The sequence below is a fragment of the Afipia birgiae 34632 genome, assembly GCF_000308295.2.
Classification (GTDB): domain Bacteria; phylum Pseudomonadota; class Alphaproteobacteria; order Rhizobiales; family Xanthobacteraceae; genus Afipia; species Afipia birgiae.
This window is the reverse complement of sequence record NZ_HG326653.1, coordinates 77043-133691: the sequence shown is the minus strand read 5'-3', so window position 1 is coordinate 133691 and position 56649 is coordinate 77043. Positions and strand designations below refer to the sequence as shown.

55 protein-coding genes and 2 pseudogenes (1 of these 57 cut by a window edge) are annotated in these 56649 nt (G+C 62.7%); 24 read left to right on the top strand and 33 right to left on the bottom strand.

The annotated features are described in order from the left end of the window. Positions 1-66, top strand: the 3' end of a protein-coding gene (locus BN32_RS14540; RefSeq protein WP_019199607.1) for an FMN-binding glutamate synthase family protein. The gene continues 1596 nt to the left of window position 1, outside the view; 66 of the gene's 1662 nt are visible here — the last part of the coding sequence; the start codon falls outside the window, past its left edge; it ends in the stop codon at positions 64-66. Here BN32_RS14540 and BN32_RS14535 read toward each other — a convergent pair. From BN32_RS14535 to BN32_RS14525, 3 genes are all read right to left on the bottom strand, one after another. Beyond that, positions 63-2081, bottom strand: coding sequence for a carbohydrate porin (locus BN32_RS14535; protein WP_019199608.1), 2019 nt, complete (start codon positions 2079-2081; stop codon positions 63-65). The genes BN32_RS14540 and BN32_RS14535 overlap by 4 nt on opposite strands. Positions 2082-2419: 338 nt before the next feature. Beyond that, on the bottom strand, positions 2420-2689 hold the full coding sequence (locus tag BN32_RS14530) for a hypothetical protein (RefSeq protein WP_040426736.1): 270 nt from the start codon (positions 2687-2689) through the stop codon (positions 2420-2422). Positions 2690-2826: 137 nt separating this feature from the next. After that, positions 2827-3642 (bottom strand): creatininase family protein, encoded by an 816-nt coding sequence (locus BN32_RS14525; protein ID WP_019199610.1) that lies wholly within the window; start codon positions 3640-3642, stop codon positions 2827-2829. Between the two features lie 97 nt (positions 3643-3739). Between BN32_RS14525 and BN32_RS14520 the strand changes: the two genes are divergently transcribed. Genes BN32_RS14520 through BN32_RS14500 form a run of 5 tightly spaced genes read left to right on the top strand, consistent with a single transcriptional unit; the run spans position 3740 to position 8114 of the window. Continuing rightward, the gene (locus BN32_RS14520; protein ID WP_040426562.1) at positions 3740-4768 is read left to right on the top strand and encodes an ABC transporter substrate-binding protein; all 1029 of its coding nucleotides are present in this window, start codon (positions 3740-3742) and stop codon (positions 4766-4768) included. 19 nt (positions 4769-4787) lie between these two features. Further along, positions 4788-5603 (top strand): ABC transporter ATP-binding protein, encoded by an 816-nt coding sequence (locus BN32_RS14515; RefSeq protein ID WP_019199612.1) that lies wholly within the window; start codon positions 4788-4790, stop codon positions 5601-5603. Then, complete coding sequence (locus BN32_RS14510; RefSeq protein WP_019199613.1) at positions 5600-6400, top strand: ABC transporter permease; 801 nt, start codon at positions 5600-5602, stop codon at positions 6398-6400. Before BN32_RS14515 ends, BN32_RS14510 begins: the two co-directional genes overlap by 4 nt. Next, entirely contained in the window at positions 6400-7383 is a 984-nt protein-coding gene (locus BN32_RS14505) for a 2-hydroxyacid dehydrogenase (RefSeq protein WP_019199614.1), read from the top strand. The genes BN32_RS14510 and BN32_RS14505 overlap by 1 nt, the downstream gene beginning before the upstream one ends. 2 nt (positions 7384-7385) lie before the next feature. After that, positions 7386-8114, top strand: a complete 729-nt coding sequence (locus BN32_RS14500; RefSeq protein WP_019199615.1) for an AprI/Inh family metalloprotease inhibitor — start codon at positions 7386-7388, stop codon at positions 8112-8114. Positions 8115-8116: 2 nt separating this feature from the next. Here BN32_RS14500 and radC read toward each other — a convergent pair whose 3' ends face one another. From radC to BN32_RS26830, 5 genes are all read right to left on the bottom strand, one after another. Further along, complete coding sequence (gene radC / locus BN32_RS14495; protein WP_019199616.1) at positions 8117-8830, bottom strand: RadC family protein; 714 nt, start codon at positions 8828-8830, stop codon at positions 8117-8119. Between the two features lie 90 nt (positions 8831-8920). Further along, the gene (gene map / locus BN32_RS14490; RefSeq protein WP_019199617.1) at positions 8921-9748 is read right to left on the bottom strand and encodes a type I methionyl aminopeptidase; all 828 of its coding nucleotides are present in this window, start codon (positions 9746-9748) and stop codon (positions 8921-8923) included. 118 nt (positions 9749-9866) lie between these two features. Further along, complete coding sequence (gene sfsA, locus BN32_RS14485; protein WP_019199618.1) at positions 9867-10613, bottom strand: DNA/RNA nuclease SfsA; 747 nt, start codon at positions 10611-10613, stop codon at positions 9867-9869. Positions 10614-10619: 6 nt separating this feature from the next. Continuing rightward, complete coding sequence (locus BN32_RS14480) at positions 10620-11933, bottom strand: mechanosensitive ion channel family protein (protein ID WP_019199619.1); 1314 nt, start codon at positions 11931-11933, stop codon at positions 10620-10622. Between the two features lie 7 nt (positions 11934-11940). Continuing rightward, complete coding sequence (locus tag BN32_RS26830) at positions 11941-12189, bottom strand: hypothetical protein (protein ID WP_156449320.1); 249 nt, start codon at positions 12187-12189, stop codon at positions 11941-11943. Between the two features lie 5 nt (positions 12190-12194). Here BN32_RS26830 and BN32_RS14470 point away from each other — a divergent pair. Beyond that, positions 12195-13990, top strand: a pseudogene (locus BN32_RS14470) (potassium/proton antiporter). Positions 13991-13995: 5 nt separating this feature from the next. On the opposite strand, the gene BN32_RS14465 reads toward BN32_RS14470, so the two are convergent. Beyond that, a complete protein-coding gene (locus tag BN32_RS14465; RefSeq protein WP_019199622.1) occupies positions 13996-14781 on the bottom strand; it encodes an ABC transporter ATP-binding protein in 786 nt (261 codons plus the stop codon). After that, positions 14778-15800 (bottom strand): FecCD family ABC transporter permease, encoded by a 1023-nt coding sequence (locus BN32_RS14460; RefSeq protein WP_019199623.1) that lies wholly within the window; start codon positions 15798-15800, stop codon positions 14778-14780. The genes BN32_RS14465 and BN32_RS14460 overlap by 4 nt, the downstream gene beginning before the upstream one ends. A gap of 81 nt (positions 15801-15881) precedes the next feature. Here BN32_RS14460 and BN32_RS14455 point away from each other — a divergent pair, with 81 nt between their 5' ends. After that, entirely contained in the window at positions 15882-16754 is an 873-nt protein-coding gene (locus tag BN32_RS14455; protein WP_040426561.1) for an ABC transporter substrate-binding protein, read from the top strand. Positions 16755-16784: 30 nt separating this feature from the next. Here BN32_RS14455 and modC read toward each other — a convergent pair whose 3' ends face one another. From modC to mepA, 4 genes are all read right to left on the bottom strand, one after another. Further along, positions 16785-17462, bottom strand: a complete 678-nt coding sequence (modC, locus tag BN32_RS14450) for a molybdenum ABC transporter ATP-binding protein (protein ID WP_019199626.1) — start codon at positions 17460-17462, stop codon at positions 16785-16787. Positions 17463-17464: 2 nt separating this feature from the next. Continuing rightward, positions 17465-18160: a molybdate ABC transporter permease subunit gene (gene modB / locus BN32_RS14445; RefSeq protein ID WP_019199627.1), complete on the bottom strand. Its 696-nt coding sequence runs from the start codon at positions 18158-18160 to the stop codon at positions 17465-17467. Positions 18161-18166: 6 nt separating this feature from the next. Next, positions 18167-18991, bottom strand: coding sequence for a molybdate ABC transporter substrate-binding protein (gene modA / locus BN32_RS14440; protein ID WP_040426732.1), 825 nt, complete (start codon positions 18989-18991; stop codon positions 18167-18169). A 216-nt stretch (positions 18992-19207) separates the two neighbouring features. Further along, a complete protein-coding gene (mepA, locus tag BN32_RS14435; protein ID WP_019199629.1) occupies positions 19208-20146 on the bottom strand; it encodes a penicillin-insensitive murein endopeptidase in 939 nt (312 codons plus the stop codon). A 340-nt stretch (positions 20147-20486) separates the two neighbouring features. On the opposite strand from mepA, the gene BN32_RS14430 reads away from it, so the two are divergent. Beyond that, the gene (locus tag BN32_RS14430) at positions 20487-22703 is read left to right on the top strand and encodes a sensor domain-containing protein (RefSeq protein ID WP_040426560.1); all 2217 of its coding nucleotides are present in this window, start codon (positions 20487-20489) and stop codon (positions 22701-22703) included. 152 nt (positions 22704-22855) lie between these two features. Here the strand turns inward: BN32_RS14430 and BN32_RS14425 are convergent. Beyond that, positions 22856-23044, bottom strand: a pseudogene (locus BN32_RS14425) (YegP family protein); the annotation flags it as partial. Positions 23045-23149: 105 nt separating this feature from the next. Continuing rightward, on the bottom strand, positions 23150-23644 hold the full coding sequence (locus tag BN32_RS14420; RefSeq protein WP_040426731.1) for a cupredoxin domain-containing protein: 495 nt from the start codon (positions 23642-23644) through the stop codon (positions 23150-23152). 651 nt (positions 23645-24295) lie between these two features. On the opposite strand from BN32_RS14420, the gene BN32_RS26235 reads away from it, so the two are divergent. After that, entirely contained in the window at positions 24296-24886 is a 591-nt protein-coding gene (locus tag BN32_RS26235; protein WP_082773546.1) for a restriction endonuclease, read from the top strand. Between the two features lie 24 nt (positions 24887-24910). On the opposite strand, the gene lepA is transcribed toward BN32_RS26235, so the two are convergent. Beyond that, the gene (lepA, locus tag BN32_RS14415) at positions 24911-26716 is read right to left on the bottom strand and encodes a translation elongation factor 4 (protein WP_019199633.1); all 1806 of its coding nucleotides are present in this window, start codon (positions 26714-26716) and stop codon (positions 24911-24913) included. A 160-nt stretch (positions 26717-26876) separates the two neighbouring features. Here lepA and BN32_RS14410 point away from each other — a divergent pair, with 160 nt between their 5' ends. Continuing rightward, on the top strand, positions 26877-28586 hold the full coding sequence (locus BN32_RS14410) for a glycosyltransferase family 39 protein (RefSeq protein WP_040426559.1): 1710 nt from the start codon (positions 26877-26879) through the stop codon (positions 28584-28586). Between the two features lie 109 nt (positions 28587-28695). Here BN32_RS14410 and BN32_RS14405 read toward each other — a convergent pair whose 3' ends face one another. The 5 genes from BN32_RS14405 to BN32_RS14385 all read right to left on the bottom strand — a co-directional run bounded on the left by BN32_RS14405 (position 28696) and on the right by BN32_RS14385 (position 32687). Continuing rightward, entirely contained in the window at positions 28696-29010 is a 315-nt protein-coding gene (locus tag BN32_RS14405) for an HPr family phosphocarrier protein (protein WP_019199635.1), read from the bottom strand. Beyond that, complete coding sequence (locus tag BN32_RS14400) at positions 29007-29408, bottom strand: PTS sugar transporter subunit IIA (protein WP_006022367.1); 402 nt, start codon at positions 29406-29408, stop codon at positions 29007-29009. The genes BN32_RS14405 and BN32_RS14400 overlap by 4 nt, the downstream gene beginning before the upstream one ends. 208 nt (positions 29409-29616) lie before the next feature. Then, positions 29617-30060, bottom strand: coding sequence for an HPr kinase/phosphorylase (locus BN32_RS14395; protein WP_019199636.1), 444 nt, complete (start codon positions 30058-30060; stop codon positions 29617-29619). Next, entirely contained in the window at positions 30060-31886 is a 1827-nt protein-coding gene (locus BN32_RS14390) for a sensor histidine kinase (RefSeq protein WP_019199637.1), read from the bottom strand. Before BN32_RS14390 ends, BN32_RS14395 begins: the two co-directional genes overlap by 1 nt. Positions 31887-31985: 99 nt before the next feature. After that, positions 31986-32687, bottom strand: coding sequence for a response regulator transcription factor (locus BN32_RS14385; protein WP_019199638.1), 702 nt, complete (start codon positions 32685-32687; stop codon positions 31986-31988). Between the two features lie 241 nt (positions 32688-32928). Here BN32_RS14385 and BN32_RS14380 point away from each other — a divergent pair, with 241 nt between their 5' ends. Next, positions 32929-33660 (top strand): HugZ family pyridoxamine 5'-phosphate oxidase, encoded by a 732-nt coding sequence (locus tag BN32_RS14380; RefSeq protein WP_019199639.1) that lies wholly within the window; start codon positions 32929-32931, stop codon positions 33658-33660. A 31-nt stretch (positions 33661-33691) separates the two neighbouring features. On the opposite strand, the gene BN32_RS14375 is transcribed toward BN32_RS14380, so the two are convergent. Beyond that, positions 33692-34096 carry a RidA family protein gene (locus tag BN32_RS14375; RefSeq protein WP_040426729.1) on the bottom strand — a complete coding sequence of 135 codons (405 nt, stop codon included), beginning with the start codon at positions 34094-34096 and terminating at the stop codon, positions 33692-33694. A gap of 418 nt (positions 34097-34514) precedes the next feature. Between BN32_RS14375 and BN32_RS14370 the strand changes: the two genes are divergently transcribed. The 5 genes from BN32_RS14370 (at position 34515) to BN32_RS14350 (ending at position 39492) form a co-directional block, all read left to right on the top strand. Further along, a complete protein-coding gene (locus tag BN32_RS14370) occupies positions 34515-36131 on the top strand; it encodes a phosphoenolpyruvate carboxykinase (protein WP_040426727.1) in 1617 nt (538 codons plus the stop codon). 277 nt (positions 36132-36408) lie between these two features. Then, positions 36409-36618, top strand: a complete 210-nt coding sequence (locus tag BN32_RS14365) for a TOBE domain-containing protein (RefSeq protein ID WP_019199642.1) — start codon at positions 36409-36411, stop codon at positions 36616-36618. Positions 36619-36626: 8 nt separating this feature from the next. Then, positions 36627-37700: an iron ABC transporter substrate-binding protein gene (locus tag BN32_RS14360; protein WP_019199643.1), complete on the top strand. Its 1074-nt coding sequence runs from the start codon at positions 36627-36629 to the stop codon at positions 37698-37700. Then, a complete protein-coding gene (locus BN32_RS14355; protein ID WP_040426725.1) occupies positions 37697-38719 on the top strand; it encodes a FecCD family ABC transporter permease in 1023 nt (340 codons plus the stop codon). Before BN32_RS14360 ends, BN32_RS14355 begins: the two co-directional genes overlap by 4 nt. After that, positions 38719-39492: an ABC transporter ATP-binding protein gene (locus BN32_RS14350; RefSeq protein WP_040426723.1), complete on the top strand. Its 774-nt coding sequence runs from the start codon at positions 38719-38721 to the stop codon at positions 39490-39492. Before BN32_RS14355 ends, BN32_RS14350 begins: the two co-directional genes overlap by 1 nt. 83 nt (positions 39493-39575) lie before the next feature. On the opposite strand, the gene BN32_RS14345 is transcribed toward BN32_RS14350, so the two are convergent. Next, positions 39576-40463 (bottom strand): hypothetical protein, encoded by an 888-nt coding sequence (locus BN32_RS14345; RefSeq protein WP_019199646.1) that lies wholly within the window; start codon positions 40461-40463, stop codon positions 39576-39578. Between the two features lie 176 nt (positions 40464-40639). Further along, positions 40640-41482 (bottom strand): acyl-CoA thioesterase, encoded by an 843-nt coding sequence (locus BN32_RS14335; protein ID WP_040426721.1) that lies wholly within the window; start codon positions 41480-41482, stop codon positions 40640-40642. Positions 41483-41627: 145 nt separating this feature from the next. Between BN32_RS14335 and BN32_RS27125 the strand changes: the two genes are divergently transcribed. The 3 genes from BN32_RS27125 (at position 41628) to BN32_RS14325 (ending at position 42420) form a co-directional block, all read left to right on the top strand. Further along, on the top strand, positions 41628-41774 hold the full coding sequence (locus BN32_RS27125) for a hypothetical protein (protein ID WP_019199649.1): 147 nt from the start codon (positions 41628-41630) through the stop codon (positions 41772-41774). Continuing rightward, on the top strand, positions 41771-42079 hold the full coding sequence (locus tag BN32_RS14330; RefSeq protein ID WP_019199650.1) for a DUF4440 domain-containing protein: 309 nt from the start codon (positions 41771-41773) through the stop codon (positions 42077-42079). The genes BN32_RS27125 and BN32_RS14330 overlap by 4 nt, the downstream gene beginning before the upstream one ends. Before the next feature lie 122 nt (positions 42080-42201). Next, complete coding sequence (locus BN32_RS14325; RefSeq protein ID WP_019199651.1) at positions 42202-42420, top strand: hypothetical protein; 219 nt, start codon at positions 42202-42204, stop codon at positions 42418-42420. Positions 42421-42442: 22 nt separating this feature from the next. On the opposite strand, the gene BN32_RS14320 is transcribed toward BN32_RS14325, so the two are convergent. Next, a complete protein-coding gene (locus tag BN32_RS14320; RefSeq protein ID WP_040426558.1) occupies positions 42443-42934 on the bottom strand; it encodes a GDSL-type esterase/lipase family protein in 492 nt (163 codons plus the stop codon). A 217-nt stretch (positions 42935-43151) separates the two neighbouring features. On the opposite strand from BN32_RS14320, the gene BN32_RS14315 reads away from it, so the two are divergent. Continuing rightward, positions 43152-43583 carry a hypothetical protein gene (locus tag BN32_RS14315; RefSeq protein ID WP_019199653.1) on the top strand — a complete coding sequence of 144 codons (432 nt, stop codon included), beginning with the start codon at positions 43152-43154 and terminating at the stop codon, positions 43581-43583. A 186-nt stretch (positions 43584-43769) separates the two neighbouring features. Here BN32_RS14315 and BN32_RS14310 read toward each other — a convergent pair whose 3' ends face one another. The 4 genes from BN32_RS14310 to pyrE all read right to left on the bottom strand — a co-directional run bounded on the left by BN32_RS14310 (position 43770) and on the right by pyrE (position 47691). Next, positions 43770-44546, bottom strand: a complete 777-nt coding sequence (locus tag BN32_RS14310; RefSeq protein ID WP_019199654.1) for a DUF2865 domain-containing protein — start codon at positions 44544-44546, stop codon at positions 43770-43772. Between the two features lie 127 nt (positions 44547-44673). Further along, positions 44674-45579 (bottom strand): ketopantoate reductase family protein, encoded by a 906-nt coding sequence (locus BN32_RS14305; RefSeq protein WP_019199655.1) that lies wholly within the window; start codon positions 45577-45579, stop codon positions 44674-44676. A gap of 39 nt (positions 45580-45618) precedes the next feature. Further along, on the bottom strand, positions 45619-47082 hold the full coding sequence (locus BN32_RS14300; RefSeq protein ID WP_019199656.1) for a sodium:proton antiporter: 1464 nt from the start codon (positions 47080-47082) through the stop codon (positions 45619-45621). Positions 47083-47127: 45 nt separating this feature from the next. Next, positions 47128-47691, bottom strand: coding sequence for an orotate phosphoribosyltransferase (gene pyrE / locus BN32_RS14295; protein WP_019199657.1), 564 nt, complete (start codon positions 47689-47691; stop codon positions 47128-47130). 110 nt (positions 47692-47801) lie between these two features. Between pyrE and BN32_RS14290 the strand changes: the two genes are divergently transcribed. Further along, positions 47802-48428 carry a glutathione S-transferase family protein gene (locus BN32_RS14290; protein WP_040426715.1) on the top strand — a complete coding sequence of 209 codons (627 nt, stop codon included), beginning with the start codon at positions 47802-47804 and terminating at the stop codon, positions 48426-48428. Here BN32_RS14290 and BN32_RS14285 read toward each other — a convergent pair. From BN32_RS14285 to BN32_RS14275, 3 genes are all read right to left on the bottom strand, one after another. Then, positions 48425-49066 carry a LysE family translocator gene (locus BN32_RS14285; RefSeq protein WP_019199659.1) on the bottom strand — a complete coding sequence of 214 codons (642 nt, stop codon included), beginning with the start codon at positions 49064-49066 and terminating at the stop codon, positions 48425-48427. The two genes, BN32_RS14290 and BN32_RS14285, sit on opposite strands and share 4 nt — an antisense overlap. Before the next feature lie 27 nt (positions 49067-49093). Continuing rightward, positions 49094-52219: a DNA polymerase I gene (gene polA / locus BN32_RS14280; protein ID WP_019199660.1), complete on the bottom strand. Its 3126-nt coding sequence runs from the start codon at positions 52217-52219 to the stop codon at positions 49094-49096. A 180-nt stretch (positions 52220-52399) separates the two neighbouring features. After that, positions 52400-53458 (bottom strand): acyltransferase family protein, encoded by a 1059-nt coding sequence (locus BN32_RS14275; RefSeq protein WP_019199661.1) that lies wholly within the window; start codon positions 53456-53458, stop codon positions 52400-52402. A gap of 154 nt (positions 53459-53612) precedes the next feature. On the opposite strand from BN32_RS14275, the gene BN32_RS14270 reads away from it, so the two are divergent. Together BN32_RS14270 and hrpB are read left to right on the top strand one after the other, a co-directional pair. Next, positions 53613-54923, top strand: coding sequence for a UDP-glucose dehydrogenase family protein (locus BN32_RS14270; protein ID WP_019199662.1), 1311 nt, complete (start codon positions 53613-53615; stop codon positions 54921-54923). 106 nt (positions 54924-55029) lie between these two features. After that, positions 55030-56649 (top strand): ATP-dependent helicase HrpB (hrpB, locus tag BN32_RS14265; protein ID WP_244438178.1); only part of this gene is annotated, 1620 nt, incomplete at its 3' end.

Below are 56649 nucleotides of genomic sequence, written 5' to 3'. Positions count from 1 at the left end.
GCGCAGGCGGAATCATTTGCACCCGTTGCTGCCCCGCCTCCGTTGGCCGTTGTGCGAAGCGTCTAGAACTCGCCGTGCAGACGGCCTGAAAAAATCGAGACCGGTCCCCGGTCCGCGTTGTAGGCCGGGTTCGTGATCAGCTGGTAGTCGGCGGTGAAGGTGAAGGCCTTGCTGAGCGCGAGCGCGTAGTAGGTCTCGAGAATCCGTTCCATGCCGTAGTTCAATCGGCCGTCGCCGATCAGGAGACCCTTGCCGCCGGCGGCGAGGAAATCGCGGTGCGCGCCGGACAGGCCGTTGACGGCCCCGCCCAGTGCAAATGTGTCGGCGGGCCGGCCCCAATAGCTGCCTTTGATCGAAACACCACCGGACACGCTGCGGTCAACGTCGGTGAACGACAGGATCTCGTTCTGGCCGTCGTTCCAGCTGGCGCGGGCGAAGATGCCGACGTCGGTTGCGATCTGCTGTTCGGCGTTGACGTAGAAGCCGTACTTCGATCGTTTGCGGCGCTCACCCACTACAATATCATTGATGTCGAGTCCGGGGTTCGCCACGCTGATGCCCAGCGCGTTGCGATAGTTGGCAGTGTTGCCGCGGTTCGCGAACACGCCGAGTCGCAGCTTGCCGGGCTGATTGAGGATCGTGTGGCGTTCTTCGAATTCGACCACCGCGCCGCCGGTTTTGAAGGTGAGCACATCGCTGTTGGGTTGTGACGGCACCTGGAAAAGACCGGCCCTGATCGCCCAATCCTTGCGGTTGAGTTCAACGACGGCGCCGCGGGTGAAGCCCGGCAGATCGGCAGGGAAGTCATAGGCGGCGGAGGACCACATCGCCCAGTTCATGAAATCGGCGCGCGGATCCTTCGCGTAGGAATTGCCGTCGAAGTAATCGCCGACGGCGAACCGTCCGACCGTGACCGTGACGCGATCGATATCGCGTTTGCCCGGCAATTGATTGGCAGCGTCGGCGACGTCTTCCTGCTCGCCGCCAAGGCCGAAAGTCTGACGGAAGAAATAGCGCTGCGCGCGAAATTTCGGATATTCCGCGCCGCCCTTCTGTGCTTCGCCGTTCGAGAAGCCCGCGAGACCCAGGGTGCCGCCGATGCCGAAGCCCTGAGCAAGCTCGGGATTGAAGTAGAATTCGCCGCCCTCCCACAGTCGCCAGCCGAGAAACGCGCCGACCGTCCAGGTTTCGCGTGCGCGCCCGGCGCCGGGGAGGCTGTTCGGCCCCTGATACGGCGCACGGAAAGATGGATAGCCTTGCGTGATCAGCGTGGTCTGGCCGTGGATGTTCCAGTCCTGCGACTCCGGAAGCGCTGGCAGTTTAACCGCGGTGTTGCCCGCAATCCACGGCGGCGTGTCCCAGAGCCGGTAGTTCATCCCGACCTTGACGGCGTGAATCTGCGGATCGACCCGCACGTCGGGGAGCGGGACGTCGCCGAGTCCGTAGGTGCGCGCGCCAAGATCGATGTAGTTGTATTCGACCTTGCCGGACCAGTTGCCGCCCATCGCGAATTCGACGCCGGCGCCGGCAACCCAGCCCAGATGCACGCGCGACTTGTTGCCGACGACGTTGCCGTCCGCGTCATTGAGATCGACGCGGGTGCGTCCCCATGCAGCACCGCCGGTCACATAGGGCAGCCACGTCCCGAATGCGTAGCCGATGCGGCCCCGCGCCGTGCCGAAGTCATCGAACGTTGTGTGGAACGGCGCTGGCACCAGCTTCGGACGATCTAGCGGGCTCGTAAACGAAATGTCGGCCTCAACCCCGAGCACCCATTTGTTCGGAAGCTGCAGATTGTAGCCTGCCTGATAGCCGCCAATCAGACCCGTGATGCTGTGCGGAAAGAAGATGCCCTGCTGCGGAAGCGGGTTCGTGCCGGAGCCGAAGCTGCCGCCGCCATAGCCGACATGACCGCCGACATAGAGACCGCTCCAGTCGAAATAGCGCTCAATGCGTGGCGCCTTGACTGGCAGAGCGATCGACGTGTCGGCAGCCTGCGCCGTTCCAAGCGGCACGACCCCGAGCATGAGCCCTGCGAGAGCGCCCTTCAGAGCAGCCGGGTGATGGAGTAATCGTGACATGAAGCGCCGGATCGTCGGATGGCGGGGTTGCGCGGCGGGACATCAGAAATGACCCCAGCTTCCAGGCATTTGGGCGTATTTGCGAATAATTCGCAAGTAGTTATTTTCTCTATTCGCAATTGATTGGGCGAGCGGGCAACCGGATTCGGCGCACGCCGGAGCCATGACAGCACGATGTGACAATTGCATAACATGGTCGAGACGGTTGTCAGTTTTCATTGGCCATCGTCTCAATGTGCAAGCCAAACAAAATGACCCGCCCGGGGGGACAACCGGGCGGGTCCTTGGGTCGACGCGGCGTGGATGAGGCGTCGCGCCGAACTCAACTTTGATTCTGATCAGTAGCAGCTGCGAACGCGGCCGATGTAGTTGCCGTAGGCGTCGAACTGGCGAACCCAGCCGCAGCGGCGATAGCCGTAGTAGTCGTTGGCGTAAGCGTTGCTGGCAGCAGCGGCGAACAGCGCGCCAGCGGCGAGGCCGACACCGATGCCGACGCCATGGTGATGATGGAATTTGCCGGCGTGAGCTTCCTGGGTGGTGGCGGCAATGCCGCCGGTCAGGGTCAGAGCAGCAACTGCGAGGGCGGCAATCTTGGTCTTGATCGACATGAAACTCTCCATCCTTGTTTGGGGCGGGCCGTGTGGACCGCATGCCAATTGGTGGTGAGCTGCCGGGATTCGGTTCGAAAATTCTTTTCGAAAGTCGATCACAAACAAAAATATAGTAATTTCAGCATCTTATAAGGCTATTTCGATATTTGCGGCTGGTTAGCCAACCGGGAGAGGTCGAATCTGCGGACATCATCGAGCAATTCGACAAACGCGCGTGCGCCGTAGTCCAGCAACGCGTTGCCTTTCTCCGCGCTGGCCAGAGTTGCGTCGCCGACCGCGCCCTGCGGATTGAGATCCTGCGCCGCCCACGCAAACGGCGCAGGGCGTCCCGCCGAAAGCCAGCGGAATTCCTTGACCATCTGCCTTTCCGCAGACTCGAAATTCGCGAGCCGGTTGGTTCTCACCTGATCAGGAAAGGCTGCGAGCATGATCGAGGTTTCGACAGCGCCGCCGTGAACACCAAAACGCAATTCGTCGGCGGAGAACAATCCGTCCGGAGCGCCGAACCGGCTCCAGCTTGTGGTCACCGCCAGCATTCCATGCTTTGCGCGCAAATCTTGCGCGATCAGCGCCATCGCCGCGCTGTTGCCGCCGTGGCTGGTGACGATGACGATCTTTCTGATGCCCGTTTCCGCCACCGCGTCACAGAGCGCCATCCACTTGCTGAGTGCAACTTCCGTCGGAAGTGTTTGCGTACCGGGATAGGCCGTATGTTCGGTTGAAATCCCGACCGGCTCGATGGGCAGAAACGTCACCGGCAAATCAACGGGCAACGTAGCGCGGACGCGCGCAAGATAGGCTTCGGCAATCAGGGTGTCGGTCTCGAACGGTAAATGAGGTCCGTGCTGTTCGGTGGCCGCCAGCGGCAGCACGGCGATCCAGCGAGAGCTCTCGGCCTTGTCGATGGTGGAGGAGCGAATCGCGGTCCAGTCGTGCGGCGGCTTTATCATCGTGCGCGGGTTTCTTCGAACAGGCGTTTCATTGAATCAATTAGCAGAGTAGCTTTAGGTTGCCCATCATGGGCAAAACGCCCAACGGAGTCCAATCATGCCACCCAGCCGCTTGCTGTGCGCGGTCGTCGCCGGAATCAGTCTCGGGCTGACGACCGGAATACGGGCTCATGCACAGACCCCCGGCACCCTGGACAAGGTTTCGTTCGGCACCAACTGGGTCGCGCAAGCCGAGCATGGCGGCTTCTATCAGGCCGTGGCGGACGGCACCTACGCACGTTACGGCCTCGACGTCACGATCGTTCCCGGTGGTCCCAACGTCAACAACCGTATCCAGTTGATCGCCGGCAAGCTCGATTTTTTCATGAGCGCGAACACGCTGCAGTCATTCGATGCGGTGGCCAACAATGTGCCCGTTGTCGCGGTCGCAGCTATCTTCCAGAAAGATCCGCAGGTTTTCCTGGCGCATCCCGGGTCCAAGGTCAGCAAGCTCGAAGACCTCAAGCCGCTGACGCTGTTCGTATCCAAGGAAGGGATGCCGACCTATTTCCAGTGGCTGAAATCCGACTACGGGTTCAGCGAGGAAAACGTGAAACCCTATACGTTCAACGCGCAGCCGTTTCTGGCGGACAAGAAAAGTGCGATGCAGGGCTACGTGACGTCCGAACCGTTCGCGGTGGAGAAGCAGGCGAAGTTCAAGCCGACTGTCATCCTGCTGGCTGACTACGGCTTCAACGCCTACTCGACGCTGATCGAGACACGAACCGCGTACGCTGAAAAGAAAGCCGATCTGGTGCAGCGTTTCGTCGATGCCTCGGTGACGGGCTGGTACACTTATCTCTACGGCGACAACCGCCCCGGCAATGCGCTTATCAAGAAGGCCAATCCCGAGATGACAGACGATCTGCTCGCCTATTCGGTCGACAAGATGAAGCAATACGGCATCGTCGATTCCGGCGATGCGCTGAAGGATGGTATTGGCGCGATGAGCGACGAGCGCATGGTGGCGTTCTTCGGCAAGATGGTTCGTGCCGGCGTGACGCGGCGCGACATCGACTATCGCAAGGCCTACACCTTGCGTTTTGTCAACAAGGCCGTGGGTCTTAACCTGCGGCCGAAGAACTGACGGCGGCGGATTTCCCGGAATGTCCATCTTAGAGGCTGACGATACGCGCGACAGACCGCCGGGTGGCGCGGCAGTGTCGTTGCGCGACGTCACCAAGATCTACGACAATGGTGTTGCCGCATTGGGTCCGCTCGACCTGACGGTTCGCACGGGAGAGTTCGTGTCGTTGCTCGGGCCGTCCGGCTGCGGCAAGTCCACGGCGCTGCGCATCATGGCCGGCCTGAACGAGCCGACGACCGGCACCGTTCAGGTCGCCGGGCGCGGCGCGCAGGGTCGTTCGCGCCACAACATCGGTTTCGTGTTTCAGGAGCCGACCCTGATGCCGTGGGCGACGGTACGCGGCAACGTTCAGCTTCCGCTCGATCTGGCGCATGTGTCCCGTGCCGATACCGCAGCGCATGTCAATCAGGCGCTATCGCAAGTCGGGCTCGCGGAGTTCGCGGACGTCTATCCGCGCGAACTGTCCGGCGGCATGAAGATGCGGGTTTCGCTGGCGCGGGCGCTGGTGACCGATCCGGATATTCTCCTGATGGATGAGCCGTTCGCGGCACTTGACGAGATCACGCGGTTCAAGCTGAACAACGACCTGCTCGCGCTTTGGCGCAAGCTGGGCAAGACGGTCGTGTTCGTGACGCATTCGGTATTCGAGTCGGTGTATCTGTCGCAACGCGTGCTGATCATGACGCCTCGGCCCGGACGCATCGCGCGTGAATTTCGCATCAATGCAGCCGAGCCGCGCGGCGAGGACTTTCGTACGTCGCCGGAATATGCGGCGCATTGCCGTGATGTTTCCGTAGCGCTTGCGAAGGCCAGCACTGTCGGGGCAGCGGCATGACCACCCGCGAGACGTTGCCGGTCCGGTTTTTGAAGTTCGTCCTGCCGCTGGTTGCGCTCGCCGCCGGCGTTGCGGTCTGGGAGGCGGCGGTACGCATCAACAATCTCCCGGTCTATGTGCTGCCTGCGCCAAGCGTCGTGTTCTCGACCCTGATACAGGACTGGCCGATCCTGTTCGGGTCGTTGCTGACGACACTGCTGACCACGGTTCAGGGCTTTTTTGCAGCGGCGGTCGGCGGCATCGCCCTCGCGGTGTTGTTCAGCCGCTCGAAATGGCTGGAGTATGCGCTTTTGCCCTACGCCGTTATTCTCCAGGTGACGCCGGTGATTGCAATCGCGCCGCTGTTGCTGATCTATCTTCCGCAGCATGCGGCGGTCGTGGCCTGCGCCTGGATCGTCGCGTTTTTTCCGGTGCTGTCGAATACCACGTTGGGGCTGAATTCGGTCGATCGCAATCTGCTCGGCCTGTTCGAATTGTACGGCGCCTCTCGAACGCAGACCCTGCGCCGCCTGAAGTTGCCTTCTGCACTGCCGCATATTCTCGGCGGCCTGCGGATCGCGGGTGGATTATCGCTGATCGGTGCGGTGGTCGCCGAAATCGCGGCGGGTTCGGCCGGCGCCGGCTCCGGACTGGCTTATCGGATTGCAGAGGCCGGTTATCGGCTCAACATTCCCCGGATGTTCGCGGCGCTGCTGTTGCTCTCGATTGCCGGAATTGTCATTTATTTGGGCCTCTCGCTGGCCTCGCATCTTGTGCTACGACGCTGGCACGAAAGTGCGCTTGGAAAGGACAACTAATGGCTGCGGATGGTTCTCAGGAAAAGGTCGATGTGCTGATTTACGGCCCGTCGAAGCCGGTGATCGATAACGGCTTTCCCGCGAACTTCGTGCTTCACAAATTCGAGAACCAGCGCGACCTGAGCCGCCTGGCGCCTGAGATTGCCGGACGCATTCGCGGCGTTGCCGTCACCGGTCTGGTGCAGGCTGATGCCGCGATGCTGGCGCGGTTCCCGAAAACCGAAATGGTATCGACCTTCGGCGTCGGCTACGACCATATCGATTTCAGGTACGCCGCCGGGCACAACATCATCGTCACCAACACGCCGGATGTGCTGACCGAGGAGGTCGCGGACACCGCGCTTGGCCTTCTGATTGCGACGGTGCGTGAATTCATCAAGGCGGATCGCTATCTGCGCGCGGGGCACTGGACCACGAAAAGCTTTCCGTTGAGCCCGGGTTCGCTGCGTGACCGCAAGGTTGGTATGGTCGGCATGGGCCGCATCGGCCAGGCCATCGCGCGCCGTCTCGATGCGTCGCTTGTGCCGGTGGTCTATCACTCGCGCAATCCGGCGAAGGGCGTCACATACAAGCACTATCCCAACCTGATCGAGATGGCGAAGGAGGTCGATACGCTGATCGCCATCACGCCTGGCGGCCCGTCGACCGCGAAAATGATCAACGCCGAGGTGCTCAAGGCGCTGGGGCCGCGTGGTGTCTTCATCAACGTCGCGCGCGGTTCGGTGGCGGACGAGGAGGCGCTGATTGCCGCACTCAAGGACGGCACCATCATGGCGGCCGGCCTCGACGTGTTCGCGAACGAGCCCGAAGTGCCGGATGCATTGAAGGCGATGCAGAATGTGGTGCTGCTGCCGCATATCGCGTCGGCGTCGGTCACCACACGCAATGCGATGGATCAGCTTGTGGTCGACAATCTCAAATTGTGGTTCGCGGGCAAGGCGCCGTTGACCCCGATTGCCGAGACGCCGGTGAAGGGCCGCTGACAGTGCCGCGCGCTGCACAGTCCGGTTTCATGAGACATTCGCTGAACGGGCAGGCTTGCCTGCTCGCGTTGGCGGCGGTTCTCATGATTGCACCGGACGCCGTGGCGCAGGACGCTCGTTCTCTCACCAAGGAAATGGTCGGAGAATGGGAACTGTCTACGGCGGGCCGCGACAAGACTTGCATCGTGACGCTGAAGAGCGATTCCACGCCGCAAGGCCTAAAGCTGGAGTTCGATAAGGGGTGCAGCGCCGCGTTGCCGTTCACCAAGAACATCGTCGCGTGGAGCGTGAAGGGTCTCGATATCGTTCGGCTGCAGGATGCGGCGGGACAGTCGGTCATTGATGTGACCGAGGTCGAGAGCGGTATTTTCGAGGGTCTGCGCCAGGGAGAAGGCGTCTATCTGCTGCAGAATCTCGCTGCCGCCCGTGCCCTGTCGAAATCGGCGGATCAGCTGATCGGCGACTGGGCGATGGTGCGCGGAAGCGGTAAGGCGATCTGCGGATTGACGCTGACCAATACCGAAACGTCGCCGGAGAATTTTGCGGTGTATCTCAAGCCGCGTTGCGACCCGATGGTCACGACTTTCGCGCCCACGGTGTGGCGCATCGAACGTGGCGAGTTGCTGCTGCGATCGGCGAAGGGCGAGATCTGGCGTTTTGAGGCCGACGACAATGCCCAGTGGCGGCGCGTTCCCGACAGTGCAGATCCGTTGCTGCTGATGCGGCAATAGATCTAGATAAGCCGCATTCCCTTCAGGCTGGCGTGGCCGTTCTTCCCGACAATGATGTGATCGTGCACCAAGATTCCGAGCGGGCTCGAAATCGACATGATCGACTTGGTCATCTGAATGTCGGCGGTCGACGGTGTCGGATCGCCGGAAGGATGGTTGTGCACCAGAATGATCGCGGTGGCGGATAGCTCGAGCGCGCGCTTCACCACCTCGCGTGGGTAGACCGGCGTATGGTCGATGGTGCCGACCTGCTGCAATTCGTCTGCGATCAGTTGATTACGCTTGTCGAGAAACAATATTCGAAACTGTTCTTTATCTGCGAAGGCCATGGCTGCGCGGCAATACTCGATCACGGACGACCATGACGACAGCACGGTCTTCTGTTTGTTGATCTGCCCCTTCGCGACCCGGCTTGCGGTCGCCGCGATCAGTTTGACTTCAGTAATCGCCGAGTCGCCGAGCCCGCTGACTTCCTTCAGGCGTAACTCCGGTGCGTGGACCACCTCGGCGAACGATCCGAACTTTGCGATCAACGCCTTGGCCAGCGGTTTGACGTCGCGCCGCGGCAGGGCTCGAAACAACACCATTTCGAGCAGTTCGTAGTCGCTCAGCGCATCGGGGCCAGCATCGCGAAAGCGGTCGCGCAGCCGCTCGCGATGGCCGTGATAGTGCGGCGCTTCGGAGAATCCGGACGGGTCATCGGGCTTGGCAGGCATGGCGCGTGACGTGACTCGCGTGACATAGCAACCATGCCGCGCCGTCCCGTATTTGCAATAGCGAAATCGGCCGGTAGACGTCGCCGGCCGTCAGGCGAGTTTGTAAGGCGGCTTGTCCAGCTTGCCCGGCGAGAGCGTGAAGATTTCCACGCCGTCCTGGGTCACGCCGACCGAATGCTCGAACTGCGCCGACAGCGAACGGTCGCGGGTCACTGCGGTCCAGCCGTCAGACAGGACCTTCACGTGCGGCTTGCCGAGATTGATCATCGGTTCGATGGTGAAGAACATGCCGGGCCGCAGGACGACGCCTTCGCCGGGGCGGCCGATATGGATGATGTTCGGCTCGTCGTGAAACATTCGCCCGAGGCCGTGTCCGCAGAAATCGCGCACCACGCTCATCTGCTGCGGCTCGACGAAACTCTGGATCGCATGACCGATATCGCCGGTGGTGGCGCCGGGCTTCACGGCGGCAATGCCGCGCATCATCGCCTCATAGGTGACGTCGATCAGCCGTTCCGCGCGGCGCGAAATCTCGCCGACGGCGTACATGCGGCTGGAATCGCCATACCATCCGTCCACGATCATCGTTACGTCGACGTTGACAATGTCGCCTTCTTTGAGCGGCCGGTCGCCGGGCATGCCGTGGCAGACCACATGGTTGATCGAGGTGCAGGTCGAATAGCGATAGCCGCGATACATCAGCGTCGCGGGGTAGGATTTGTGGTCGAAAGCGAACTTCCGGACAAAATCGTCGATTTGCGAGGTGAAGATGCCCGGCCTGACGATGGCAGCCAGTTCGTCGAGACACCGCGCGACCAAAGCTCCCGCCTTGCGCATGCCTGCAAACGCCTGGGGACCGTGCAGCTTGATCTGTCCGGTCTTTCGCAGCGAGGTTTCGGTGGCTTCGACGTAATTCATGGGGAATCTGGCTTCAATATCGAGGAATTTGCTGGCTTCCCCCCAATTTAATGGATGCAGCCCTCAGCGCAAGCGGCGGTTCAGCCGGGCTGGCAATCCTTGTTCGGGGGGCTTGTTTTTAGGGGTCGTTTCCAGCTTCCGGTTCGATTGGAACAGGCCGTTCGAGCCTGATGTCGTGGCGGGTAAGGCTACAGGTCCAGGCCAGGGCCTCGACGCCGGACATGCGCGCTTTGTCGAAGGCGCGGGCATAGGTCGGGTCGATGTCGCGGGCCAGCGCGAACGAGCGCGCCGAGCCGATCTGAATCACGAACAGCATCACGGCGCGGGCTCCGGAGGCGACCATTTCCGCCAGTTCGTCGAGATGCTTTGCGCCGCGCGCGGTCACCGAATCCGGGAACTCGGCGACGTCCGCTCGGCGCATCAGATGCACGTTCTTGACCTCAACATAGCAGGGCGGCCGCGCGAAATCTTCCAGCAGGAAATCGATGCGTGAACCCTTGCCGTTGATGATGCGCCCATACTTCACTTCGCGGCGGATGGTTGCGTAGCCGGTCAGTTCGGGGATTGCACCCGCCGCAAGTGCTTCGGCCACGATCGGATTCGGGTGCATGGTGTTGACGCCGGTCAGCTCAGAACCGCTGCCGAAGTCGACCTCGATCAGTTCCCACGAGTAGGGCAGCTTGCGCGTGAGGCTCGGCGATCTGGACAGCCAGACCCGCGCGCCCTCGGCCTGAAGGCCGGTCATAGCGCCTGGATTGGCGACATGCGCCGTGACCGTCGTGCCGTCGGCCAGCTCGACGTCGGCCAAAAAACGCTTGTAGCGGCGGATCAGGGTCGCCGGGACCAGTTCACTGGCAAAGCGCATGCGCTGTCAGTTCTGCACGTCGATGACGGTCTCGACCGGCAGTGCGCCGCCGCGCACACGGATTTCCCGCACCGGATACGGCACGCGGATGTTCTCGCGCTTGAAGGCATCCCATAGCTTGAGCATCACTTCACTGCGGACATTGTCGGCGCCGACGTCGAGATCGGCGACCCAGAACGTCAGCGTAAATTTCATGCAGGTTTCCGCGAATTCCACCAGCAGGCAGTTCGGCGGTTTGAAGCTGGCGACGCTTGCCGTCGCTCCTGCGATGTCGATGGCGAGTTTGCAGACGATGTTCGGATCGGCGTCGTAGTTGGTCGCGAAGTTGACCTTCACCAGCATGTTCTTGTTGGTGTAGGTCCAGTTGACCACACGCTGCGTCACCAGATCCTCGTTCGGGATCAGGATTTCGCGGCCGTCACCCGCTGCGACGGAAATGTAGCGCGTGTTCATGGCGCTGATTTTCCCCGAACTGTCCCCGATAGTGATGAGATCGCCGGGCTTCACCGACTTGTCTGCCAGCAGGATCACGCCGCTGATGAAATTGGCGACGATCTTTTGCAAGCCGAAGCCCAGGCCGACGCCGATAGCGCCGGAAAACAGCGCGAAGGCGGATAGATCGATACCTGCGGCGCTCATCACGACCGCAAATGCCGCCACCATCAGCATCAGGCGGACCATCTTGACCAGGAGAACCTGAACCGACGGCGTGAGGTCGCGCGAGCGGGTAATCCGCGATTCGAGGAAATTGCCGAGGATGCCGACCAGCCACAGTGCGATGCCAAGGGACACCGCGACCTTCAGGACCAGCAACGGTGTCACGCGCAGCGCACCGAGCGGGATCGAGACGGAGTCCAGCGCCGCCGCCACCTCGTCCAGTTTTCCGATGATGCTCAGGGCCGCAATGATCCAGGCCGTGACCGAAACCGCACGGACCACGAATTCGTTGCGGATCAATCCCGTCGCCAGCCGGATGATGACCCAGGCGGTTGCGAGGCTGGCGGCGGTGGAGAGCAGGTAGCCATGCCGCAGGACTTCAGTTTTCACAATGACGGCGCGGGTGATGCTGATCAGCAGCGCGAAGATGATCGTTCCCGCGCGATTCATGAGAACCCGGATCAGCACCCGCAGCGGTGCCGGCAGACCCATCGCCAGCGACGCCGGATCGATCCGCGCGCGCAGGAAACTCGCGGCGGCCAGCGAAAGGCCCGCTGCGACAAGGATGATGCCGGCCTGCATGTAGAACCAGGGGGATACGAGATAGGCCTCCGCGGAGCGGATGGTGGCCTGCAAAGCCTGCTGGATATCATCCCAGTCCATGGGCAACTCACCTTGCAAAGAGACGGGCCAGTCCGGCCATCTCAGGTTTGATCTTGGGTTCGACCCTGAATTCGATTCGGCCGTTTGCCAGATTCCCACATTCCACGGTCAGACGTGCGAGAATCCGGCATACGGGCGACTTAACACCAGCAAATCCGGCACAATCTTGATCGCAGTGACAAATGAGTTGGCGGCGGGCGGCGGCGACGATATTCATGAAAATGCGGGCATTTGGACGGCGGACGGAGACAGACATAGCTAATGGCATCCCTCGACTCGGTCAGCATTGCCATTCTGCTTGGCTCGGTTCTCGTGATGGCGGGCATTCTCTCCAGCCTGCTCGCGCTGCGGTTCGGTGCCCCGCTGCTGCTGGTCTTCCTTTTCGTCGGTATCCTTGCGGGTGATAGCGGACCCGGCGGCCTCCGTTTCGACGATGTGCAAACGACCTATCTGGTCGGCTCGGTGGCGTTGGCGCTGATCCTGTTCGATGGCGGGTTGAAGACCCGTTTCCAGAGCATCCGCGCGGTGCTGGCGCCGTCGGCGGCTTTGGCGACCGTCGGCGTGCTGCTGACGGCGCTGATCACGGCGCCGGTCGCCAAATATGCGCTCGGGATCGGCTGGCCCGAGGCGCTGCTGGTCGGCGCGGTGGTGGGCTCGACGGACGCCGCCGCTGTGTTCCTTCTGGTCCATAGCCAGGGTCTTCGTTTGCGCCCGCGCGTCGGTGCGACCCTTGAGGTCGAATCCGGCACCAACGATCCGTTCGCGATCTTCCTGACGCTGATGCTGGTGGAATTCCTGTCGGTCGGGCAGAGCTCGGCGGGGCATATCGCACTTCAGTTCGTGCGCGAGAGTGCGCTGGGCGTGCTTTTCGGAGCTGTCGGCGGCTGGCTTGTGGTGTTTGCGCTGAATCGCATCTCCTTGCCGCAGGGTCTGCACGCGCCCTTCGTGACGACCGCCGCGCTGGTGATTTTCGGGGTGGCCCAGATCTCGCACGCGTCGGGATTCCTCGCGGTCTATCTCGCCGGCATTATCATCGGTAATCGTCCGACCCGCGCGCACAATTCCGTCGTCGCCTTTCTCGACGCGGCGACATGGCTGGCGCAGATCGTGATGTCGTTTTGCTCGGCCTGCTGGTCTCGCCTGAGCGAACCCTGGCAACCGTGCTGCCGGCTGTCGCGGTGGCGCTGGTGCTGATGCTGGTGGCGCGGCCCATCGCTGTGTTCCTCTGCCTGGCTCCATTCCCGTTCAACTGGCGGGAGCGGACCTTCATCGCGTGGGTCGGCTTGCGCGGCGCAGTGGCGATCTTCCTGGCCTCGATACCGATGTTGGTCGGGCTGCCCAATGCGCAGCTCTATTTCGACGTCGCCTTCGTCGTCGTCATCATCTCGCTGCTGCTGCAGGGCTGGACACTCGCCGCCGCCGCGCGGCGTCTGCATGTGGCGCTGCCGCGGGCGGATCGCGGGCCTCGCCGCGTCGAGCTCGATCTGCCGGGACAGCTTGAGCAGCAACTCGTCGGCTATCCGGTTCGCGCCAACAGCCTGTTCCTGAAACGCGGGCTGATCCCGTCCTGGTCGAAGCCCACGCTGGTGATCCGTGATGAGCGGATTCTCTCGCCCGTCGAAGCCGAACCGGTGGTCAAGGGCGACTATCTCTATCTGCTGGCGCCGCCGGAGAAAGCCGAAGCGCTGGATCGTTTCTTCGTCGACATGCCCGTGGTGCCCGCGCCGGACCCGCACCTGCTCGGCGACTTCATGATGCCCGGCGATGTGACCTTAAAGGACGTCGCCGACATCTACGGCATCACCGTCGCGCCCGGCGACGCACATCTGACGCTGGCGGATTACTTCGATATTCATCTCGACCACGCACCGCGCGTCGGCGCGACCTTGCCGCTCGATTCCATCGTGCTGGTCGCGCGCAGTATCGGCGGTGCGCGCGTTAACATCGTTGGTTTGCGGTTGCCGGAAGATGAGGAGCCGCCCGCACCCCCGCTGACCCGCACCGCCGCCGCAAAGCGCAGGCTGTCGCGGATCGGGACCCGGCTGCTCGGGAGCTGAGCCGGTTACAGCGCGCGGGACGGCAGCAGCAGCGGTCCATCCGGCGTCTCGACGCGGTTCACCGAAATGCCGAAGATCTCGGCAATGCGATCGGGCGTCAGCGCCAGCGACGGGGTATCGTTGGCGACGATGCGGCCCTCGTTCATGACGACCACGCGATCTGCGAACCGCATCGCCAAAGCGAGATCGTGAATGATGGCAAGGACTGCCGTGCCGCTGTGGGCAATACGCTGAAGCAGGTCCATGACGATGAGCTGATGACGCTCGTCGAGCGACGCGGTCGGCTCGTCTGCGATCAGCACGGAGGCCTCGGTCGCCAGTGCCCGCGCGATGGCGACGCGGGCGCGTTCACCTCCCGACAGCGTCGTGATCAGCCGTGAGGAAAACTCGCCGACCGCCGTCGCCTCGATGGCGCGCTCGATGGCGATCCGATCCTTGACCGAGGTCTGCGAGAATGGGTCGGCATGCGGTTCGCGTCCAAGCGCGACGATGCTGTCCACACGCATCGGCCAGTGAAATTCGTGCCCCTGCGGCAGATAGGAGATGGCGCGCGCGCGGGCGCGCGGCTGCATGTGACGCAGGCCGATGCCGTCGAAGGTGGTTGAACCCTCGACTTTCATCACGCCTGTCATGGCGCGGGCCAGCGTGGTTTTACCGGCACCGTTGGGTCCTGCAAGAATTGTGAATTCCCCGGCGTTCAACGTCAGATCGACGCAGTCCACGATCCGGCGTGAGCCCCGGGTGACGGTAATCGCGGTGGAGACAAGGCGTGGCGCGTTGTTCGGCTTCATTGCGTGCTGTCCTCCAGCGCGCGGCGCTCATGGAAGATCATCGCCAGGAAGAATGGTACACCGATCAGCGCCGTTACCACGCCGATCTTGATTTCGATGACCGCGGGGATCAGACGCACAGCGATGTCGGCTGCCATCAGGAGCGCTGCGCCTGCCAGCGAGGCAGGGAGCAACACGCGGGCGGGATCGGAGCCATAAAACCGCCGCACCAGATGCGGCGCGACCAGTCCGACGAACGAGATGGCGCCCGCGACAGAAACCGCCGCGCCGACGCCGAGCGCGACGCCGATCACCACCAGCACGCGGGTGCGCTCGACATTGACGCCGAGCGAGGCTGCAGCGTCTTCACCCAGCGTCAGTGCGCGGAAGGCCCCGGCGTTGATTGCCAGCACGAACCAGCTCACGATCATGAACGGTGCCGCGAGCCAGACATGCTCGATGCTGCGATCCCGCAGCGAGCCGAGCAGCCAGAATGCGATCTCCAGAGCAATGTAGGGATTGGGCGCGAGATTGAGGATGAGCGCGATGGCGGCCCCTGCCAGACTTGCAAGTGCGAGGCCCGCCAGCAGCGTTACTGTCAGCGAGGCGCGGCGTCCGGCGATGGCGACCAGCGCACCGACCGACAGCAGTGCACCGGCGATGCCGCCGAGCGGCACCGCCAGCGACAGCGCATTGGCGAATCCGAAGGCCATGATCGCGGCCGCTGCTGCGGCGGCCGCTTGCGGCGCACCGAACAGCGACGGTTCGGCGAGCGGATTGCGCAGCAGGCCCTGCAACGCTGCACCGGCCAGTCCGAACGTCGCGCCGATGAGCAACGCCAGCAGGGTTCGCGGCAGCCGAATGTCACGCACGATGATCGAGGCTACGCCCTGATCGGAAAACAGAGCCGCGATGACCGTCCGTGGTGAAAACTGCGCGGGCCCAGTCATCAGCGACAGCACGAACAGCACGGCCACCAGTACGGCGAGCATCGCGGTCAGCAAGGTGCCCTGAATCTGTCCCTGGCGGTCGCTGGTCATTCCGTTCCGATTTGTTCGGGCGTGTCTTCGCAGCAGAACAGCCGCTGACGCAACACAATGGACGTGGCATAACAGGCTGTCATGATCAAGAAAACCATATTTGCGGCGATACTTGTTTCGGCCACGGTCTCGGCGTTTTGCGGGATTGCGCCCGTCGCGCGCGCGGACAGCCCGCCAAAGCGGATCGTATCCTTCAACCTTTGCGCCGATCAGTTGCTGCTTGCACTGGCCGATCCCGCCCAGATCGCCGGACTATCGCCCTATGCAGTCGATCCGCTTCTGTCTGTCATGACCGGCAAGGCGTCGTCGTTTCCCCGTCTGGATTGGGACGCAGAGTCGGTGGTGAACCTTGCACCGGATCTGGTGCTCGGAGGTCCGAGCCATCGCCCGATCCACGCCATGCTGAGCGCGATGGGTATCCGTGTCGTGGACGTCGAACTCATTCGCAATCTCGCCGATGCGCGCCGTCAGGCCATTGATGTGGGAAAACTTGTTGGCCATCCCGAACGCGGTGAAGCATTGGCGCGCCAACTCGAACAGGCCGAGGCGAGATTGTCTGCCGAGGCCATGAAGCCGCCGCTGACCGCGCTGGTCATTCAGCGCGAAGGATACCGGGAAGGCCCGGCCAGTCTGGCATCCGGCATGCTGTCCATCGCCGGATTGTGGCCACCGGGACGTGCGTCGGCAGGAGCCGGTGGTTTCAAGTCGGCGGAGCAAGGCGGCTTCGTGTCGCTCGAACACTTGCTGACCGACGGGCCGGACGTGCTGGTGTTGCAGGATCCGCCGCGAGAAGCGCGCGATCAGGGTGCGCTGTTCATCACCCATCCGGCGCTGCTGGCGCGCTATGGCGCGAACCGGCGGATCGACCTTCCCGAACGCTATACGGTTTGCGGCGGTCCCCCGCTGGTACAAGGGCTCGATTATCTTGCGAAGGCGATCAAGGCGCTGAAGTAGGCCTGATCCGGAAAAGGTTTTCCGATCACATCATGCCTGGATAGCGGGTGTGAGAAGATCGATGCCGCCGAACGCAACGACCTTGCCACGCTTGAGCATCACGACATTCGTCGCCAGCCGCCGCATCTCGCCGGCGTCGTGGCTGACAAAGACCATCGGAACGCTGGCTTCGTCGCGCAGCCGGATGAAATAGGGAAGGATTTCCGCTTTCCGCTCTTCATCCAGCGATCCCAGCGGCTCGTCGAGCAGCAGCAGGCGCGGCTTTGCGAGCAGGGCACGGCCGAGCGCCACGCGCTGACGCTCGCCGCCGGATAATTGCGCGGAGCGGCGATCGAGCAGGTGCCCGATGTCGAGCAGATCAATCGTATGCCGCTCTGCGGATACGTCGTGATTCAACCCGTTCATACGCCGTCCGTAGTCGAGATTTTGCCGGACGCTGAGATGCGGAAACAGCCGCGCATCCTGAAAAACGTAGCCGATTCGCCGCCGGTGCGGCGGAACATGCAGATGCGAAGTGCTGTCGTCGAGAATATCGCCGTCGAGCGAAATCCGTCCACGGTCCAGTTCAGTGAGCCCGGCGATCATGTTGATGATCGATGTCTTGCCGGCCCCGGAGTTGCCGAACAGGCCAGTGACCAGGCCGTCGCTCCTGAACGAAGCCGCGAGTGTGAACTCGCCAAGTTGTTTTACGATGTCGACTGACAGCACGATCAATACCCGTGCAGGCGGCGTGTGGCGCGCCGCGCCAGGATTTCGGATGCGATCAGCGCGGCCATGGCAATCGCGATCGACACGATCACCAGCCGCAGCGCCGCGGGGTCGCCGTCCGGCGTCTGCGTGAGCGAGTAGATCAATGCGGAAATCGTCTGGGTCTCGCCCGGAATGTTGGACACGAAAGTAATGGTCGCGCCGAATTCGCCGATGGCCTTGGCGAAGCCGAGTACCATGCCGGCGACAATACCCGGTAACGCGAGCGGCAGCGTCACGGTCAGGAACACGCGCCAAGGGGCCGCGCCGAGCGTACTGGCGGCCTGTTCGAGTTTGCGGTCCACCGCTTCGATGGACAGCCGGATCGGCCGCACCAGCAGAGGAAACGACATTACGCCGCACGCCAGCGCCGCTCCGGTCCAGCGGAACGCGAACACGATACCGAGCGTATCGGCGAGCCACGCGCCGACCAGTCCCTTGCGCCCAAAGGTCAGCAGCAGCAGATAGCCGGTGACAACCGGCGGCAGCACCAGCGGCAGATAGACCAGCGCATCGAGCGCGGCCTTGCCCCAAAAATCCCGCCGCGCCAGCAGCCACGCCACCGCGATACCGAGCGGTGTGGCAACCACCGTGGCAACGGCGGCGACCCGCAGCGAGAGCAGGATCGCCGTCCAGTCCTCGGGCGAGAGATCGAACATGCGGCCTCAGGAGACAGGCTTGATCAAAAATGTGAAGCCGTACTTCTCGAAGATCGCCTTGGCTGCTGCCGAACGCAAGAACGCGAGATAGCCCGGTGCGTCAGCCCTTGCACTGGCCGTCGCGGCGACCGGATAGATGATCGCCGGATGCGAATCCGCCGGGAAGGCGCCGATGATCTTCACGCCCGGTTCAACCTTGGCGTCGGTCTCGTACACGATGCCGAGATTGGCCTCACCGCGCGCCACCAGTGCGAGCGCCGCGCGCACGCTTTCTGCCATTGCGAACTTCGGCTCGGCCGCCTGCCATGCTCCGAGCCTTTCGAGCGCTGCCTTGGCATATTTGCCGACCGGCACAGCCTTGACATCGCCTGTCGCGATCTTGCCGTCACCTGCGAGCTTGGCGAGGTCGAAGCCCTGTCCGATTGTGACGTTCGCGAGTTTGGTATCCTTCGGCGCGATCAGCACGATCTTGTTGCCGAGCAGATTGACGCGGCTCGGTTCGCTGATGGTTTTTCTGCCGACCGAATAATCCATCCAGTCAGTGTCGGCCGAAATGAAGATGTCCGCCGGCGCGCCCTGTTCGAGTTGTTTGGCGAGCGCGGAGCTCGCGGCGTAGCTTGAGACCACCTTGGTGCCTGTCTTGGCAGTATAGGCGGCATTGGCTTCGTCGAGCGCGTTCTTCATGGACGCAGCTGCAAAGACCGTGAGAGTCTTGTCCTGCGCGGCCGCTGGCGGCGCACCAGCGGGATTCGCGTCCTGCGCCTGAGCCATCGAGAAAAGTGGCGCGCAGACAAGCGCAGTGACGACGAGACAACGAGGCATAAAGGTCATTGGGGCGCTCCATAGCGGTGCGCGCGCAAAAAAACGCGTGCTCAAACCGGCTTCGATTATGTCATCTGACGACAAGCGGAAGCGCCGTTCCGGCAACTCCGACAGCGCGCAGCATGACGGAGCATCGTTGGCAGCGACCATATCAGGCATGGTTCGTGCGTAAAGCCCTGGAATCGCTGTTCGGTGCTCCGCTCCGGCTGACGGCGCTCTGGGACGCTATGGCGCCTGCAACACCTGCCGGCATTCGGCAGGCAGATTTGCGAGTGTCAGCGGAGGCTTGGGCTTGGGCGGCTTTGGTGGCGGCTTCGGATGCAGCACCGCGTCGCTGAACCAGTAGGCAAGATCGCCCGTGCTGCAGCCCTCGCCATCGTTCGGCGGCGGTTGCGCTTCGCAGTTGGAACTGCCCGCTGGACACTTCATGCGGATATGAAAATGATAGTCGTGCCCGTACATCGGACGCACCTTTGAAAGCCAGCTCCGGTCGCCCTTCGCTTCCCGGCACAGCGCCTTCTTGATCGCGGCATTGACGAAGATGCGCTCCACCTGCGGCTCCTGCGCGGCGGCGCGAATGACCGGAAGGTGTGTTGGCGTCCAGACCTTGGAATCGATATCGAGACGATCCTGCCGCACCATCATGACCGCGGACGTTTCCTCGCGCTCTTCGCGCGAGAGCTGCCGGTTCGGCATCGGCGTCAGCCAGATGTCGGCGTCGAGCCCGACCTGATGGCTGGTGTGGCCCGTCAGCATTGGTCCGCCGCGTGGCTGTGACATGTCGCCGACGAGAAGTCCCGGCCAGCCCGCCGCCTTCTGAGCCTTGGTGGCGACTCGCTCCAGCAGCGTAATGAGATCAGGATGTCCCCAGTTGCGGTTGCGCGACAGCCGCATGACCTGCCACGCAGATCCGTTGATCGGCAGCGCGACGGCGCCGGCAATGCAGCCTCTGGCGTAAAAGCCGATCGGCTGCGGCGCGAGTGCTGCAGGCAGCGGCTTGCGGCCGAACAGTTCCTTGGCGGCAACATTGGGATCGGTGGGATTGGCGAGCGGCGGAAGCGGCTTCGGATTGACGCTTCCCTTGTCCTGCGCCGATGCCGGGTTTGCCGCCGACAGGACGGCTGACATCAGGGCGAGCGCGGGAATCAGACGGTGTCGCTTCATGGTGTCTCTTATAGCGGAAGGCCGCATCGGCGACGAGACGGCACGATCCTTAACCTGACGTTAGGCATGACGGGGAATGACGCATATTGGTACGGAACGCTGTTCCCGGGGTGCATTGTTGCGCGTCATCGTTCGCCAGCTGCGGTAGCCCAGTAGCAAATGCTGCTTCTGATACTGTGATCCGTCGCTCTCGTCCCCGGCAAAAGCCTTGCAATTGAGCATTTTTGTTTGCCCGGTATGCATCAATCCCGGCCGAAGGCTGAGGCCAGCGCCGAGAGATACCATTTTTTCAGACACTTATAGCAAGACTGCTGCCCGCAGAATGCGAGGATGCGGGGCGATGCCGATCAATCGGCCAAAATCAAAAACCAGGACCGGAAAGTCAGCACATACACGGGGAAGGTTGTCGGTTCGCCGGCCCAAGGCCGTGCCGAAGCTGTCGAGCAAGGGCCGCAAGATTTCCGACCTCGGCGAGGTCGTGCGTACGCGCGCGGAAGCCGAAGCGGCGATGGCAGATGCCGCGCGATCCAATGCGCGCCTGCGCGAAGCGATCGATATCCTGCCGCAGGGCATCGTGTTTCTTGACCCCGATGGCCGCTACATTCTCTGGAACAAGAAATACGCCGAGATCTACAGCAAGAGCGCCGATCTTTTCGAAGAAGGCGCGATGCTGCGCGATACGCTGAAGGTCGGCGTTGAGCGCGGCGATTATCCCGAAGCCGTCGGCCGCGAGGACGAGTGGATCACCGAGCGGCTCGAGAAGCTCTATCATCCCGGTCATCGTCACGAGCAGACGCTGTCCGACGGCCGCTGCATCCTGATCGAGGAACGCCTCACAGGCGACGGCGGCGTGATCGGACTGCGCGTCGACATCACCGAACTGAAACAGCGTGAAGCCTCGTTCCGCCTGCTGTTCGACGGCAATCCGGTGCCGATGATCGTCTGCTCCCAGGACAATGAGCGCATCATCAGCGTCAACGACGCGGCGATCGCACATTACGGCTATTCGCGGGCAGATTTCGAGAAGCTGAAAATCTCGGACGTGCAGGCCTTCGATCAGGCGGCGCCGTGGACCGGCGACCAGACCACCGAGGAGCGCGCCGCGCGGACGTGGAAACATGTCAAGGCCGACGGTTCGCTGATCGACGTTGCGATCTACTCGCGCCTTCTGGTCTTCGATGGACAGCCGGCGATGCTGCTGGCGCTGATGGACATCACCGAGCGCAAGCGCGCCGAGGCGCGGCTCGCCTTCATGGCGCAGCACGACGGCCTCACCGGACTGCCGAACCGCATCCTGCTGCGGCAGCGGCTCGACGAACTTCTGGCGCATACGCGCCGCAGCGGCGACAAGGTCGCGGTGCTGTTTCTCGATCTTGATAACTTCAAGGGCATCAACGATACGCTGGGTCATGCGATCGGCGACAAGCTGCTGAAGGGCGTGACCAAGCGCCTGCGCTCGTCACTGCGCGAGGAGGACGCCATCGCGCGCCTCGGCTCCGACGAATTCGCCATCGTTCAGGCCGGCGTGAACCGTCCTGAAGAAGTGGCATTTCTGGCGCGGCGCCTGATCGACGCCATCAGCGAACCCTATCTGTTCGACGGCCACACCATCATCAGCGGCGCCTGCATCGGCATCGCGATCGCGCCCGGCGACGGCGACGACGCCGAGAAGCTGCTCAAGAATGCCGACATGGCGCTGTCGCGCGCCAAGAGCGAAGGTCACGGCACGTTCAGTTTCTTCGAGTCGGAAATGGACGCCCGCGCGCAGACCCGCCGCCGCGTCGAAATCGACCTGCGCGGCGCCATCGAGAACAATGTGCTTCAGCCGCATTATCAGCCGCTGGTCGATCTCAAAAGCGGGCTGATCACCGGATTCGAGGCGCTGGTGCGCTGGCCGGACCGCGAACGCGGCATGATCCCGCCGTCGGAATTCATTCCGGTCGCCGAGGAAACCGGCCTGATCAACGCGGTCGGCGGGCTGATGCTGCGGCGCGCCTGCATGGATGCCGCGCAATGGCCTGACGATGTGCGTGTCGCGGTCAACCTGTCGCCGCTGCAGTTCCGCGTCGGCAACCTGTTGTCGGTGGTGATGGACGCGCTGAAAACCTCCGGCCTGTCGCCGAAGCGGCTCGAACTGGAGATCACCGAAACCGTGCTGCTCGACAAGAGCGATCAGGTGCTGGCGACGCTGCACGCGTTGCGCGCGCTCGGCGTGCGGATTTCGATGGACGATTTCGGCACCGGATATTCGTCGCTAAGCTATCTGCGCAGCTTTCCGTTCGACAAGATCAAGATCGACCGCTCCTTCGTGCAGGATCTCGATTCCAACCATGACGGCCAGGCGATCATGCGTTCGATCATCTCGCTCGGCATGGGTCTCGGCGTCACCATCACCGCGGAAGGCGTCGAAACCGAAGCCGAACTGAGCTGCCTGCGCGCCGAAGGCTGTCACGAGGGACAAGGCTTCCTGTTCAGCCGCGCACGGCCGAACGCCGAGATCACCGCGCTGCTGCAAGCCCAGCGCAACGCGACGAGCGCAAGCGCCCGCGTGGCGTAAGCTGCCCGCCGCCATCGGCTGCAAGCCCGCTGCAAAACGAAAAACCCCGGCTCAGAGCCGGGGTTTTCCTTTGTGAGAATGACTCGCTGAAATCACTTCTTCTTGGATTTCTTTTTCTTCTTCGCTGCCTTGGCTTTCGGCGCGGCCTTCACGGCCTTGGAGACGTCGTCGATCTCGGCCTTGCCGACGTTCTTGATGACCGACTTGATCGTGCTCTTGGCCGACGCCTTGCTGGAATAGCCTTCCGAAGCGAACATCTTCTCGCCGTTCGGCGCGCGGAAGCGGAAACGGAATTCGCCGGACTTGTCTTTGTAGATTTCAAATTTGTAGGACGCTGCCATCACTGTCTCCGATGATTGAATAGGACCCGCGCACGTTACGCGCGCGGCGAACCTGAGACAAGTGCAGGTTGTGCGTTACTCTCAGCGCGGTTCGTTTGGACCCTGTCATTCAATGACGATCTCGCCCGTCATGCCGTGATCGGCATGGGTTCGTCCGTCGCTCGCAGTGATGCCGCAACGCAGATCGTTGACGCGGCCGGCCGCGACCGGCACGAACCACCATTCGGCGGATTGTCCCGGATAAACTTCGACCTCTCGAATCGCTCCCTTGAATTCGGCGAGTGTATTTGTCTTGCCGTCGCGGCTCTGCGTCACCTGCACCTTGCGCGTCCAGATCATTTGCGAGAAGCCATGCGAGGTGAAGTAGTGCGGATCGTTGCTCGGGTTGCGCAGCACCAGCTTGTAAAGTTTTCCGGTCTCGAAGCGCAGCTTGTTCGGCGAGAACGCGTGCTTGCCGGGTGAACCGAGATCGACCGTGACCTCGATCGGTGTCTGCTTCGACAGGTCGCCCGCGGCGAGCGCTGCGCCCGAGGCAAGTCCAACAAGCCCAAGCCCAAGTGCAACGGCCGCGCTGAGCGCGAAGCGATACGATGCCAGCATGATGTGTCTCCTGTTGTGTGATGCTTCCGCGCCGGAAAATGCATGGCCGCAAACAATTTGTTCGAATGTCATGCAAATGCGAATGAGTTGCAATGATCAAGCTGAAAGCCGGAGCGTGGCTTGCGGCGAAACGGCGCGGAAGGTCAGCGATTGCTGGCAGGAAGCGCTGAGGTGAGGCGGGTAGACGCGTCAGGACTTTCGAAAGCTGAGCCCGATTTCGGGGCGCGGGTTTGCATCCGCTTCAGCGAGGGCGCGGAATGCCCGGTCCCGTTTGCATTTCCCCTTACGAAGAAATGGAGCGCCGGGAGGCGCCAGGGGTTTGCGAGACCCCTCATGACGAACCTTTGCGAGAGGTTCGTCCGCGTGCCGCAACGAGAGCGGATTGCGAGTCCGTCTCGCGAGGCGCGCGCGTCGCGCAATCGGTGGGGTTGCGAAGCCCACCGCGCGGACGCTGCGCCTCCCGGCGCTCCACCAGCCGCGCCCCGTGGTCATGGGGTGCGGCCGAGGCATTCATCCCTCCGCGTCATGAGCGGGGAGGGACGAAAGATTTTACGGATAGAGAAAATAGGAATAAAGTCAAGACAATTTATTCAAGTCGACATCATATGCGGTTGAGCCGATAGTTTTAACATCGTCGCGACAGGAAAAATCATGTTGGGATTTGGCGCAATAGGCGAACATGCAATTGGGGAGGTGCCATTTCCAGCAGAGGTGCATCAACTTCCCGCCCTGCACCTTATATCTGCCGTTAATTTCGACGCGAAGACAGGTGAAGGAAGGTTGATCGCATCAACAAAAACAATCTGGAATGAAATAGTTCGGGTTTTGGGCTGTGATTGGTCACAGGCCTTCAAAATTCCTCCAGACAAGTGGGAGGAAATTGTCGCAGGCGCATTTAAAAAAGATGGTTACGATGACGTGACACTAACGCCACGTTCCGGTGATCACGGGCGGGACGTAATCGCAGTTCGCAAAGGGGTCGGTAGCGTCAGAATTTTGGGGTCTGTCAAAGCATACGCGCCGGGGAATCTGATCACGAAAGAGCAGGTGCATGCATTGATGGGTGTAGTTGGCCTTGATCCAAATGCTTCAAAGGGAATTATTACTACAACGTCCGACTTTGCGCCGCGCCTTTTAGAGGATCCAAATTTGGCCGCTGCAGTTCCGCATCGTATTGAACTAGTAAATGGCGCAGGACTTCAATCTTGGCTTAAAGGCATCGTAGAGCGCGATCAAAAATGAGCGCGATCCTCATTTTGCCTAGTCTCAGCTATCCACCTTCAGCGCGGCAATGAACGCTTCCTGCGGGATGTCGACCTTGCCGAACTGCCGCATCTTCTTCTTGCCTTCCTTCTGCTTCTCCAGAAGCTTGCGCTTGCGGCTGATGTCGCCGCCGTAGCACTTCGCGGTGACGTCCTTGCGCAGCGCGCGCACGGTTTCGCGCGCGATCACCTTGCCGCCGATCGCCGCCTGGATCGGAATCACGAACATGTGCGGCGGGATCAATTCCTTCATCTTCTCGACCATGGCGCGGCCCCGGCCTTCGGCGCGCTGGCGGTGCACCAGCATCGACAATGCGTCCACCGGCTCACTGTTGACGAGAATCTGCATCTTCACGAGATCGGCCGGCTTGTAGTCGGTCAGGTGATAGTCGAACGAGGCGTAGCCCTTCGAGACCGACTTGAGGCGGTCGTAGAAATCGAACACCACTTCGTTGAGCGGCAGTTCGTACTTCACCATGGCGCGGGCGCCGACGTAGGTCAGTTCCTTCTGGTTGCCGCGCCGTTCCTGACACAGCTTCAGCACGCTGCCGAGATACTCGTCCGGCGTCAGGATCGTCGCTTCGATCCACGGCTCGTGAATCTCGGCGATCTTGACCACGTCCGGCATATCGATCGGATTGTGAATCTCGATCTCGCTGCCGTCGTTGAGGTGCATCTTGTAGATCACCGATGGCGCGGTCGCGATCAGGTTCAGATTGAACTCGCGGCTCAGGCGTTCCTGAATGATTTCCAGATGCAGCAGGCCGAGGAAGCCGCAGCGGAAGCCGAAGCCCAGCGCTGCCGAGGTTTCCATTTCGAACGAGAAGCTTGCGTCGTTGAGCCGCAGCTTGCCCATGGCGGCGCGCAGCGTTTCGAAGTCGTCGGCATCGACCGGGAACAGACCGCAGAACACCACCGGAACGGCGGGCTTGAAGCCCGGCAGCATTTCGGTGATCGGCTTGCGGTCGTCGGTGATGGTGTCGCCGACGCGCGTATCGGCGACTTCCTTGATCGCGGCGGTGATGAAGCCGATTTCGCCGGGGCCGAGTTCGTCGACCTGCGTCATCTTCGGCGTAAAGAATCCGACGCGCTCGACGTCGTAAGCAGCACCCGTGCCCATCATGCGGATGCGCTGGCCCTTCTTCATCACGCCATCGACGACGCGGATCAGAACAACGACGCCGAGATAGACGTCGTACCAAGAGTCGACCAGCAGCGCCTTCAGCGTCGCGTGGCGGTCGCCCTTCGGCGGCGGCAGGCGGGTGACGATGGCTTCCAGCACGTCGGGAATGCCGAGGCCGGTTTTGGCCGAGATCATCACGGCGTCGGAGGCGTCGATGCCGATCACGTCCTCGATCTGCTGGCGCACCTGTTCGGGCTCGGCGGCGGGAAGATCGACCTTGTTCAGCACCGGCACGATCTCGTGGCCGGCGTCGAGTGCGTGATAGACGTTGGCGAGGGTCTGCGCCTCGACACCCTGCGAGGCATCGACCACCAGCAGCGAGCCTTCGCACGCAGCTAGTGAGCGCGAGACCTCGTAGGCGAAGTCGACGTGGCCGGGCGTGTCCATCAGGTTGAAGATGTAGGTCTTGCCGTCCTTGGCCTTGTAATTGAGGCGGACGGTCTGCGCCTTGATGGTGATGCCGCGCTCGCGCTCGATGTCCATCGAATCGAGCACCTGCTCCTTCATCTCGCGCGCCTCCAGTCCGCCGGTGGTCTGGATCAGCCGGTCGGCGAGGGTGGACTTTCCATGGTCGATATGGGCGACGATGGAGAAGTTGCGGACGTTGGAAATAGGCGTTGTTGTCATGGGCGCGGGATAGCACCCGGCTTGCAAAGCGGCAACAAAATTGGGGTGTTCCGAGGCTGACTTCCGCAGAATCGCAATGATTTGCTGTTGCCGCCGCGGGCTTCACGCTGCTAGCTACGGCGGTAGTATCAGGTGCCAGTTTCCGACAAGGTTGACTGCAATGTCCGATGCTTCATCGACCGAAATAGGGCGCAGAACCGGAAGAAACCCCGGCCCGCGCACCGGATTACGGTCCCGGCAGAAATCGCGCCTGCGCCATGTGCCCGTCACCCGCCGCGTGGCCGCGTGGGTCGCTGCGGTGGCGCATGATCCCGGCACCAGCCTCAGATTCGTCATCGGCTTCGCGGTGGCGCATGCGCTGCTCTGGACCATCATCCTCACCGCGCTGAAGAGCGCGCAGGATGTCCATATGGATGTCGCCGAAGTCTATGCCTGGGGACAGAAGTTTCTGCTCTGCTATGGCAAGCATCTGCCGCTGGCGGGCTGGATCGCCGGCGTCTGGTTCCGGATTCTTCCGGTCACCGACTGGTCGACCTACGCGCTGGCGATGACGGTCACCGGCTTTGGCCTCGTGATCTGCTGGCTGATCGCCGTGCGGGTGGTTGATCATCGCCGCGCGATGTTCACGGTGGCGATGCTGGCGCTGTATCCGATCTTCACCTTCAAGGGCTTCAAGTACAATCCTGATCTCCTGCAACTCGTGACGCTGCCGCTGTTCGTGCTGGCGTACCTGAACGCGTTCGAGAAACGCACCGTGCCCGCGGGCGTGTGGCTCGGGCTTGCGGCGGCGCTGGCGCTGATGACGAAATACTGGGTGTTGACCATGATCGGCGCTGCCGGTCTCGCAGCGCTGATTCATCCCGACCGGATGCGTTTCCTGCGTTCGCCCGCGCCGTGGGTGGCCTTCGTTGTATGCTTCGCCGGGATACTGCCGCATCTGTGGTGGCTGAAGCAGGCGGATTTCCTGCCGCTGATCTATGCCGATCACGTCTATGGCGGGCAGACGGTCGGTACCACGCTGCGGCTGGCGTCGATCTATCTCGCGCACAATATCGGACTGCTGCTGATCCCCGTAGCCTTCGCCGGCATCGCGCTGGCGTGGAAGCTGCAATGGTGGAAATCGATCCGTAGCAAGGGCGTGGTCCGCGAGTTCATCGCGTCGGCGAAGCGTCCGTGGGTGAGCGGTCCCAATTCCGGCGTGTTCCTCACCCAGGCGCGCCACATCTGGATCATCCAGATTATCGTCGGTCTGGTGCCGCCGCTCGCCGCTGTGGCGTTCGGCATCTACATGAAGACTGACTGGGGTATCTCGCTGTTCTTCCTGGTGCCGCTGGCGCTGGTCGCGCTGCCGTCGCTTCGCGTGACGCAGATGGCGCTGATCCGTCTTCTGTTCATGTGGCTGGCGTTCACGCTGATCATGCTGTTGATCTCACCGATCATCGCGGCGCAGACCGTGCGCCGCGATGGCGAGGCCGGCGTTCCGTTCGCGCCGAAGTCCGAATTCGCGCTGCAACTGACCGAAGCCTGGCGCGCGCGCTTCAACACGCGCTGGGCGGTGGTCGCGGGCACCACCGAGGTCGGCGAGCCGCTGACGTTCTACAGTCCCGATCATCCGGCCCCGTTTACGCCCGGTGAGATATGGGCATCGGGCCTGACGAGTCTTGAAGAGGCCTTGCGGCTCGGATTTATTGGTGCCTGCGACACCACGGATTCTCGCCTGCCGGTCTGCGAAAACTGGATGAACGAGACCGTGCCGAAGGCGGAACGTCTTGACCTCACCTCGCGACGCTACTTCCACGGCAAGGCGGGTCCGGCGGTGAAGTGGAAGATCTGGATCGCGGGCCCGGCGCGGCCGGCCGACGAGAAGTAGGACGCGGCCTTTGTTCGTCATTGCGAGGAGCGTAGCGACGACGCAATCCGGTTCTTCTTCGTGGCTCTGGATTGCTTCGCTGCGCTCGCAATGACGAAGAAGTAGCGATCTAGCCCGCTTCTTCCTCGCCGAACTTGTTGGCGAGCAGTTCGGTGATGGCGTCCATCGCGGCCCCGGCTTCGCGGCCCTTGGCGGCCACGGTGATCGTGGTGCCGATTCCGGCGGAGAGCATCATCAATCCCATGATCGAGGTGCCGCCGACGCTTTCGCCGTTGCGCGTGACGGTCAGCTCCGCATCGAACTTCTCGGCGGTCTGCACGAATTTCGCGGAGGCGCGCGCGTGAAGGCCGCGCTTGTTGATGATGGGAAGTTCTCGGACGATAACGCCGGCGGACGAAGACTGCTGCTCCGGCGCGGTGCTCATTTCCCGGCGAGCACCCGGCTGGCGATCGTCACATACTTGCGGCCGGCTTCCTGAGCGGCGGCGATCGCATCGGGCAACGGCTTGTCGTCGCGCACCTTGGCGAGCTTGACCAGCATCGGCAGGTTGATGCCGGCCAGCACTTCGACCTTCGGGCGGCTCATACAGGAGATCGCGAGGTTCGACGGCGTGCCGCCGAACATGTCGGTGAGAATCGCAACGCCGTCGCCGCTGTCAACGCGCTTGACGGCTTCAATGATATCGCTGCGACACAGATCGGCATCGTCTTCGGCGCCAATCGTGATCGATTCGATTTGTTTTTGCGGACCCATGACATGCTCGAGCGCTGCCTTGAACTCGTCGGCAAGACGCCCGTGGGTCACCAGTACTAGACCAATCATCCAAAACTCCTCGCGGGCGCTCTTTGATGCACCGCACGAAAGGGCCACATGTTGACCATCCAGAGCCCCGGCGCAAGGGGGGATCTTGCCGCGTACCCCTTTAAAAAGGTGTCCGCGCTGGCCGTCATTCAGTGGCGGGGTCTGGCTTATATGGCGAGCGGACCCAGTCCAGCAATCCACCGAAGGTCGTGAGTTCGCTTTTGAAACCTTAAACTGTGGTAAGGAATGCCAGCACCAGGGGCAGGGCGGCATATCCCCGGCCGACCGGGATTCGCGGGATTTCCAGCCCCGAAACCAGTGTTTTCAGGGCTTCCGGCGGCGGCAGACGTTCGGCGTCGGTTGCATCGAGATCGACCACCAGCCCCGCGATGCCCTCCGGGGTGAAGTTCACAGTCCGGATTCCAAGCCCGCGGATCTCGATCATTCCGGCCAGCTCAGGTACGCCCTGCACGATCAGCCTGCCGTCACGGGCCGTCAGGCGAACGCGGTCGTCACCGATCAGGGTCGCTGCGGGGATTTGTCCCGCACGCCCCGCCAGGATCAGATCGAACGCCAGCCGGGATTTTCCGGACCCCGCGGGGCCGCGAATCAGGACGCCCCGGTCGCCGACCAGCACCGCCGAGGCATGGATGCTTGCGGGGTCGCTTGCCATCAGATGGCTGGCAGCCGGACCGTGAAACGCGCGCCGGCAATACGCGCGTCACCCTCGGCGTCGATCGGACCGGGGCGGTTCTCCGCCCAGATGCGTCCGCCGTGGGCCTCGACGATCTGTTTGGAGATCGACAGCCCGAGACCGGAATTCTGTCCGAAGCCCTGCGCCGGACGATCAGTGTAGAAGCGCTCGAAGATTTTTTCGAGCGCGCCGGGCCGGATGCCGGCGCCGTCGTCGTCGATCACGATTTCGATCTCGGATTTGAGGCGGCGGCAGACGATGCGCACCTTGCCGCCCGGATGCGAGAACGACTGCGCGTTGCTCAGGAGATTCGAAATCACCTGGCCGAGTCGCGAGTCATGCCCCGGCACCGAGAACGTATCGTTCGCGCGGCCCTCGAACCGGACCTCGACGGTGACGTCGGTGCCGTGCTGGGTCTCATTGGCGACCGAGACAAGCGTATTGAGCAGGCGGCGTACGTCCACCGGCTCGACGTCCTGCCGTTGCAACTCGGCGTCGAGCCGGCTGGCGTCGGAAATGTCGGAGATCAGACGGTCAAGCCTGCGCACGTCATGCTCGATGACGGCCAGAAGCCGCGAGCGGCTCTCGTCGGACCGCGCCAGCGGCAGCGTCTCCACCGCCGAACGCATCGACGTCAGCGGGTTCTTCAATTCGTGCGCGACGTCGGCGGCGAAACGCTCGATGCCCTCGATGCGGTTATAGAGCGCGCCGGTCATGTCGCGCAGCGCGCGCGACAGATGGCCGATTTCATCGCCGCGCGTCGAGAAATCCGGAATCTCCACGCGGGTCTTGATGCGGCGGCGGACGCGCTCGGCGCTGTCGGCGAGGCGGCGCATCGGACCGGCGATGGTGCTTGCGAGCAACAGCGACAGCAGGATCATCACGCCCGACGCGATGCCGAAGACCTTGAGGATCGCGAGACGCTCTGCGGTCACCAGCTGGTCGATGTCGTCGCCCTGCGTCGAGAGCATCAGCGCGCCGTGGACCGCACGGAAGCGCTGCACCGGCACCGAGACCGACACGATCACTTCGCCGCGGTCGTTGATCCGCACCATGCTGGCCTTGCGGCCGTCCAGCGCCTGCTGGACTTCCTGATAGCCGTTGCCGTTTTCCGGGCCCAGTTCGCGATACAGCGGCAGGTCGCCGCGATTAAGCCAGGTACGGATCGCGATCATGGTCCTTTCGGCGAAGCCCGGCTTTTCGGCGTTAGGCGGCGCCAGTTCGAAGCGCATCACATCGCCGCGGCCGTAAAGATTGCGGCTGTCGAGCACCAGCACACCGTCGCGATCGTAAATGCGCGCGCGGGTCTTGGTGGGCGAAATCAGCCGCCGCAGCACCGGCGCAACGCGCTCGGGATTGATCGGGAAATCGATGTTGCTGAGGCTTTCGTCAGTTGGCCCGTAGGTCTCGCCGGGCTTCAGGTCGAGCAGCCGGTCCGGATCGACGGTGATGGCGTTGGTCTCGACGGTGGCCGAGGCCGCGATAGCGCCGGAAATGATTTCGGCCTGCACCAGCAGGCTCTGCGCGCGCGCATCGATCAGTCCGGCGCGGAACTGCGACAGATACAGGATGCCCGCGAGCATCGCGAACAGGCCGATCAGATTGAGGACGACGATGCGGCGGGTGAGGCTTGAAAACGTCAGCGCGGCGAGATAGCGCCCGGCGCGCTTCACCAGTTCGACGGGACTCCAGCCCCGGCCCGCGGTCCCGGCGTCCGATGCGGATGGCGCATCGGAAACCGGCGCGAGCGGCGGTGCGCCCACGTCGGCATCGTCGTCGTGATCGTGTTGGGTTCGATCAAGCAATGGCTAACGCCCGATTGTTGGTTCGCGGTCGGCTCCTTATAGCACCAACCGGCATGCGGGTGACCCGTCAGTCCCCCGACCGTGGCGCATGCCGAGCGGTCAGGTTTCCTTGAACCGGTAACCGACGCCGTACAGGGTTTCGATCATCTCGAAATCGTCGTCGGCTGCCTTGAACTTCTTGCGCAGGCGCTTGATGTGGCTGTCGATGGTGCGGTCGTCGACATAAACCTGATCGTCATAGGCCGCGTCCATCAGCGCGTTGCGGCTTTTTACCACGCCGGGGCGGGTGGCCAGCGCCTGCAGGATCAGGAATTCGGTGACCGTCAGCGTCACCGGCTCGTTCTTCCAGGTGCAGGTGTGACGTTCCGGGTCCATGCGCAGCAGTCCGCGCTCCAGCGCCTTGGCGTCCATTTCCTTCGGCGCGGCGGCCGGATCTTTCGGCACCGCGCGCCGCAGCACCGCCTTCACGCGCTCGACCAGCAGGCGCTGCGAAAACGGTTTGCGGATGAAATCGTCGGCGCCCATCTTGAGACCGAACAGCTCGTCGATTTCCTCATCCTTCGAGGTGAGGAATATCACCGGCAGATCGGACTTCTGCCGAAGACGCCGCAGCGTTTCCATGCCGTCCATGCGCGGCATCTTGATGTCCAGGATCGCGAGATCCGGCGGGCTCGTCTTGAACCCGTCGAGAGCCGATGCGCCATCCGTATAGGTCATGATCCGGTAGCCTTCGGCTTCCAGCGCGATCGAGACCGACGTGAGAATGTTGCGGTCGTCATCGACCAGGGCGATTGTGGGCATGAGCCTGCTTTCCAAAGCGAGTGTTGTGGGCGTAGCGACTGTGTACTGACCGGCGAGCCTGATGCCGTGAAATAAGGCGGTGGCCCGCATGCCAACGAGCAATGCAAGCTGGGCTGAAATGTGACCAAGTTCCTGATCACAGCCGGTGATTGAAACTTGACGGTTATATAAGGCGATTGTTCCGGGATATAACCCTTTTTGCCGTAAAAAAGCCCGTTACTCAATGAAATCAGGCCCCTAGATGGACCCCTCCACCGATGTCAAACCCGCCCGCCTGACCCGTTCCCTGCTCGGCCGCAGCCGCCAAGGCGCCTTGGCGACGCTGATGCCCCAGAGCGGCGATCCTTATTGCTCGCTGGTCAACGTGGCCTCGCTGCCGGACGGCATGCCGGTCCTGCTGATCTCGCGGCTGGCGGTTCACACCAAGAATATCCTGGCCGATCCGCGGGTCTCGCTGATGCTGGACGAACGCGCGCCGGGCGATCCGCTGGAGGGCGCGCGCATCATGCTCGCCGGGACCGCACAAGAGGCGACGGACGACGCCGAATTGCTGAAGCGGCGTTATCTCGCCGCCCATCCGTCGGCGGAGGAGTTCGCAGGCTTTCGCGATTTCTCGTTCTTCCGGATCGTGCCGCGCGGCGTGCATCTGGTGGCGGGATTTGGCCGCATCGTCGATCTTGCTCCGCGCGATTTTCTCACCGATCTCGCGGGCGCGGAGGCGCTGGTGGAGGCGGAGCCAGATATTCTCGCGCACATGAACGCCGACCACGCCGACACCATGAATCTGTATGCGGTGAAACTGCTTGGTGCTTCGGAGGGCGCATGGCAATGCATCGGCTGCGACCCGGAAGGGCTCGACATGCAGGATGACCGGCGCACGCTCCGGCTCGATTTTCCGGAGCGGATCGCTACTCCGGGCGCACTGCGGCAAGCGCTAAAGGCGCTGGCCGACCGGGCGCGGGCAGGGGTCTGACGAGCAGCCTGCCCACGCTGTCCGGCGCTGTCTACGGATGCACGGCGATGGCGGAAATTTCGACTTTTACATCGCGCGGCAGGCGCGCGACCTCGACGGTCGCGCGGGCGGGAGGCGCGTTCTTGAAGTAGGTGCCGTAGACCTCATTCATCTTTCCAAATTCATTGAGGTCTTTCAGGAAAACGCTGGTCGAGACCACGTGGTCCATCGTCAGGCCGTCGGCCGCGAGCACGGCTTTCAGATTCTCGAGCACTAGTTTCGTCTGCTCTTCGATGGTGCCGGTGACGAGTTGCTTGGTCTTGGGATCGATTGAAATCTGTCCGGCGAGATACACCGTCTTGCCGGCACGAATGGCCTGCGAATACGGGCCGATCGCCTGCGGCGCATCCGGCGTTGAAATGACTTTCTTCTCCTGTGCGTGGGCGACCCCTGCCATTGCCAACATCATAACGCTCGACACGACGCTCAAACATTTGCGCATCAGACGCTCCCCGTACTGCCGATCCCGCACGCGATTGCGCGCGGCGATGACGCGATTACATCGGCGGGCCGCGACGGGAACAAGGTCGCCCTCCAGCGGCATCGCGCCGCGCCGTCCGTCTGCCGCACTGCGGCAAGACTCCGAAGGGGTTGACCGGCCGCACGGCGGCCCCGCCAAGCCCGTGAAATTCAATCGTTTTCGCCGGTCCCCGCGATCATTGCCGCATTATGACGGATCGGCTTGGCAAGTCGCGCGTTGGCCACTAATAAGTCGCCGGATCGAGGCCCGGGAGCTATGATCCCCGGCATCCGCGACAAGGCGTTTGGCGACAGCCGCGCGAAACGATACGCGGTCTTTTTGGGAGATTCTGACAGTGCAAGAGACGGGTGTGCGCAACGGTGCCTTCGGCGCCGACAAATTCGGTTTCAAAAATCTCAAGCAGGTGAACTGGAATCTCGGCACCGCGCCGCTCTACGAGCACTCGCTGCGCAACAATGAAGCCGAGCTGTCAGCCGGCGGTGCGCTTGTCGCAGAGACTGGCGTATTCACCGGCCGTTCGCCGAAAGACAAGTTCACAGTACGCGACGCGCTGACCGACAAGACCATGTGGTGGGGCGGCAACCAGTCGATCACCTCCGAACAGTTCGAAGCGCTGTATCAGGATTTCCTCAAGCACTGCGAAGGCAAGAGCCTCTTCGCGCAGGATCTTTACGGCGGCGCCGATCCGAAATTCCAGATCAAGACGCGCGTGTTCACCGAAATGGCGTGGCACTCGCTGTTCATCCGCACGCTGCTGCGCCGTCCCGAGATGGCCGAGCTTGCGAGCTTCGCGCCTGAGCTGACCATCGTCGATCTGCCGAGCTTCCGCGCCGATCCGAAGCGTCACGGCTGCAAGTCCGAGAACGTCGTCGCGATCGACTTCACCCGCAAGATCGTCCTCATCGCAGGCAGCCAGTACGCCGGCGAAATGAAGAAATCGGTGTTCACGACGCTGAACTACTTCCTGCCTGCGCAGGGCGTGATGCCGATGCACTGCTCGGCCAATGTCGGGCCGAACGGCGACAGCGCCATCTTCTTCGGCCTCTCCGGCACCGGCAAGACGACACTCTCGGCCGATCCCAACCGTACGCTGATCGGTGACGACGAGACCGGCTGGGGTCCGGACGGCATCTTCAATTTCGAAGGCGGTTGCTACGCCAAGACCATCAAGCTGTCGCGCGAGGCAGAACCGGCGATCTATGATGCCAGCATCTGCTTTGGCGCAGTGCTCGAGAACGTCGTGCTCGATCCGGTCACCCGCGAGCCCGACTTCGACGACGGCTCCAAGACCGAGAACACCCGTTCCGCCTATCCGCTCGAGGCGATCCCGAACGCGTCGCGGACCGGCCGTGCCGGTCATCCGAAGAATCTGGTGATGCTCGCCGCCGACGCCTTCGGCGTGATGCCGCCGATCGCCAAGCTGACGCCGGCGCAGGCGATGTATCACTTCCTGTCGGGCTATACCGCGAAGGTCGCGGGCACCGAGCGCGGCCTCGGCAACGAGCCTGTGCCGGAATTCTCGGCCTGCTTCGGCTCGCCGTTCCTGCCGCGCGATCCGGCCGAATACGGCAAGCTGCTGAAGGAGCTGATCGCCAAGCACAATGTCGATTGCTGGGTGGTCAACACCGGCTGGACCGGCGGCAAGTATGGCACCGGCAGCCGCATGCCGATCAAGGTGACCCGCGCGCTGCTGACTGCGGCGCTGAACGGCTCGCTGCGCAACGCCCAGTTCCGCACCGACAAGTATTTCGGCTTCGCGGTGCCGACGGCGCTGGAAGGTGTGCCGAGCGACATTCTCGATCCGGTCAACACCTGGAAGGACAAGGCCGAGTTCGACAAGACCGCGCGCGCGCTGGTCGGCATGTTCCAGAAGAACTTCGAGCAGTTCGAGAAGCAGGTCGACGCGGACGTCCGCGCCGCCGCCCCCGAGGTCAAACTCGCGGCGGAGTGATCGCTTCAGCGAACGCGTCTGAATCGAAAAAGGGCGGCTCATCGAGCCGCCCTTTTTTTCTCGTTTGAAACGATCAATGCTTTCGCGCAACCGCGAAGATCGCTAGAGGCGCGTCGTAGCCCTTAATGGTTCTGTTGCCGAGTGCATCGAGCTCAACGGTGCCGCGGACTCGAGGTCAAACTCGCGGCGGAGTGAGTTTCTTCATTCCGGTTTTGACGTATAAAGGACGGCTTGCGGGTCGCCCATTTTATTGGCCGAACCAGATGGAGATCGCAGAATGAAAATCAGCGCGCGCAATCAGCTCAAGGGCAAGGTCGTCGCCATCGATCACGGCGTCACCACCAGCCATGTGAAGATCGATATCGGCGGCGGCAGCATCATCACATCGGCGATCACCAAAACCTCGGTCGAGGAACTGAAGCTCGAAGTCGGCAAGCAGGTCTACGCGATCGTCAAGGCGAGCGACGTGATGGTGGGCATCGACTGAGAACGGCCATGACCCTTATCGGCCGCAGATCGTTTGTTGCCGGCGCCAGCATGATGCTGCTGGTGCGGCCCGCGCGTGCCGCGCGCACGGTCACGGATTCCGCCGGCCGCACCGTCACGCTGCCCGATCGCATCAATCATGTGTTCGCGGCGGGCGGACCCGCGTCGGTGGTGGTCTATGCGATGCGGCCGGAGACCATGGTCGGCTGGCCGCGCGCGCTGCGTGCCGAGGAGCGCCCGTTCATTGCACCTGGCCAGCGCGATCTGCCGGAAGTGGGACTTCTGACCGGGCGCGGCGACACCGCCAATGTCGAGACCGTGCTGAAAATGAAGCCGGATCTCATCGTTGACTACGGATCGGTGCGGCAGACGTTCGCGACGCTGGCCGACAGCGTGCAGCAGCGCACCGGCATTCCCTATGTGCTGATCGATGGGCGCTTTGAAGCAACGGCTGCGTCGTTCCGGCTGCTGGGCAACATCTTCGGCGCGCCCGAGCACGGCGAGGCGCTTGCGAAATATTCGGACGATTTGTTCAAGAGCCTCGCTGCGACCCTCGCGAGTATTCCGGAGGAGCAGCGTCCACGTGTTTATCTGGCGCGCGGTCCGGACGGACTTGAGACCGGGCTCAGAGGTTCGATCAATACCGAGATCATCGAGCGGGCAGGCGGACGTAATGTCGCCGACGCGCAGGACCAGCGGCGCGGCATCGCCAATGTGTCGCCCGAGCAGATTCTCGCCTGGAATCCCGACATCATCGTTACATGGGATCGCAACTTCCACGACAAGCTCGCCAAAGGTAGCGATCCGCTGTGGCAGGGCATCAAGGCGGTCAAGGACGGCCGTGTGTATCTTGCGCCGACCGCGCCGTTCGGCTGGATCGACCGGCCGCCGTCGATCAACCGGCTGATCGGACTGCGCTGGCTTGCCAATCTGTTTCACGGCGCGCGCTTTCCGTTCGACATCCGGCAGGACACGCGCGCCTTCTGCAAGCTGTTCTATCATGTCGATGTCTCCGACGCGGATCTCGACACGCTGATCGCATGGGCGGACGGCAAGCCGCCCTCAATCCCGGCGCGCCGATGACCGCACAGCGGGCAGCATCGCGAGTCTCCTGGATCATTCCCGGCCTCGCAGTGCTGGCGCTTGCGGTCGCCGTGATCGGACTGACCGTCGGCGCATTTCCCGTGACGCTCGATGGATTCTTCCGCGCGCTGAAAAATTTCTGGTCCGGGGATCTGCCGCAGACCGCCGAGCAACGCGTGCTGTTCGGTATCCGCGGGCCCCGTGTGCTGGCGGGCCTGCTGGTTGGTGCCTCGCTCGCGGGCGCCGGTGTGGTCTATCAGGGATTGTTCAGAAATCCGCTGGTGTCGCCTGATGTGCTCGGCGTCTCGGCGGGCGCCGGTCTTGGCGCGGTGATCGGCATTTTCCTGTCGCTGCCGGTGTTCGCGATCCAGATGCTCGCTTTTGGCGGGGGCCTTGCAACTGTCGGCCTCGTCTATCTGGTCGCGGTGGCCGTGCGCGGGCGCGACCCGACGCTGGTGCTCGTGCTGGGCGGCGTGGTGGTCGGCGCGCTGGCGGGTGCGGCCATTTCCCTGCTGAAGATTCTGGCAGATCCTTACGACCAGCTTCCAGCGATCACCTTCTGGCTGCTCGGCAGTCTCGCCAGCGTGCGCGGCGGCGATCTCTGGAATGTCATGCCGGCGGTGCTGATTGGCCTCGTACCGCTGGTGCTGCTGCGCTGGCAGATCAACGTGCTGTCGCTTGGCGATGAAGAGGCCAAATCGCTCGGCGTCGAATCCGGGCGACTGCGCGTGATCGTCATCGCCGCCGCGACACTGATCACGGCGAGCGTGGTGGCGATCTCGGGCGTGATCGGCTGGGTCGGCCTCGTGATTCCGCACATCGCGCGGATGCTGGTCGGCCCCAACTTCGAGCGGCTGCTGCCTGCGGCGATGCTGATGGGCGCGAGTTATCTGGTGCTGGTCGATACGCTGGCGCGCTCGCTGGGACGTATCGAAGTGCCGCTCGGCATCCTCACGGCAGTGGTCGGTGCGCCGTTCTTTCTGTGGCTGCTCTGGCGCGGCCGGCACGGGTGGTCATGATGCACCTCACAGCCAGCGATCTTTCATTCGGTTATCCCGAACGGCCGGTGGGCCGGAATCTGAATCTGACCATCGAGACCGGCGAGGTGCTGTGTCTGCTCGGGCCGAACGGGTGCGGCAAGACCACGCTGTTCAAGACGCTGCTTGGTTTGCTGCGCGCACAGGGCGGCCGCGTCATGCTCGGCGATGATGCACTGGCGGATTTGCGGCGCGCGGAGATCGCGCGCCGCATCGCCTATGTACCGCAGGCACAGGACACCGCGTTTCCCTACACCGCGTCCGATCTGGTGCTGATGGGCCGGGTCGCGCATCGCGGTGTGTTCGCGGCCCCGACAAAGGAAGACCGGAAAATAGCGCAGGACTCGCTGGCCGAACTTGGCATCGCCGAACTCGCTTCGCGCGAGGTGACGACATTGTCCGGCGGGCAGCGCCAGTTGGTGATCGTGGCGCGGGCGATGGCGCAGGCGGCGCCGCTGATCGTGATGGATGAGCCGACGGCGAGTCTCGATTTCGGCAATCAGGTCGCGGTGCTGGCCGAAATCCGCAAACTCGCGGCGCGCGGCAGCGGCGTCATTCTCTCGACCCACGATCCCGATCAGGCTTTTGCCGTAGCAAGCCGCGTTGCGCTGATGCAGGACGGCGTGATCGTCGCGCAGGGAATGCCGTCCGAGGTGCTCACTGCGGCGCGGCTCAAGTCGGTGTATGGCGTCGATGTCACGGTCGAGCGGCTGGCCGGCGGGCAGACGGTCTGCGCCCCGGTGTATCCGCACTGAACGACACTCGTGCGTTTGAATCAGAAAGGGCGGCTCATCGAGCCGCCCAGATTTCTTGTGAAACGTGTCGAGACTCTTAAAGCTCAGCGTGCAGTGGCCGTCGTGGCGCCGGTGGTCTTGCCGGTGGCAACGTTCAGGACCGAACCGTTCTGCAGATCGATCCGGTAGACTTCGCGCAGCACGTTTCCGGCAAAGCCCAGTTCAACGATGGAAATGGTCTTGAACGAGACCGGGATGCCGTCGGGCAGGATCTGGTTGAACTCGGTAGCGGTCTGATCCATGTCCTTCTGAAGCTCCGGCGTGAACTCCACGTTGCTGTAGACCAGCGTGTTGTGCGGATTGTGCGAACGCAGCTCCTTGCCGTCCTTCACGACGTTGACGCCGCTGACGCCGACCGTTTTCACCAGTTCCTTCGCGGCGTCGCTCATGGCGGCGTAAACCGGTCCCGTGCAACGCGGCAGCGGGCCGTCGCGGAGCGGCGCGAGTGCTGCGGTGGCGGTGGTGTTGAACGCCATCATGCTCTCGAAGTCGGCACCCTCCTTGACGATGCCGAGATCCAGCCACCACGGCTGCCCGGCGCCCTTGGCGGCTTCGGTGGTGTAGAATTTCTTCAGGGTGACGTTGAGAACGCCCGGCAGCTTCGGCAGCGCCTTCAGCATCTTGTCCGGCGTGGTGGCATCGGCGTTATGGATGTGCACGACAGTGACGTGCGGAATGTTGAAGCGCTGCGCTTCGTCGTCGAGCTTCGCATTGAGCAGCTTCTCGCGCAGCATACCCTTGGTGGTCAGGTCGAGGGTGTCGTTGACCTCTTTCGGCAGCGTGTAGACGAGGCCGAAGGTCCGCACATGCGGACGGAAGCCCGGCGCGGACAGCGAGCTGTTGTCGATCTCGGCATGGGCGGCGAAGGCAACCATGGATGCGGCGGCAGCGACGGCAACCGTCGCAAGACGATGGGACAATTTCTGGATCATGCACAATCTCCGGTCATTTGTTGAGACATGCTCGCTCGATCCGGAAATCGCGGTGCGACCGCAGTACCAAATGCCGGATCGCGGTGGCCGGACCATGGACTGCGACTATGACAGTCAGATTGGGCCGCCGCCGCGGCGCGCTGCGGCAATTTTCCCCTCATCCGCTGAGCCGATTTTCAGGCCTTGAAATAAACCACCTGCGAGGTGGTCGCGAGCAGACGCCCGCTCGGGCTCCACAACTCGCCGGTCTGGTCGCTGAAGCTCTTGTGAAAAATGTTCGCGTCGGCGGCGCCCAGCACCATCGTGGTGTCGTCTGCGGCAAGGTCCGCCGCGTCGGCATGAAACACTGTCGTCATCGACACCGTGCCGATCGGCACGATCGTGCCGCGGACATGGAAGATGCGTGCGAAGAAGGTGTCGGACATCGACAGCAGCGACAGGAAATCGATTCGCCGGGGTGTGGTGTCGCTGAGCCACATCCTGGAATACGCGCTCGCCGGGACATCGTGCGGGGTGTTGCCGTAACCCGGCGCGCCCTCCACGAAGCGAAACTGATACTGCCGCACCCAGGCCGCGATGCCGCTGTCCGGTAACGGTTTGGCCTCGTCGAACGGAGGGGCTTCGGGCATTGTCGCCGGTTGATGTGACCATGAGGGGCGGCGAACCGCGAACACGGCGGTCATGAATGCCGCGACGCCGTCGTCCTGCAGCAGTTCGACCATCCAGTGCTGCGTTGAACGGGTCGCCTTTATCAGGCGCACAGTGAGGTCGAATGTGCCGCGCGCCACCGGCGCGCACAGGTTCACGGTGACCGACAGCGGATCGCCGGCGCATTCCGGCTGCACCATGATCGCGCGCAGCATCGTCGCGGCGGTGGCCCCGCCGAACGGGCCGACGAAGGCGAAATAATCTTCGCTGGCGGTGCCGCGCCAGCGTCCGCCCACGGCGGTGACCTGGGTGGCGCGGTCGAACGGATGGGCGGTGTCGTTCACGGTGGTCTCAGGCGTCTTCTCAAGCATCAATGGCTCCCACATGCGACCGAACTTTGCGCAGGACCGGGTGCTGAATTCAATGACGTGCGAGGTAATGGCGGTTATGCGCGGTGACGCCGAACGTCACGACCTGTACTAGATTGACGCGGTATGTCGAACACAGGAGGTCAGAATGATGGCTTTCGCGCGCGTACTCTCCGCAACGCTGGTGATCATGGCTCCGGGCATGGCCTTCGCCGGCCCGGCGGAGGAGGCGAATGCGGTGATCGACGGGGTTGGTCGGCAACCTACAGCGCCAACGACCGTGATGCGCTGGTGAAGCTTTACACGCCGGATGCCATTCTGCTCGGCACCACCAGTCCGATCGTTTCGAAGGGAACCGAGGGGCTTCAGAAATATTTCGAGATGTTGCCGGGCAGCGGGCGAAAGAACGCCATCACCGAGCGCTACACGATTGTGCTCAACGACGACGCTGTGGTCGGCACCGGCCTTTATACATTTAGCCGGGCGGCGGAGGGCGATGCGCCGCGGCCTTCGCGCTTCACCATGCTGGTGGTCAGGCGGGACGGCAAATGGATGATCGCGCATCACCATTCCTCGCCGCGCGCGGCGACGCGGCAATAGCCGTGCCTCAAACGCTGCACCGTGGATACGCGGTCGATGGTTCGCCGTAGCGCGAAGGCGATTGGAGCTGTCACAATCAAGTCGCAAGGCGTGCTATTCTGAATGTAAACCGGGAGGTTCAGATGGCGGATAACGACGGCATCAAGATCGCCAGTCTCACGCACGACTTCGTGACGAAGAAGTCATTTGTCGGATTGGTGTGGGAAAGCGACGCCAGCAAGTCATTGGGGCTGGAGGTGCCATTTTGCTGCAGCCCGGAGCAACTTCCGGCTGAAGCCGAAAGTGCCGTGCGCAAGCTTTCCCATGAACTCGCTTCAATACCCATCACGGTTGTGCCCTGAGGTTCGCGCGAGGAATCGCCGGTCAGCGAATTGACGCAGCCAGTTGTTGCGCAACTTTGCGATGGCCTTCCACCGTCAGGTGAATACCGTCTGCAAGACGCAGACCGCTTTGAAGGGCCGATCTCACATAGCCGTCCACTTCAATGATGCGGATGCCGCGGGCGTGCAGGCGCTTTCGGATTTCAGACCTATTGGCTGCGGCTTCTGCTTCGCTGATGCCCTTCCTGCGATCGTTGCCGCCAATCTGAAGAATGACGATCTTCGTTCCGTTCGGCGCCACGCTCGATAATCGCGCCAGCATGCCGCCAGTGGTGTCACCGCTGACGCCTGCGTTGCTCACCGACATCGGCCGGCCCTTCGCACGCAGAAGTTCTTCCAGCACGGCGGGATAGGCCGCCGATGGACCGACGCCATATCCGGCGGTGTTGCTGGCGCCGAGCGCGATAATCTGGGCGCTGGAATTCGTGGTGGTGGCAACCGTCAGCAAGCAGATGAGGATCAGGCTTCTGAGCATGTTCGGCAACTCCACGTTGGCTTCGCGACAAACCGCGCGGCGGTGAAATTATACCGTGGCTTTCTGCGGAAAGATCCAGTTTCCGAAATCCGCCAGATCACGATTCAAAATGATCAAGGAACAAATTAAGAACATTTTAGCAAGCCATTGATATATCATTGTGATTCGGCGCGCTGCGCCACCACATCTAGGGTCTGTCATCGGTCTTGAGGACTACATGTCCAATATCGCTTTCGACAACACGGCGCTGACGCGCATCGCGGACTTCGCCCGGACGCTCTCCCGTCTCCATACCGCTGCCCGGACGCGGCTGGTGGACGACGACCATATTGACCGCGAGTTCAACGCGGTCTGCATGTCGGTGTGGGGTTACACCACCGACGATTTCAGCGACGAGCTGTTTTCGCTGAAGGATCACGAGTTCCTCGATTCGCTGGACGAAGCACGAGCGCGGATTTTCGCCGCCGAGCACGGCTACGATCTGGTCGACGACACCGGCATTCTCACGGACTGGTGGGGCTATTGCTGGATGATCCTGGCCGAGCATCGCGGTTTGCTGACGCCGGAGATCAAGGCGCGGGCCCGGATGGAGATGGAAGAAAAATATCTCGCGGCGCCCAATGTGATCGGCGTCATCGTCGGGCGGTGAGCAGAGTTTGGAATTCCAGAAGAGGGCCGTCATCCTGAGGTGCGAGCACTTGCGAGCCTCTGACGGCGAGGCATAGGTTTTTCTGCGGCGTATCCTTCGAGGCTCGCCGTAAGTACGGCTCGCACCTCAGGATGACGCGCTATCGCGCAAAGCGGGTCCCTGCTGGCGGGGGCGAGGCGAAAAAACTCACAGCGCGCGCTTGGCTTTCGGCGTGGGGATCTTCGGCAAGGTAGCGTCCGGCGCCATAGGCTGCGCGAATTTGGGCTCGGGCACTGAGCCAGTAACATCCTGCGATGAATAGGTGTCCTCAGGCAGGTCGGCGGTGACCGGCGCAACCTTCATTTCGCCGAGACGCGCGCGCAACTCAGATGTCAGGCCCGGATAGCTGTTGATCGGCGTGAACTGCGCGGTCTGGCCGTTGGAATTCGTACCGGAATAGGCGACGAGCCCGTTTGAGGTGGCGACGATGTCGCCGGGACGCAGCGTGGTGTCGAGGGACAGATCGACCGGCGCGAGGCCAGCCGGGTCGCGGCCGTTGCAGGTGCAGTCTGCTTTCAGCGCCTTACGGTAGGCGAAGGCATTCGGCGTATCGACATAGCGCTCGCCCATGTGACCGACGGCATAGTCAATGCTGTTTCCGGAAAACACCTTGGTCTGGCTTGCCGGGCAGAACGACTGGCACATCTGTGCGGGCGTGCCGCCGCCGCGCGAGGTCAGCGGGAAATACCGGCCGTCGCAGGTTCGCACGCAATAGGTGGTGAAGCGGCCGCCGGACGATGCCACGGGCGGCGCGGGATCTGGATTGGACAGGCCGAACGGATCGGCGAAGGCATTGCTTGACGATTGCGGCGCTTGCCGCTGGGGTTTGTCGCCGCCGAACAGGAAATCGAAAATGCCGGCGGACGCCACGCGCGGCGCAAACACCACGGGCATTGCCAGCATGACAGTGAGAACAAGCGTCATGCGGCGCCGCACGCGCGAAATACGCAACTGTTTACGCAACACGCAACTCCACTCACGCAACGCTGACGCCTGCGGCAGGTTGATGCCGCAGCGTCAATGACCTTAAGGCGTGATGGTAAACGCGAGGTTAGGAGTGCGAATGCTCAAGGCGCGCTTCGCGCAATTTGACCATGACATACAGGGCGAGATTGGTCGGTGTTGCGATGCCGTGCTCCGTTCCCTTTCTCACGACATAGCCGTTCAGATAGTCGATCTCGGTGAGTTTGCCGCGCGCCAGATCCTGAGCGGTCGATGAGTACTGGGCCGGCATCGTGGCGGCGAGCGCCAGCGTCGCGTCACGCAGGGTTTCGGGAAGCGGGACCTTGAGCGCCCGCGCGACAGTCGTGCATTCATCGATCACGGCTGTCATCACGTCGGTGACGCCCGCGACCTTGAGCAGCGGTCCGTAAGGCAGGTCCGCAACCGCCGACAGAGCATTGTAGGCGCAGTTCGTAATCAGCTTAACCCATAACTCGCTGATGACGTTGTCCGAGACCATCGTCGGTATCGCGGCGTCGCTGAACTGACGCGCGATGTCTGCGCTGGCCGGCGATGGGCCGATAATCAGTTCGCCCCGCCCGTGGTGTTTGACATGGCCCGGCCCTGCCATCTCGGTGGCGACGTAAACGACGGCAGGAACCGCGATCTGCCGGATCGTTGTCTGCAGCCGCTCGGCATTGTCCACGCCGTTCTGAAGACAGAGGACCGTCGCGTCCGGTTTCAGGAAGGAAGCGATCGATTGTCCTGCAGACTCGGTGTCCGCCGATTTCACGCAGAACAGGACGACGTCCGCACCCTCGACACCCGAGGCCTCGCTTGTGGCTTGCACCGGAACGGCGCCGTTGAAGCTGCGGCTGTCAAATCTCAGGCCACCTTGTCCGATGGCTTCGACATGTTGCGGCCGCGCGATCAAAGTCACATCATGCCCGGCTCGCGCCAGCATCGCGCCGAAGTAGCTGCCGACGGCTCCGGCCCCCATCACCGCAATTTTCATCCGGTTCCCTCCCGCCAAGTCCGAAGCCGAGGCGCGCGCCTACGGCCTGAAGAACAGGAACGTCGCCAGCACGAAGGTTGGCAGCAGCACCAGCATCGACCAGACCATGAAGCCGAAGAAGCTCGGCATCCTCACACCGGCCTGCCGCGCGATGGCATAGACCATGAAGTTCGGCGCATTGCCGATATAGGTGTTGGCGCCCATGAAGACCGCGCCGGACGAGATCGCGGCCAGCGTCGCCGCCTTTGCGCCCATCAGCACCTGCGGATCGCCGCCGGCGAGCTGGAAGAACACGAGGTAAGTCGGCGCGTTGTCGAGGAACGACGACAGGATGCCGGTCAGCCAGAAAAAAGCCGCGGCGTTGTTGCTGCCATCGGCATTGGTAACAAGGCCGAGCAGGGCGGCGAACGGTCCCTGCGGGCCGGCCTGCAGCATTGCCATTACCGGAACGATGCAGATGAAGATGCCTGCAAAAAGAATCGCGACTTCCTGGATCGGTCCCCATGAGAAGCCGTTGGCGGCGCGGTCCGATTTGCGCGTTAGCGCCAGCGACCAGATCGTTACCATAATGAAGATCACGTCGCGCAGCAGATCCTGAATTCGCAACTCAACACCGGCGACGAAGAGTGAAACACCGGGCTTCCATTGCGCGCTCATCAGGATGGCGGCGATGATGACCGCGATCAGGACGAGATTTATTTTACCGTGAAGCCTGAGCGGCGAGTCGGGCGTTGGATCCTTTTTTTGCGAGAAACGGCCCTCGCGGTGATGCATGTAAAGATCGATCGCCATGAAGACGGCGAGCACGACACCGCCCACGAACAGCGTTTCCTGCCACAAATGTTTTGTGGTCCAGAAGAAATCGACGCCTTTCAGAAAGCCGATGAACAGCGGCGGATCACCGAGCGGCGACAGTGCGCCGCCGATATTGGCGACGAGGAAAATGAAGAACACCACGACGTGTGCATTGTACTTGCGGTCGTCGTTGGCGCGGATCAGCGGGCGGATCAGGATCATCGCTGCACCGGTAGTGCCGACGATGCTGGCGATCACCGAACCGGCCGCGAGCAGGCCTGTGTTGGTGAGCACGCTGCCGGGCAGGTTGCCTTCGAGGTAGATCCCGCCTGCCGTCACGAACAGCGCCAGCAGCAGCAGGATGAACGGCATGTATTCAAGAAAAGCGGTGTGCGCGAGCGTCGTCGTCACAGTGGAAACATCGGCGGTCGCAAACAGCGGGATCACGATCAGCGCCGCCCAGAAAGCGGTGAACTTGCCGTAGTGATGCTCCCAGACGTGGGGATAGAACACCGGGCCGGTGGCGATACACAAGAGAATGCCGACGAACGGCAGCGCCCAGAGGATCGACAGCTTTGCGCCGTCCAGCCCTTCGGCGGCGAAGGCGGGCGCGGGGAACAGCAATAGCGCGAGAATGGCGGCGGCAAGTCCGAAGCGGGCGCGGCGGGTGAAGGCCCGTTGCGGGCGCGTGCTGCAGTCAGTCAACATACCTCCTCGCGCCTCGCTCCCGCAGGCAGGATGAAGGCGCAGACGTCAGCTCTTGAGAAACTCGCCCGCCTTGTAGAGCGCGCGGAACGGAATGCCGGCTTCGGCGAAGGCTTCGGTCGCGCCTTCGTCGCGGTCGAGCATGGTAAAGACCAGCACGACTTCGCCGCCCGAATCCTTCACCGCATCCACCGCCTTGATCGCCGAACCGCCGGTGGTGGTGACGTCCTCGACGATAACGATGCGTTTGCCGCTCAGGCTCTCGCCCTTGGCGAGACCTTCGACGGCGAGCCGCGCGCCGTGCTCCTTGGGCTTCTTGCGCACGAAGAAGGCCGCAATGGGATGGCCCTTGAGCCACGACAGTTGGGCGATCGCGCCGGCGATCGGCACCGCACCCATCTCCAGTCCGCCGATGTAATCGATCTTGTCGTCCTTGAGGGCATCCAGCGACAGTTCGGCGAGCAGCGCCGCGCCTTCCGGATCAAGCATGGTGGGCTTCAGGTTGAAATAGAAATCGCTCTTGCGGCCGGAGGCCAGCGTGATCTCGCCGCGCCCGAACGAGCGTTTGCGGATGATGTCGGCGAGGCGGGCGCGGGACGCTGATTTGGACAAGGCGATCTCTTCAAGCTGTGGGAAATTGGCGGGATTTTACCTCTCGCGCCGTGGACATTCCACAGTGGATCGCTCACCGTCAACAGCGCAAGGTCAATAAAAGGCAGCAAATGACCATCGACTTTTACGCCTGGAATACGCCCAACGGCCGCAAGATCAGCATCGCACTCGAGGAAATGGGCCTGCCCTACAAGGTGCATCCAATCAATATCTCCAAGGATGAGCAGTTTGCGCCGGATTTTCTCAAGATCAGCCCGAACAACAAGATTCCCGCCATTGTCGATCCGGATGGCCCGCACGGCAAACCGGTCAGTATCTTCGAATCCGGGGCGATTCTGCTGTACCTCGGCGAGAAGACCGGAAAATTCCTGCCGAAGGATCTCGGCGAACGCATCCCGGTGCTGGAATGGCTGATGTGGCAGATGGGCGGCTTCGGGCCGATGCCGGGCCAGGTGCATCATTTCATCGCACTGGAGAACGAGCAGGACCGCCGCTACGGCCTCGAGCGTTTTTCAAAGGAGACGCGCCGGCTCTATGGCGTGCTGGATCGCCGCCTCGTGGGGCGTGAATTTGTCGCGGACAAGATTTCGGTCGCTGACTTCGCCATTCTCGGCTGGGCGTGGCGCCACGAGCGTCACAAGGTGTCGCTCGACGATTTCCCGAATGTGAAGCGCTGGTATGCGGCGATGATGGCGCGGCCGGGCGTGGCAAAGGGATTTGAGGTCGGCTTGAGTTAGCCCCGGTTCGTGCTGAACGCGAACCAGACCGCAATAGCAGCCAGCAGTACGGCGAGCACACGACGGACGGTCCGGCGTTTCTCGGGTGTCGCGATAACGGTTTGCAGGCGGGATGCAAGCAGCACGATGATGAGATGGATCGCGGTGGCGATGCCGACGTAGATCGCCGACAGCATCAGCGTCTGCGCTGCCACCGAACCCCTGCCGATCTGGACGAAGTCTGGCAGCACGGCGACATAAAAGACCGCGGCCTTTGGATTGAGGAGGTTGGTAATCAATCCGCGTCGGAATGCGATCCATGGCCCGACCATGTCGTTGTCGCCGGTCGCGTCCGGCGCAGTCTCACGTTCGGCCGCCCACGCGTCCCATGCGAGCCAGAGCAGATAAGCCACGCCGCCCCAGCGCAGCGTCTCGTAGAGAAACGTAGAATTGTCGATGATCGCACTGAGGCCGAGCGACGCCGCCACGCCATAGACCGAGAGTCCAAGAGCTATCCCCGCAACAGCCGCGATGCCGGCGCGAGCCCCCTGCGAGAGCGACAGTGCCGCCAGATAGGCCATGTTTGGCCCAGGTGTGATCTCGATGACGACGCATGTCAGAGCGAAGGCCAGCAGGGAGGCGGACAAGGCGCTGATCATTCGCTTGTCATAGTCCTTTGCGTTCCATCAATGCGCCTCGTCCCAGTTGCTGGCGGCGCGGGCATCAACCTGCAACGGCACTGACAGCGAGACCGCCGGGAACGGCGCGTCCTGCATCACATGCTGGACCACAGGCAGGGTGTTCGCGACCTCATCCTCCGGAACTTCGAAGATCAGTTCGTCGTGAACCTGCAGCAGCATCTGGGCTGACAGCTTCTTTTCGGCGAGCGCGTCCTCCATCCGGATCATGGCGCGGCGGATGATGTCGGCCGCCGAGCCTTGCAGGCGCGCGTTGATGGCGGCGCGCTCGTTGAACGAGCGGATCGAGGGATTGCTCGCCTTGATATCGGGATAGTGGCACTTGCGGCCGAAGATCGTCTCGACATAGCCGTGTTCACGGCAGAAGTCGCGCGTCGCATCCATATAGGCGCGGATGCCGGGGAAGCGCTCGAAGTATTTCTTGATATACGCGCCGGCTTCCTCGCGCGGAATGCCGAGCTGGTTGGCGAGGCCGAACGCCGAGATGCCGTAAATGATGCCGAAGTTGATTGCCTTGGCGCGGCGGCGCACTTCGGACGGCATGTCCTTGATCGGCACGCCGAACATTTCCGATGCGGTCATGGCGTGAATGTCCAGCTTGTCCTGGAACGCCTGTTTCAGCGACGGGATGTCTGCGATCTCCGCCAGCAATCGCAGCTCGATCTGCGAGTAATCCGCCGACACCAGCTTGTGGCCCTTGGTGGCGACGAAAGCCTTGCGGATCTTGCGGCCGTCCTCGGTGCGCACCGGAATGTTCTGCAGGTTCGGCTCGTTGGACGACAGCCGCCCCGTGGTGGTCGCGGCCAGCGCGTAGGTGGTGTGCACGCGATGGGTCTGCGGATTGACGTATTCCGGCAGCGAGTCGGTATAGGTCGACTTCAGCTTGGTGACCTGCCGCCATTCCAGAATGCGCTTTGGGAAGTCATGACCGGCTTCAGCCAGTTCGTCGAGAATCTGCGCCGAGGTGGACCATGCGCCGGTTTTGGTTTTCGCGCCGCCCGGCAGGCCCATCTTGCCGAACATGATGTCGCCGAGCTGTTTCGGGCTGCCCGGATTGATCGGCTCGCCCGCCATTTTCTGAATGTCGGCTTCGACCCGCGCGGCGGTCTGCGCGAACTCGCCGGAGAGGCGCGACAGCACCTGGCGGTCGATGGAAATGCCGCGCCGTTCCATCCGTGCGAGCACGGACACCAGCGGACGTTCCAGCGTCTCGTAAACCGTGTTGACGCCATAGGCCATCAGCCGCGGCTTCAGCACGCGCCACAACCGCAAGGTGACGTCGGCGCGTTCGGCGGCATATTCGGTGGCCTTGTCGACCGGTACCTGATCGAAAGCAATGCGGTTCTTGCCGCTGCCGATGAGCTCTCCGAAACCAATGGCCTTGTGGCCGAACCAGCTCTCGGCCAGTGACTCGTGATCGTGCTTGGCGCGGCCCGCATCGAGCACGTAGGAAATCAGGATGGTGTCGTCGACCGGCGCCATGTCGATACCGTGCTGCGCCAGCACCACTGTATCGAACTTCAGATCGTGCCCGATCTTGAGAACCCCGGGATCAGTCAGCAGCGGTTTGAGCGCAGCCAGCGCATCGGCGGTCTTGATCTGGTCCGGGGCCAGCCCACCGGCAAACAGCCCCGACCCGTCGCCGGGCTTGGTGTGACCAAGCGGCACGTAGCAGGCTTCACCGGCACCGGTGGCGAGCGAGATGCCGCAGATCTCCGCCTGCATCGGATCGGCGCTTGAAGTTTCAACCGTCACGGCAACCTGGCCGATGTCGAAAGCGCGCGCGATCCGCCGCTGCAACTCTTCAACGGTCCTGATCGTCGCGTGGGCGGCGCGATTGAATTTGGCGTTGCGCGCTTCCGCGGCGCGCGCGTCGGCGAGCGCCTTCGGGGTTTGAGGCGCGGTTGTTCTTCTCCCTCCCCCGCTTGCGGGGGAGGGTGGGGAGGGGGCATTCGTGCGGTCGAAGAGACCTCCTCCCGCCGCGAGCGGGAGAGGTGAAGAAGTGCCCCTTGCAAACAGATCAGGCTCGCCGCCCAGCGGCGGTGTCGCGGGAGACGAGGCGGCGACGTCGGCGGGCGCGAACGCGCTTTTCATGCCGGCGTCGGCTTCGACATCCGACGGATCAATCTGCGCGTACTCGGCAACGCGCCGCGTCAGGGTCGAGAATTCCATCGCTTTGAGAAAAGCGATCAGCTTGCGCGAATCCGGTTCGTGCACGGCAAGCTCGTCGAGCGGCACGTCCAGCGCCACACGATCGTCGAGCTGTACCAGCTTCTTCGAGATGCGTGCTTTCTCGGCGTGCTCGATCAGCGCTTCGCGCCGCTTGGGCTGCTTGATTTCCGGCGCGCGCTTGAGCAGCGTTTCGAGGTCGCCGTATTCGGTGATGAGCTGTGCCGCTGTCTTGACGCCGATGCCCGGCACGCCGGGCACGTTGTCGACCGAGTCGCCCGCCAGCGCCTGCACCTCGACCACCTTTTCGGGCGGCACGCCGAACTTCTCGATCACCTCGGGAATGCCGATGCGGCGATCCTTCATGGTGTCGTACATCGACACACAATCGGTCACGAGCTGCATCAGATCCTTATCGCTGGACACGATGGTGGCGGTCGCGCCGCGCTCGCAGGCTTCGCGCACATAGGTGGCGATCAGGTCGTCGGCCTCGAAGCCGGACTGTTCGAGACAGGGCAGGTCGAAGGCGCGCACCGCTTCCCGGATCAGAGCGAACTGCGGGATGAGGTCGTCAGGCGCTGGCGCCCGCTGCGCCTTGTACTCGGGATAGAGCTTGTTGCGGAACGTGACCTCGGACTTGTCGAAAATGATGGCGAGGTGGGTCGGCCGGTTGTCCGGCGGCATGTCGCGCATCAGCTTCCACAGCATGTTGCAGAAACCGAGCACGGCGTTGACCTGCAGGCCGTCGGACTTGCGGTTCAGCGGCGGCAGCGCGTGATAGGCGCGGAAGATGTAGCCCGAGCCATCCACCAGAAAGACGTGATCGCCTTTGGCGGGGGCGTTGGTTGCAGGAGCTTTCGCCGCCGCAGCTTTGGCGGGCGGCTCTTTGACAGCGGCGGGTTTCGCGGCGGGTGATTTCGCAGGGGATGCAGGCTTTTTCGGCATGGCCGCAACTTAAGGATTTTGGCCGCGAATAACACCCCCGAGCGGCAGGGTTGCACATCAGAATTCGTCATGGCCGGGCTTGACCCGGCCATCCACGGTTTTTCTGCTGCATGTTCCGAAGGCATGGATCACCGGGTCAAGCCCGGTGATGACGGTCTGTATGCGATGACAGAGCCGCGCCTACTCCGCCGCCTGAAAAGCCGGACGCGTCTGCTTCGGCGCGATCCAGAACATGGCGGGCCGTTCGAACAGGAAGTTCAGCCCGGCGCGTTTCGCCCCCCACCACATCGCCAGTGCGCCGAGCGCGGCCGCAATGGTGTCGATCAACGAGATCAGGCCGATGTCCGGAATGATATCGGTCTTCAGCAGCACCACCCGCGTGATCGCCATCGGCAGGAAGAACGCCAGATAGATGACGATGGAGTGCTCGCCGAAATAGCGCAGGAAGCCGAGCCAGTTGGCGCGAGCCAGCAGCGCACCGCCGACGACGACGGCGGCAGCGCCGGCAAATCCGAGCACCAGCGAAATCACCGGCCTGTCGCCGAAGCCGGCGAACACCACAACGCCATTGATCAGCGCCCATGCCGCGAGACCGGCCAGCGCGAGGCCCGGCTTGTCGCGCGCACGATCGGCCAGCACGAACACGTAATTCGCGAACAGGTAGCCGGAATAGAAATAGACGAAGCGCGCGGCGAATTCGTCGATCACGGTCCAGCCGGTCGCGACATGCGAGGCCTCAAGCAATGCGGCGATCAGCCAGATCAGCGCCGCGGGAATGCGCAGTGTCGCCTTGGTCACGACGAAGAACACCGGCAGCAGGTAGATGAACCACAGCGTGCCGAACGGCTCGATGAAAGATTGCAGATACATGATGCCGACATGGCTCCAGCCCTGCTCGGCGGCGAAGCCCGGGGCCTTGAAGCCGAATTGGATGGTCACCCACAGCACATAGAAGTAGGCGAAATGGACCACCTTGCGGTCCAGATAGGTGCGCCAGTCGCGGCCGATCACCCGCGCCAGAAACAGCCCTGAAATCAGGAAGAAATCCGGCATCCGGAACGGTTTTGCAAACTCGACGAACAGGTGCATGAAGCCCTGTTTGCCCGCGGCCGCCTCGACGCCCAGCGTCGAATGCATCATCACCACCATGACGATGCAGATGCCTTTGGCATAGTCGACCCAGTCGATCCGCTCGGAGACGGGGGACAGGTGCGTGCCGGATGTGCCGTTGTTGCTCATCGTGTCTCGTTTCGGTCCAACTGCGCGCCATCATGGGGCGGATGGGTTTCTTTCTCCTTTATTCGTACAAATGTTGTGCCCACTTCACGCGGAATTGCGCTAAAAGCGCCCGCGAAAGCAACATCGTTAATTTTCTCAAGGGACAGGTAACTTCATGCGGATTGCCATGATTGGCACGGGCTATGTGGGGCTGGTGTCCGGCGCCTGTTTCGCGGATTTCGGCCATCGCGTGACCTGCGTCGATACCGACGCTGGCAAGATCACCGCCCTCAATCGCGGTGAAATCCCGATTTTCGAGCCCGATCTGGACCGGCTGGTGGCAGCCTCCGTGAGCGCCGGACGGCTCGATTTCACCACCGACCTGGCAGGCCCGGTCGGTGAGGCGGACGCGGTGTTCATCGCGGTCGGCACGCCGTCGCGGCGTGGCGACGGCCATGCCGACCTGACCTACGTCCATGCGGCGGCCCGCGAGATCGCCAGGGCCCTGCAGGGCTTCACCGTCGTCGTAACCAAGTCCACAGTGCCGGTCGGCACCGGCGACGAGGTCGAGCGCATTATCCGCGAGACCAATCCTCAGGCCGATATCGCTGTCGCATCCAATCCGGAATTCCTGCGCGAGGGCGCCGCGATCCGCGACTTCAAGCATCCGGACCGGATCGTGGTCGGAACGTCCGACGAGCGCGCGCGCAAGGTTCTCGGCGAGGTCTATCGTCCGCTGTATCTCAACCAGGCGCCGATCATGTACACCGAGCGGCGCACGGCGGAGCTGATCAAATACGCCGCCAACGCATTCCTCGCGACCAAGATCACCTTCATCAACGAGATGGCGGATCTGTCGGAAAAAGTGGGTGCCGATGTACAGGAGGTTGCGCGCGGCATCGGGCTCGACAACCGCATCGGTCCGAAATTTCTCAACGCCGGTCCCGGCTTCGGCGGCTCGTGTTTTCCGAAGGACACCCGCGCGCTGGTGAAGACCGCACTGGACCACGATGTGCCGCTGCGCATCGTCGAAGCCGTGCTCGCGGTTAACGACAATCGGAAGCGCGCGATGGCGCGCAAGGTCTCGAGCGCGCTCGGCGGCAATTTGCGCGGCAAGACCATCGGTTTGCTGGGTCTGACCTTCAAGCCGGATACTGACGACATGCGCGAAGCGCCGTCGATCCCGCTGGTGACGGGTCTGCTCGATCTTGGCGCCAAGGTGCGCGCCTACGATCCCGCGGGCATGGAGCAGGCCAAGAAGGAACTGCCCGACATTACGTATTGCGAGGACCCTTATGCGGTCGCCAGGGATGCCGATGCGCTGGTGATCGTCACCGAGTGGCGGCAGTTCCGCGCGCTCGATCTGAAGCGGCTCAAGCGCGAGATGGCGACACCCGTGATGGTCGATCTGCGCAACATTTATCGCCGCGACGAGATGGAAGAGCTGGGCTTCACCTACGAGAGCGTCGGGCGCGGGGCGGTTTGAGCTCGAGATTCGCTGCGTCATTGCGAGGAGCGTAAGCGACGAAGCAATCCATTCTTTGGCTCTGGATTGCTTCGCTTCGCTCGCAATGACGGCTATATCTATTCCGATGATCGCTTTCTCCACGCCTCTTCCCATCGACGCTGTTCTCGATGAGCTGACATCGACGCTCGCGCGCAGCAACACCGCGGTTTTGGTCGCTCCGCCCGGCGCGGGCAAGACCACGCGGGTGCCGCTGGCGTTGCTGGATGCAGCATGGGTCGGCAAGAAGAAGATCATCGTGCTGGAACCACGCCGGATCGCCGCGCGCGCTGCAGCCGAGCGCATGGCGCAAACATTGGGAGAGAAAGTCGGCGAGACCGTCGGCTATCGTGTGCGCTTCGGCTCGAAGGTCTCGCGTGCGACCCGGATCGAGGTGGTCACCGAGGGCATCTTCACGCGGCAGATTCTCGACGATCCGGAACTGTCAGGCGTTGCCGCGGTGCTGTTCGACGAATTCCACGAACGCTCGCTCGATGCGGATCTGGGTCTTGCCCTCGCACGCGACGCGCAAACCGGACTACGTGAGGATTTGCGCATCCTTGTGATGTCCGCGACTCTGGACGGTGCGCGGGTGGCGAAGCTGCTCGGTGATGCGCCGGTGATCGCCAGCGAAGGCCGCGCGTTTCCTGTCGATACGCGTTATCTCAGCCGCAAGCCGGACGTGCAGATCGAGCGTCAGATGGCGGACGCCATTGCGACGGCGTTGCGCGCCGACAATGGATCGGTGCTGGCGTTTTTGCCTGGTGCCGCCGAAATCCGCCGCACGCAAACGTTTCTCAGCGAGCGCGTCAGCGATCCGAACACCGAGATCGTGCCGCTGTTCGGCGCGCTCGATGCAGCCGTACAGGATCGCGCGATTTCGCCGCCGCCCAGGGGGCAGCGCAAGGTGGTGCTGGCGACGTCGATTGCGGAGACGTCGCTCACCATCGAGGGCGTTCGGATCGTGGTCGATTCCGGCATGGCGCGAGTGCCGCGTTACGAACCTGACATCGGCCTGACGCGGCTGGAAACCATCCGCGCCTCGCGGGCTGCCGTCGATCAGCGGCGCGGCCGCGCCGGGCGCACCGAGCCCGGTGTGTGTTATCGCCTCTGGGACGAGCCGCAGACGGCATCGCTGGATGCTTATACACGGCCGGAGATTTTGTCGGCAGACCTGTCGTCGTTGGTGCTGGATCTCGCCCATTGGGGCGCGATCGATCCATCGGCGCTGGCGTTCCTCGATCCGCCGCCGCTACCGGCTCTGACCGAAGCGCGCGCGCTGCTGCGTGAATTGAATGCGCTTGATGGGTCCGGCCGGATCACTCCGGAGGGCAACAGTCTACGTGAGCTGGCGCTGCCGCCGCGCCTCGCGCGCATGATCGTGGATTCGCACCGGCTGGGCTCGGGCGATGAGGCTGCGTTGATCGCCGCCGTTCTCACCGAGCGCGGCCTCGGCGGCGACAGCGCCGATCTCGATGCGCGGCTGAATCAGTTCCGCCGCGACCGTTCGCAGCGCGCGCAAAGCGCGCGGCAGCTTGCGGAGCGCTGGGCGAAACAGGTCGCGCATCCTTCTCCCTCCCCCTGGTGGAGGAGGGCCGGGGAGGGGGTCTGTATCTTCGAATGCGCGAAAGAATACCCCACCACCCTACCCGACCGACCGGACGGACGGTACGGACGGTACCGGACGTACGTACGCGTACGTACGTCG

Coding starts and splice junctions, on each gene's coding strand:
- BN32_RS14535 (WP_019199608.1), bottom strand. CDS start 2,081: ATGTCACGATTACTCCATCACCCGGCTGCTCTGAAGGGCGCTCTCGCA.
- BN32_RS14530 (WP_040426736.1), bottom strand. CDS start 2,689: ATGTCGATCAAGACCAAGATTGCCGCCCTCGCAGTTGCTGCTCTGACC.
- BN32_RS14525 (WP_019199610.1), bottom strand. CDS start 3,642: ATGATAAAGCCGCCGCACGACTGGACCGCGATTCGCTCCTCCACCATC.
- BN32_RS14520 (WP_040426562.1), top strand. CDS start 3,740: ATGCCACCCAGCCGCTTGCTGTGCGCGGTCGTCGCCGGAATCAGTCTC.
- BN32_RS14515 (WP_019199612.1), top strand. CDS start 4,788: ATGTCCATCTTAGAGGCTGACGATACGCGCGACAGACCGCCGGGTGGC.
- BN32_RS14510 (WP_019199613.1), top strand. CDS start 5,600: ATGACCACCCGCGAGACGTTGCCGGTCCGGTTTTTGAAGTTCGTCCTG.
- BN32_RS14505 (WP_019199614.1), top strand. CDS start 6,400: ATGGCTGCGGATGGTTCTCAGGAAAAGGTCGATGTGCTGATTTACGGC.
- radC (WP_019199616.1), bottom strand. CDS start 8,830: ATGCCTGCCAAGCCCGATGACCCGTCCGGATTCTCCGAAGCGCCGCAC.
- map (WP_019199617.1), bottom strand. CDS start 9,748: ATGAATTACGTCGAAGCCACCGAAACCTCGCTGCGAAAGACCGGACAG.
- sfsA (WP_019199618.1), bottom strand. CDS start 10,613: ATGCGCTTTGCCAGTGAACTGGTCCCGGCGACCCTGATCCGCCGCTAC.
- BN32_RS14480 (WP_019199619.1), bottom strand. CDS start 11,933: ATGGACTGGGATGATATCCAGCAGGCTTTGCAGGCCACCATCCGCTCC.
- BN32_RS26830 (WP_156449320.1), bottom strand. CDS start 12,189: ATGTCTGTCTCCGTCCGCCGTCCAAATGCCCGCATTTTCATGAATATC.
- BN32_RS14465 (WP_019199622.1), bottom strand. CDS start 14,781: ATGAAGCCGAACAACGCGCCACGCCTTGTCTCCACCGCGATTACCGTC.
- BN32_RS14460 (WP_019199623.1), bottom strand. CDS start 15,800: ATGACCAGCGACCGCCAGGGACAGATTCAGGGCACCTTGCTGACCGCG.
- BN32_RS14455 (WP_040426561.1), top strand. CDS start 15,882: ATGATCAAGAAAACCATATTTGCGGCGATACTTGTTTCGGCCACGGTC.
- modB (WP_019199627.1), bottom strand. CDS start 18,160: ATGTTCGATCTCTCGCCCGAGGACTGGACGGCGATCCTGCTCTCGCTG.
- modA (WP_040426732.1), bottom strand. CDS start 18,991: ATGACCTTTATGCCTCGTTGTCTCGTCGTCACTGCGCTTGTCTGCGCG.
- mepA (WP_019199629.1), bottom strand. CDS start 20,146: ATGAAGCGACACCGTCTGATTCCCGCGCTCGCCCTGATGTCAGCCGTC.
- BN32_RS14430 (WP_040426560.1), top strand. CDS start 20,487: ATGCCGATCAATCGGCCAAAATCAAAAACCAGGACCGGAAAGTCAGCA.
- BN32_RS14420 (WP_040426731.1), bottom strand. CDS start 23,644: ATGCTGGCATCGTATCGCTTCGCGCTCAGCGCGGCCGTTGCACTTGGG.
- BN32_RS26235 (WP_082773546.1), top strand. CDS start 24,296: ATGTTGGGATTTGGCGCAATAGGCGAACATGCAATTGGGGAGGTGCCA.
- lepA (WP_019199633.1), bottom strand. CDS start 26,716: ATGACAACAACGCCTATTTCCAACGTCCGCAACTTCTCCATCGTCGCC.
- BN32_RS14410 (WP_040426559.1), top strand. CDS start 26,877: ATGTCCGATGCTTCATCGACCGAAATAGGGCGCAGAACCGGAAGAAAC.
- BN32_RS14405 (WP_019199635.1), bottom strand. CDS start 29,010: ATGAGCACCGCGCCGGAGCAGCAGTCTTCGTCCGCCGGCGTTATCGTC.
- BN32_RS14400 (WP_006022367.1), bottom strand. CDS start 29,408: ATGATTGGTCTAGTACTGGTGACCCACGGGCGTCTTGCCGACGAGTTC.
- BN32_RS14395 (WP_019199636.1), bottom strand. CDS start 30,060: ATGGCAAGCGACCCCGCAAGCATCCATGCCTCGGCGGTGCTGGTCGGC.
- BN32_RS14385 (WP_019199638.1), bottom strand. CDS start 32,687: ATGCCCACAATCGCCCTGGTCGATGACGACCGCAACATTCTCACGTCG.
- BN32_RS14380 (WP_019199639.1), top strand. CDS start 32,929: ATGGACCCCTCCACCGATGTCAAACCCGCCCGCCTGACCCGTTCCCTG.
- BN32_RS14375 (WP_040426729.1), bottom strand. CDS start 34,096: ATGGCAGGGGTCGCCCACGCACAGGAGAAGAAAGTCATTTCAACGCCG.
- BN32_RS14365 (WP_019199642.1), top strand. CDS start 36,409: ATGAAAATCAGCGCGCGCAATCAGCTCAAGGGCAAGGTCGTCGCCATC.
- BN32_RS14360 (WP_019199643.1), top strand. CDS start 36,627: ATGACCCTTATCGGCCGCAGATCGTTTGTTGCCGGCGCCAGCATGATG.
- BN32_RS14355 (WP_040426725.1), top strand. CDS start 37,697: ATGACCGCACAGCGGGCAGCATCGCGAGTCTCCTGGATCATTCCCGGC.
- BN32_RS14350 (WP_040426723.1), top strand. CDS start 38,719: ATGCACCTCACAGCCAGCGATCTTTCATTCGGTTATCCCGAACGGCCG.
- BN32_RS14345 (WP_019199646.1), bottom strand. CDS start 40,463: ATGATCCAGAAATTGTCCCATCGTCTTGCGACGGTTGCCGTCGCTGCC.
- BN32_RS14335 (WP_040426721.1), bottom strand. CDS start 41,482: ATGCTTGAGAAGACGCCTGAGACCACCGTGAACGACACCGCCCATCCG.
- BN32_RS27125 (WP_019199649.1), top strand. CDS start 41,628: ATGATGGCTTTCGCGCGCGTACTCTCCGCAACGCTGGTGATCATGGCT.
- BN32_RS14325 (WP_019199651.1), top strand. CDS start 42,202: ATGGCGGATAACGACGGCATCAAGATCGCCAGTCTCACGCACGACTTC.
- BN32_RS14320 (WP_040426558.1), bottom strand. CDS start 42,934: ATGCTCAGAAGCCTGATCCTCATCTGCTTGCTGACGGTTGCCACCACC.
- BN32_RS14315 (WP_019199653.1), top strand. CDS start 43,152: ATGTCCAATATCGCTTTCGACAACACGGCGCTGACGCGCATCGCGGAC.
- BN32_RS14310 (WP_019199654.1), bottom strand. CDS start 44,546: ATGACGCTTGTTCTCACTGTCATGCTGGCAATGCCCGTGGTGTTTGCG.
- BN32_RS14305 (WP_019199655.1), bottom strand. CDS start 45,579: ATGAAAATTGCGGTGATGGGGGCCGGAGCCGTCGGCAGCTACTTCGGC.
- BN32_RS14300 (WP_019199656.1), bottom strand. CDS start 47,082: ATGTTGACTGACTGCAGCACGCGCCCGCAACGGGCCTTCACCCGCCGC.
- BN32_RS14290 (WP_040426715.1), top strand. CDS start 47,802: ATGACCATCGACTTTTACGCCTGGAATACGCCCAACGGCCGCAAGATC.
- BN32_RS14285 (WP_019199659.1), bottom strand. CDS start 49,066: ATGATCAGCGCCTTGTCCGCCTCCCTGCTGGCCTTCGCTCTGACATGC.
- polA (WP_019199660.1), bottom strand. CDS start 52,219: ATGCCGAAAAAGCCTGCATCCCCTGCGAAATCACCCGCCGCGAAACCC.
- BN32_RS14275 (WP_019199661.1), bottom strand. CDS start 53,458: ATGAGCAACAACGGCACATCCGGCACGCACCTGTCCCCCGTCTCCGAG.
- BN32_RS14270 (WP_019199662.1), top strand. CDS start 53,613: ATGCGGATTGCCATGATTGGCACGGGCTATGTGGGGCTGGTGTCCGGC.